The organism is Pseudomonas sp. NPDC089530 (assembly GCF_050280705.1).
Classification (GTDB): domain Bacteria; phylum Pseudomonadota; class Gammaproteobacteria; order Pseudomonadales; family Pseudomonadaceae; genus Aquipseudomonas.
Window position 1 is genome coordinate 111,879 of sequence record NZ_JBNNVU010000001.1, and the last position, 56,366, is coordinate 168,244.

Sequence of the window (56,366 nt, forward strand, 5' to 3'; positions counted from 1 at the left end):
GCCGCCCATGGGCCTGGGTGTCGATCAGGCCGTCGCGCAGCCATTGGTCCAGGGCGTTGCGCACCTGGCGATTGCGGCGATCCGGACTCATAGGTCAGCCTCCCCGGCGCGCAGCGCGGTGCGTTCGAACAACCAGCCCAGGAGCATGCCGATCACCCCGGCCACAGCAAAGAACAGCGCGGCGCTCAGGTGTTCCCAGGCGTATTCGTAAAAGCGCGTGTACAGGTCGATACCCAGGAACACCACGCCGAAGCCGGTGAAGCTGGGGTGTTTGAAGCGCGCGCCGAGCACCAGCTGGGCGATCGCGCCGAGGGTGAACAGCAGGGTCCAGGTCAGGGTCTGCCGGTAAGGGTCTTCCAGGCTGAGGAACCACAGCGAGCAGTTGAAATACAGCAGCCCGAAGATCACATACAGCCGCCCGAAGCCGCTGAAGCGGCGCAAGGCATGGTCCTCGGCGTGCTGATGCCACAGCCCCAGGAGCGCAGTCAGCCCGGCGATCACCGCCATCGAGCGCGGGTCCTGGATGTCGAAGTAGTAACTGCCATGACCGCCGTAGCGCTCCCACGAACCCAGGCCATGGAAGGCGCAGAGCAGGCCCAGCAACAGCGGCCAGCGCAGACGGTAGCCATAGGCGGTGGCGATGCTCATGGCAGCGGTGGCCAGCAAGGCCAGCGGCAGATTGCCGAACTCACCGGCCTCGCTGTCGGCGCTGCCCAGCAACAGGCTGGCGCCCATCAGGATCAGGCCGACGGTGAGGATCGCCACCCCGGTGACGGGCATACGCCGCGCCGGGTCGCGGGCCAGTCGCGCGCCGAGCAGCCACAACCCGATGCCGGCGGCGAAAAACAGCAGCGCCCCCACCAGCACCGACTCGGCCAGCAGGCCCAGGCCGCCCAGCACCGCCATGCCGATCAGCAGCACCGCGCCGATGCCCAACCATTGCAGCACGGTGGACAGGCGGTGTTCGGGGTGTTCGTACAAGGCGCCGAGGCGCTGCTGCGCCTCGGCGTCGATCAGGCCACGGTGGCGCCAGTCGGCGATTTCGTGGAGCAACAGCTGCTGGGTGGTTTTTCTCATGGCGCTCTGGGGGCTGGTGGATAGGGGCCGGCCGCATGCCGGCTATCGACTCGACAGCATAGCCAGGCGCTGCACGGCCGTTGTCTATCAAGACGCCCAGCGTACCGCCCCACGACACGCTGCGCCCACAAAAAAGCTAATCCCGACCCGTTACTGTAGGAGCGAAGCTTGCTCGCGATGGACGTTAACGATACCGCGCACTGACTGGGTAAACGCGGCGCTCTCAAGTCCATCGCGAGCAAGCTCGCTCCTACAGTCTCCTTAAGATTTTCGAGTTCAGGCAGCCCCTACTCCGCCGTCGTCGGATCGATGATCGAGGTGACCCGGGAGACCCGGTCCGCCGGAAAGCCGCCTAGCCTGGCGTGCTCCCGGACGAGCGCCTCGTCCGCAGCGATATAGACGCAGTAGATTTTGTCGCCCGTGACGTAGCTATGCAGCCACTGCACTTGCGGCCCCAGCTCACTGAGAACCTTGCAGGATTTTTGCGAGATCCCTTGCAGGTCCTGGGGCGAAAGCGCTCCGGCCCCCGGAATCTCGCGCTCGATGACGAACTTCGGCATGACAACCTCCACTTCGTGAATGGCCGGGGCACGCCGGCGAACCCGCGTTGCCCCGTGTTTGCCGAGGCGCACAGCCCTCGGCGGATCACCAACGGTTTGCTTGCCCCCTGACTTACCTGCCAAGCGCGGCCGCCAACAGCGGCGCGGCCTGTTCATCGGTCAACGCCGCGTGCACTTCCATACGTAGCAGGTCGCTCCACTCGAGCACCCATTTCTGGATCAGCGTGAGATCGTTGGTCTCCGCGATGCCAAAGCCCGTCATGCCGCCGACGGTATGCCAGCGCCCCAGCATGCTCACGCCTGCGGGCGGCGCCCCGCCGGTCTTGAGAAAGCGCTCGATCGCGCTGTTGCGATGTTCGGGGCTGATTGACCAACTGACAATGAATAACATCTGCCACCTCCTGCGAGACTGGCACCCGTTGTTCTCTGCGCGCGCCTGGCGGGCACCGCGACCACGGCCACGCGTCGGTATCGACCCGCATTCCGGCTGGTCAGAATCGCTTGCTCCCATGGGAAGGAATAGCAGCCTCCCGCTGCCGACGCATGACCGCCGATCCTGTTTCCCGCCCGCTCCCGGCCCGGGCGCGCAGCCGCCGGTCGGCGCTCGGGCCGCGCCCTCGTTCCAGCCTCGGGAGCCAGTAGATAAAGCCTCATCCGGGGTCTATACCTACGCCTAACGGTCGCCCTATACCTAAGGAAGGGGAAAAGACCATGGACAACAGCAACGGCTCGGGTAACAACCTCGTCCTCTGGCTGCCTGGCAGCGCCCTGATCCTCAGCCTGGTCGTCTCGACCTTCGCCCTCACCCGCGAGCCGTTCCTCGAGCCACGGCCCACCGGCGCCCAGTTCCAGGCGCAGGCACCGATAGAAGCCCGGCTGTGGCAGGACCCGTTCGATGCGCTCGAGCGCTATCGCAAACGGCTCAAGGACGGCGGCAAGGCCTCGGCTACCGACCCTGAGTGCAGCCCCGATCTGGTTATCGACAAGCCCTCGGTACTGGACGCCGAAAAGCCGCAACAACCGCCAGAGTTGCCCCGATTCATGGTGGCGCTGGTCGAAGACGGTCCCTATGCCGATGAAGTGGAACTGCGCCGGCGCATTCGCTATGCCATCCTGGCGGGGTTCAAGAATTCGCGCATGGTCCCCGAGGACGAGCAGCACATCCGCTGCCTGACCCTGGCCGACGACTTGTCGGACAAACTGCAAACCGATGCGCAAGGCAAGCCAAAGCTCGCGGAAATCCCCTATGAAACCTTCGTCGCCAATCCGTTCGACCCGCCTGCGGACATCAACGGCCTCCAGCACCCAGCCGCCCAGACCCTGCTGTTCTGGGTAAAACAGGAGCATCTGGGTCCGGAACCGCTGCAACGACTTGAAACCTTGCGTCTCTCCCTGCAAAGCAAGGCTCATGCGGAATCGCCCGACCCGGCACCGCTGAAGGTCATCGGCCCTTCCACCTCGAAAGTCCTGCTCGACATGTACCGGGACGAAGCCAACGGCCACGCCAGCGCCAATATCGAGATTTACTCACCCCTGGCCACCGCGGATTACGAAACCTTGATCCATGCCCTGGGCAAACCCTCGCCCAACCAGGCCGCGACGCCGAAAACGCCCATGAAACTGCTGCGCACCGTCAGCGACGACGGCATCATGACGAGCCTGTTGCTGGAGGAGCTGAAGCTGCGCCATGTGGATCCGGTGGCGGGTGTGCAATGCAGCGAAGGAGCACCGCTACGGGTCGGCACCCGTTGCGACCCGGGAGGCTGGCAGCGCTCCAATCGCATTGCGCTGGTCTCCGAGTGGGACAGTTTCTACAGCCGCGCCCTGATCGAGAGTTTCAAATCCCAGGTGGCCAAGGACGCACGCCTCGAGGGCAAAGACCAGGTGGCGGTCAATGACTGGGTTCTGCGCTTCAGTTATCTGCGCGGCGTGGACGGGCGCCTGCCGGAGGAAGCCGCCAGCGGCAACAAGGCGCCCGGCGCCGATGACACTAAAAACAGCAAGGACAAGAACGCCCTGGATCTCAGCCCGCTGGAGAAGTCCGACGGCAATTCCCAGCTCGATTACCTGCGCCGCCTCGCCGATCACATCCAGCGCGCGGACGAAACCTATCGCCGCAATGGCACCAGCGGTATCGGCGCCATCGGTGTGCTGGGGGCCGACACCTACGACAAGCTGCTGGTCCTGCAGGCCCTCAAAAGCCAGATGCCGAACAAGGTGTTTTTCTCCACCAACCTCGATGCGCGCATGCTCCAGCGCGGCCAGGCACAGACCACCCGCAACCTGGTCCTGGCGGCGCCCTACGGCCTCACGCTGACCCGCGCCCTGCAACAGGATGTCCCGCCGTTCCGCGACAGTCTGCAAAGCGCCGTTTTCGTCGCGGTCCTGGCGGCGCAGGCCCCCCAGGCCTACGACGTCAAGCGGGCGCGGTTCGATTACAAGTCGGAACTGCTGTCGCCGGGCATCTATGAGGTGGGGATCAGCGGCTTCATCCCCCTGTCGAGCCAGCTCACCGAAACACGCCCCAGGGATTGCACCGCACCGGACCGATCCCAGCCACGACCGAACGACATCATGGCACTGCGCTGCCTGCAGGATCCGTCGCCATCGCCCTACCCCGAACTCTCCCAGTCGGCACGCGACACGCTCGATGAACGACAGTCGTTTTTCTGGGCCGGACCGCTGTCGTTCATCCTCCTGGTCCTGGTGGTCCTCCTGGGCTGGTGGTGGACCTATGTGCAATCCAGCGACGACAAACTGCCGCCCTGGGTGCGCAGTATCCCGCTGACGCTGTATGTGGTGTCCGGGCTGTCGGCCTGGCTCGCCGTGCAGTTCTGGCGCGTGGAGTTCATGTGGGCCAGCTTCGTGCTGATCCTGTTAGGCATCATTTGCTCAGGACTGATCCAACTGCAGCGCCAACCATCGCCCTCCGGACAGGTCCCCGTCCAGGCAGCCAGCCGGCTGTTCGACGCTTCGGCGTGGTACGTCGTGGTGCCGATCGTCGCCTTCGTCCTGGCCTTGCTGTGGATGTACCAGATCCGCCGCGCCTTGACGGCGGACGGGCTGGGCGAGCCGATGTTCCTGTTCGAGGGCATCAGCGCCTGGCCCACCGTGGCCCTGCGCCTGCTCGCCGTGATCATCTCGATCTCGGCGCTGGCCTGGGGTTGGCGCACCCTGCGCATCAACAGTAGCGAGATCGAAAAGGCCTACCACCTGGATCAGTACATGGGCAGGCTGCGCATGAGCCTGTGGGGGCTGCTACTGCGCCTCGTTCATCGAGAAAAGGGTACGACGCTGCAAAAGTGGCGAGCCGCCCTGGGACGTTGCCTGTTCCTGGTCCTGTTCCCGCTCTCCTCCAACACTCGCGACTGGCACATGCCCCAGAGACTGACGACCGCGATCCAGTCCTATGTCGCCGACAAGCGCCTGATCATTTTCGTCACCCGCTTCTGGAAAGAACACTGCGTGGGTGGCACCTTCGGTGCCCGGATGCTGCGCAGCATCCTCGCCACCTGGATCTTCGTCGTGGCCACCAGCGTGCTCTTCGTGCTCTGGCCCATGGAAGGAACGCCCATCCGGGGCGACTCGCCGATCTGGATGCTGAGCTGGCTGCTGCCGACCCTGACCTTCCAGTTGCTGGTGTTCTGGGTGGTCGATGCCAACCGCCTGCTGACACGGTTCATCCGCCACCTGAGCAAGCACTACGCGATCTGGCCAAGGGCGTTACGCCAGGAGCACCAGAGGGTGTTCGGCATGCCGCTGCACCCCTGCATCGACGACTGGATGGACATGCAACTGATCGCCAAGCGCACAGCCACCGTCAATCGCCTGATCTATGCCCCGACGGTGGTCATGTTGATCCTGATTGCGTCGCGCAACAGCGTGTTCGACAACTGGCCGACACCGCCCAGCATCGTCATTTCGTTCCTGCTGACCACCCTGATCCTGCTCCTTTCCGCGCTGTCGCTGCGAGGTGCCGCGGAACAGGCCCGCGGCGCGGCGCTGCAGCGTCTTGACAACTACCGGCTGGAAACCCCCGAAGACTCACCTATCTACAAGAAACTCGAACTGATTCGCGGACGCATCGTTGCCCTCAATACCGGGGCCTTCTCAAGTTATTCGCAAGAACCCCTGGTGCGGGCCCTGCTGCTGTCGCTGACCGGTGTCGGCGGTTCGCTGATCGTCGACGTGTTGAACTACGCGAAGTTCTAGGCACTGCCGGTCAGGAGCGAACCAGGCGCCGGCCTATGAGTGGCTATGCTTGATCTGTTGCCAGAGCATCCCGCCGCCCCGCTCACGGGCTGCGGCGGGAGCCCCCTCTGGCAACGCCCCCCAACGCCGCGCGACCTCGGCAAGGAGCGGTTCGAGATGCAACTGATCAGCGTGAACATCGACAAGCCGGAAGCCACCAACTTCATTTTCGGGCAGACGCATTTCATCAAGTCCGTCGAGGACATCCACGAAGCCCTGGTCGGCGCCGTGCCGAACATCGCCTTTGGCCTGGCCTTTTGCGAAGCCTCGGGGCAATGCCTGGTGCGCTGGTCCGGCAGCGATCCGGCGATGATCGAACTGGCGCAGAAAAATGCCCAGGCCATCGCCGCCGGCCACAGCTTTATCCTGTTTCTCGGGGACGGTTTTTATCCGTTGAACGTGCTGAACACCCTCAAGATGGTGCCCGAGGTGTGCCGCATCTTCTGCGCGACCGCCAACCCCACCGAGGTGATTCTCGTGGAAACGGCACAGGGCCGGGCGGTGCTGGGGGTGGTGGATGGCTTCTGCGCCAAGGGCCTGGAAGGCGACGCCGATATCCTGTGGCGCAAGAACCTGCTGCGGCAGATCGGCTACAAGCAGTGAGTGCCGGCCCCGGACCCAGCGACTACTCCGGCGACGGGGTGGTCCGGCAACTCTTGCGGTGGCGAATCTCCTGGTCCGAAGGCCGTTCCTTGACGAACTCGAACCGCGGCTCGCCCTCGTTGTAGGTGACCAGCCAGCCCCACTCCAGCTCGGCCTCATCCTGGCCCGGCTTCGGCGGCGCCGCCCACCACGGTTCTCTGCTGACGATCTGGCGCATGGCCCCCTCCCGTTGCTTCGCCCCTCAACTATAACGCCCAGGCCCTGGAGCACACGGGTTTCGGCCGATCGGCGAAGCGCTCATACGGATTCAGCGCACCAGCGTCCACTCGGCCAGTGGCCGATAACGGCCCTTATGCGACTCGAACAGGGCGAAATGCCGGGTATTCAGGTGAAAGTCGGGAGCGGTCTCGGACTCGGGAACCGGCGCCCGATAGTCGCGCATCAAGGTCAGGTGCGGACGAAATTCCCGGGGTGAGTCCTCCAGCCCCAGGGGCAGCAGCGCCTGTTGCAAGGCATACACCAGTTGCCGCAACTCCAGCGGCGCCTGGGCCGGGGCCAGCAACAAGACCCCGGCCCGGCGCCAGACCTCCAGGCGGTCGAGGGGGACGTGCAACGGCTCGCCGGACGTGCGCACGCTCGCCGCGGCGGCGCAGATGTCCGGCACCTGCGCCGCCGCGACCGAGCCCAGGAACATCAGGGTCAGATGAAAATTTTCCGCCGGCACCGGACGGCCGTTGCGCAGCCCAAGGGCGCCGCGCCACTGGGCGATGGCCCGGCGTTGCGCGGCGGCGCAGGGCAAGGCGAAGAACAGCCGCTTGAACGGCTCGCCCGGCTCACGGGATTCATCGTTCATTGCCCTGTCCTCCCATTGGGGTTGCCCGGCATCGACCGGTCTGGATCGGCCCGGACCACCGGCCATCGGCCAGCAAGCCGTGCTGAGGGCGGTGCCCTGGAACCCAGAGTATAAATCCGCCGCCCGCTCCTTCTGTCGGCCTCCTCGGGAACCGTCAGCCGAGGGGATGCAGCGCCTCGTCGAACTGCGACAGGCGCGGGAACTCGATGGGCAGGTCGTCGGCGACCTGTTCCAGCCGCCGCCGGTACGCCATCAGGAACGCCTCGCGGGCCTGATCGCTGATATAGGGCACATGCCAGGCGACGAACGGCTCCAGCACCTCGAACCCGACATAGGCCAGGGTGCCCCGCAGGATCGGCCGCAGCATGTCGTTCAGCGGCCCGTGAATCGCCCCCTCGCCAAACATGTGCTCGCGACCGCCCAAGCTGACGCTGACCAGCGCCTTCTTGCCGCGCAGACCGCCCTGGTCGTAGAAGCGCTTGCCGCCATAGCAGATGCCGGACACCAGTACCCGGTCGATCCAGCCCTTGAGGATCGCCGGCGCCGAAAACCAGAAGATCGGGAAGTTCAGGATCAGCAGGTCGGCCCACAGCAGCTTGTCCAGTTCCTGCTGGATGTCCGCGGCGATCGACTGGTTTTTCACCCCCAGCCGCTGTTCCAGCGCGTACACCAGGTAGTCGGGATTCTCCCGGGAGGAAAAGTCCGCGGCGCTGGCCACCGGGTTCCATTGCATCGCGTACAGGTCGCTGACCTGCACCTGGTGCCCCTGGGCCTCGAGGGTGGCCAGCGCCTGGTCGCGCATGGCGGCGGTGAAGGAGCGTGGCTCGGGATGGGCGTGGACGATCAGTACGTTCATGAAGGTTTCCTTAAGACATGTTCCAAAAGAGGCAGAGCGTGAGGACTCAGCACTGGATCGCCTTGATTTCGACAAATTCGCCCAGGCCTTCTTCACCCCATTCGCGACCGTTGCCGGACTGTTTGTAGCCACCGAACGGCGCCTGGTAATTGAACGCCGCGCCGTTGATGAAACACTGCCCGGCACGCAGTTGCCGGGCCAGGCCCAGGGCCCGCTCGGCACTGCCCGCCCAGACCCCGCTGGACAGGCCGAAGGGCGAATCGTTGGCCAGCGCGACGGCCTGGGCCTCGTCGGCATAGGGAATCAGGCACAGCACTGGGCCGAAGATTTCTTCCTGGGCGATGCGCATGCGGTTGTCGACGTCGGCGAACAGGGTCGGGCTCACATAGTGGCCGCGCTCGAACCCCGGCTGCGGCTCACCGCCCCACAGCAGCCGCGCGCCTTCCTCCTGGCCGAGCCGGACGTACTCCTGCACGGTGCGCCGCTGGGCGGCCGAGCACATCGGCCCGAGAAAGCTCTGCCGGTCCAGGGGATCGCCCATGACCAGGCTCCGGGTTTCTTCCACGGCCAGCTCCAGGGCCTCGGCATAACGACTGGCCGGCAGCAGCATGCGGGTCAGCGCGGTGCAGGTCTGCCCGGAATTGATCATCACGTCCTGCACGCCATAGCGCACCGCCGCGGCCAGGTCGGCATCCTCGCCGATCAACAGCGGCGACTTGCCGCCCAGCTCCAGGCACACCCGCTTCACCGAAGGCGCCGCGGCCTGGGCCACGCGCACCCCGGCGCCGGTGGAGCCGGTGAACGACAGCATGTCCACATCCGGGTGCCGGGCCAGGGCCTCGCCGACCTTCGCGCCCGGCCCGCTGACCAGGTTGAACACCCCCGCCGGCAGGCCTATGGCCTCGATCATCTGCGCCAGCAGAAAGGCATGCAGCGGCGTTTCCTGACTCGGCTTGACCACTACCGTGCACCCCGCCGCCAAGGCCGGCGCGAGCTTGCCGATCAGTTGATGCAACGGATAGTTCCACGGATTGATAAAGGCGCAGACGCCCACGGGCTCGCGGATCACCAGCGAGTTGCCGACCTCGCGCACCTGATCCATGAGCGCGGCGAGCTCGACGTACTGCTCCAGCCCGACGATCGGTCCGTCGACCTGCACCGCGCGGCACCACTGCACCGGCATACCCAGCTCGGCGGTGATCAGCGCGGCCATCTCGTCGGCCCGCTGGCGCAACTGCTCGGCCAGCGCACGGATATAACCGGCGCGCACACGGGACGGCGTGCGCGACCAGGGGCCGAAGGCGCGCCGGGCCGCGGCCACGGCGCTGTCGACATCGCGCTCGTCCCCCAGGGGCACCGCGCCTATGGCTTGCTCGGTGGCGGGGTTGCCGACCTCGGCCATGCCCTGCCCCGACGGCTCGCGCCAGGCCCCATCGATAAACAGCCGGCTGTACTTATGCATCGACCGCTACCTCCAACAACTCACGGGCACAGCGGGCGATCCGCTGGCAGGCCTCGCGCAGGGGTGCCGCGCCGAGGACCAGCCCCAGGCGAATATGCCCGGCGGCGCTCGGGCCGAAGGCTTCGCCGGCCAGTACCGACACCCCATGGCGCTCCAGCAGTCGATCGGCGAAGACCTGGGCACTGACCCCGGTCTCGCGGATATCGACCATCACGAACATCCCGCCGTCGGGCTTCAGCGCCCGCACGCCGGGGCAATCGGCCAGGCACTCGCAGACCAGGTCGCGGCGCTGGCGATAGGCCTCGCGCATCGCCTCCAGTTCCGGCAAGCCGCTGTCCAGCGCCGCGACGGCGGCGTCCTGGATAAACTCCGGCGAGCCGTAGAGCATGCACAGGGCCAGGTTTTCCAGGTGTGCCACCAACGCCGGCGGCGCCACCACCCAGCCCACCCGCCACCCGGTCATGGCATGGGATTTGGACAGGCTGTTGAGGGTCGCCGTGCGCTCGGCCATGCCCGGCAGGCTGGCCGGGCTGATGTGCTCGCCGTCGAACAGCAGTTCGCTGTAGACCTCGTCGGAAATCAGCCACAGGTCATGGGCGATGCACAACTCGGCCAGGGCCTGCCAGGTGGCGCGCGGCAAGCTGGCGCCCGACGGGTTGTGCGGACTGTTCAGCGCCATGGCCCGGGTCCGCGGGGTGATGCGCGCAGCGACATCGGCGGGCGCCACGCGAAAGCCGTTCTCGGAACGTACCGGCACCGGCACCACCACCGCGCCGCAGGCGCCGAATACCGCTTCGTAGGTGACGTACATCGGCTCGGCGACCAGCACTTCGTCGCCCGGATCGAGCAGGCACTGGGCGACACTGAACAGCGCGCACTGGGCCCCGGCCAGCACCGTCACCTGGTCGGCGTCGACCGGCTGGCCGCTGCGTTGCCGGTGCCTGCGGGCGATGCTTTCGCGCAGGCTGCGCTTGCCGCGCACGTCGGTGTAATGAGTGTTGCCCGACAACAGGCTGTCGATGGCCGCCTGCACGATCGGCACCGGGGTGTCGAAGTCCGGATCGCCGACCGACAGCAGCAGGATGTCTTCGCCCTGCTCCTGCTTGGCCAGGGCCCGGTAGTGGATACCCCAGGCGGCGGCACCGTCACCGGCGATACGTTGGGTCAGATGGGAAAAACGCATGGTCATAGCCCCGAAAAAAGGTTGAGGGTCAGCGCGCGCAGGCGTGCTTGAGTTCGATCAGGGTCACGCCGTTGCGGCCGAAACCGCTGCGCAACTCGTCCTGCAATTGATCCAGGCTGCGCGGCTGGGCCACGGTGCAACCGAAGGCGCGGCCCAGGGCGAGGAAATCCGGATTGCGCGGCAGCACGCCGATCGGCTCGATATCCAGGCCCAGCATGTCGTCGCGGATCTGCCCCAAGGCATCGTTGTTCCACAGCAGCACCACCAGCGGGCTGTCCAGCTCCTCGACGGCCGTCGCCAGCTCCTGGGCGGTGTAGAGAAAGCCGCCGTCGCCGACCAGCACCAGGCCGGGGCGCTGCGGGGCGCCGAACTTGGCGCCGATCCCCGCTGGCAGCCCATAGCCCAGGGTGCCGTAGCCCGTGGGGTGCAACCAGCTGCGTGGCGCCCGGCTGGGGAACAGGTAATTGCCGGTGTAGGCCAGCTGGGTCATGTCGCTGCTGATGAAAGCCTGCTCCGGCAGCTCCGCGGCCACCCGCTCGAGAATTGCCTGATGAATCGCCTGCAAGGGGCCATGGCCGGCGCGCACCGCCGCGCGCAGCCGCGCCACGGCATCGATGGCCGCCGTCGCGTCCCGTGGCGTTGGCGCCAGACGTTGCAGCAGCGCCGCGACGGTCTGCCGGGCATCGCCCCGCAAGGCCAGGGTGCAGGGGTAACAGTCATTGAACTTGCGCGGGTCGATATCCACCCGCAGCAGCTGGGCGTTCAGCGGCAGGCGCTCGCGCCAGTAGTCGGTGTCGGCCATCTCGGTGCCCACCGCCAGCACCACATCGGCTTCGCCGATCAGTTGCCAGCCCGGCTCGACGCACAAGGTCGAACCGGCGTTCAGCGGCGCCTCCGGCGCCAGCAACCCCTTGCCGGCGACACTGCTGAAAAACGGCGCGGCCAACCGCGTGCTGAGCTGTTGCAGCTCCTGCGCCGCGTCGAGCGCCCCGCCCCCGGCGATGATCATCGGCCGCCTGGCGGCCTGCAGCCTGGCCGCCGCCTGGTCCAGGATGCCGGCCGCCGGCAGGCCACGCCCCGGGCGGCGCCGCACCTCGGCGCTCCAGTCCCGGGCCACCGGCGCGGCCAGCACGTCCAGCGGCACCGAAATATGCACCGGGCGCGGGCGCTCGCTGTCGAACACCGCGTAAGCGCGGGCGATCAGTTCCGGCAGGTCTTCGGCGCTCAGGGCCACTGCCGAGAACGCCGTGATCGGTGCGGTCATCGCCCGCTGGTCCTGGGTTTCGTGCAGGCAGCCCCAGCCCTTGCCGAGGCTGGCCGTGTGGTTGACGCTGGAAATCACCAGCATCGGGATCGAGTCGGCGTAGGCCTGGCCGATGGCGGTCGCGGCATTGGTCACGCCGGGGCCGGTGATGACGAAACACACCCCCGGCTTGCCGCTGACCCGGGCATAACCGTCGGCCATGAAGCCGGCGCCCTGCTCGTGACGGGTCAGGACATGGCGGATACCGCTGCCGGGCAGGCCGCGGTACAGCTCCAGGGTGTGCACCCCGGGAATGCCGAACACGGTGTCGACGCCGTAGTTGGCGAGCAGGCGCACCAGGGCCTGGCCACCGGTCAAGGTAGTACTGTGCATGTTTCTCTCCTCAGGCCTGGCCGAGGCGTATCAACGCATCGACCGCAACGGTGCCCCGGGCACCGACCAACAATGGGTTCACATCGAGTTCGAGCAACTGCCCGGCGTTTTCGCAGGCGTAGTCCGCCACGGCGCGGATCGCCGCCACCAGGGCATCGAGATCCGCCGCTTCGCGGCCGCGAAACCCCTGGAGCAGGCTCGCGCTGCGCAGGCTGAGCACGGCGGCGCGAATGGCGCCGTCGGTGGTCGGCAGCAACAGGCTGCGGCTGTCCTTGAGCAACTCCACCAGGATCCCCCCCGCGCCGATGACCAGCGCCAGGGCGAAATCGCTTTCGCGCTTGATGCCGACAATCAGCTCGGCCAGCGGCGCGCGGGCCATGGGTTCCAGCAGCACCCGGTCGAAGGCCACGGACGGCGCGCAGTTGGCGATCCGCGCGGCCATCTGCTCCAGCGCCGCCGCCAAGGCCTGGGGCCCCTGCAGGTTCAGCGCCACGGCCCCGACCTCGGTTTTGTGCGGCAACTGGCTGCTGACCGCCTTGAGCACCAGCGGATAGCCCACTGCCTCGGCCGCGTGCAAGGCCTCGGCCGGGGTACTCAAGAGCCCACGGGGAATCGGCAGGCCGAAGGCGTGCAAGGCCTGTTTCGATTGCCACTCGTCGAGCAGCCGCCCGCCCTCCGGCAGCGCCTGCGGGCACAGCGGCACCAGCGCCGCTTCGCCGAGGTCCAGCAGCGCCTGGCGCCGGCCTTGATAGCGCACGATCCGCCCCCAGGCCGCCAGCCCCTCCTCCACGCCCTGCAAGGCCGCCACGCCCTGCCTGTGCAAACGCTCCCGGGCGCTGGCCGGCAGCAGCTCGGGAAAGGCCGAGGTGACGAAACCGGTCTTGCCGTGACGCACCAGCGCCGCGCAGAACAGTTCCAGCAGCAGGTCGCACTCCTTGCGCTCGCCGGTGAACTCGGCCGGGTAATCGAGCACCAGCATGGCCGCGTCGGCCGTGCTGCGCAGTGCCGTGTCGAGCATCCGGGTCAGGGCCTCGGCATCGCCCCAGATCGCCGTGGTGAAATCCAGCGGGTTGACCAGGTTGGCGTAGCCCGGCAGCACCTGGGCCAGTTCGCTGCGCTGGCCCTGGTCGAGTTCGACCAGCTGCAGTTCGTTGCGCTCGGCGTAGTCGGCGATCAACCCGGCATCGCCACCGGAACAGGCCAGCGCCACCAGGCTGTCGCCCGTCGGCAGCGTGCCGCAGGCGGCGGCCTTGAGCGTCTCGACGAAACTCACCGGGCCGCTGACGCGGATCACCCCGAGGCGCTCGAACAAGCTGTCGTACAGCGCGTCGGAACCGGACAACGAGCTGGTATGGCTCAAGGCCAGTTCGGCGCCGATCTGCGACACCCCGGTTTTCAGCGCGACGATCGGAATGCCCTTCTCCAGGGCCTTGCAGGCCGCCCTGGCAAAGCCGGGTACGTTCTTCAGGCCTTCCAGGTGCAGGCCGATGGCGGTCACGCGGGGCTCGTCGAGCAGCACCTCCATCAGTTCGGCGATGCCCAGTTGCGCCTGGTTACCGACCGAAGCCATGTACGCCACCGGCAGCGAGCGATCGCTCATCGACAGGTTGTAGGCAAAGTTGCCGCTCTGGGTCAGTACGGCCACCCCCTTCTCTACCGGCCGGCCGCCATGGGCCACCGGCCACAGCGCCGCGCCGTGCAGATAGTCGAGCAGGCCATAGCAGTTGGGACCCAGCAGCGCCATGGAACCGGCTGCCTCCAGCAACTGCTGTTGCAGCGCCTGGCCCGCGGCGCCGGTCTCGGCAAAACCCGAGGCATAGCAGATCGCCCCGCCCGCACCCTTGGCCGCCAGTTCGGCGACGCAGGCCAGGGTCAGTTCCCGATTGGTGGCGATGAACACCGCGTCCGGAGCGCAAGGCAACTCGGCCACGCTGCGCACGCACGGCACGCCATCGAGGCTGGCGTGCTGCGGATTGACCAGCCACATCTGGCCCTGATAGCCGCCTTCGGCACAGCGGCGCAGCGCCCGGGCCATGCTGCGGCCACCGACGAAGGCCAGGTGGCGCGGCGCGAGCAGGCGCTTGAGGTTGTCGCGAAGATTCTGGGACATGAACATTCTCCAGGCCGATCAGCGCAACAGCGGGCGCAGTAGTTCGCGGGAAATGATGTGGCGCTGGATCTCCGAGGTGCCCTCCCAGATCCGCTCGATCCGGGCATTGCGCCAGATCCGTTCCACCGGCCCTTCGTCCATCAGGCCCATGCCGCCGAAGATCTGCACCGCTTCGTCGGCGACCCGGCCCAGCACTTCACTGGCGAACAGCTTGGCCATGCCGGCCTCGCCATCGGTCATGCTGCCCTGGTCCATTTTCCAGGCGGTGTGCAGGGTCAAGAGCTCCGCCGCGCGAATCTGCGTGGCCATGTCGGCCAGCTTGAACGACACCCCCTGGTAACTGCCGATGGGCTGGCCGAACTGCTTGCGGTCCGCCGCCCATTGCAGCGAGACATCCAGCGCGCGCTGGGCCTGGCCGACGCAATTGGCCGCCACCATCACGCGCCCGGCGGTGAGCCAGGCGTTGGCCACCTCCCAACCCTTGCCGACCTCGCCCAGGACCTTGGACGCCGGTACCCGGCAGTCGTCGAAGAACAGCTCGTAGGTGTGATAACCACGGTTGCTCACGCACTTGGGGCCGCGGCGGATGGTCATGCCCGGAGTACCCCGGTCCACCAGGAAGGCGGTCACGGCGTTGCGCTGGCGGCCGTTGTGCTCGTAGGTGTCGGTCACGGCGAAGACGATCGCGAAATCGGCGTGGCCGGCGTGGCTGATGAAGTGCTTGCTGCCATTGAGCACAAAGTCCTGGCCATCGCGGACCGCGCGGGTCTTGATCGCGTTGGCATCGGAGCCGGCGCCCGGTTCGGTGAGGGCAAAACAATCGATCTTCTCGCCCTGGATGCACGGCAGCAGGTAGTCGTCGATCTGCTGGCCGGTACAGGCCATGAGAATCTTCGACGGCCGCGCGACGAACACATGCAGGGCCCAGGAACACTTGGACAGCTCGCGCTCGATCAGCGCCTGGGACAGATAGTCGAGGCCACCGCCGCCGACTTCCTCGGGCATGTTGAAGGCATAGAAACCGGCGGCGATGGCCTTGCCGCGAATCTGCGCGGCCAGCTCCGGGGATACCTCGTCGGCACGGTCCACCGCCTCTTCATGGGGCAGCAGCTCCCTGGCGACAAAACTGCGAACCGAATCCACCAACATTTCTTGTTCTTGGGTCAGTTGGAAATTCATGGGGCTACCTGATGATGGGTTGTATTGAATCGGCATCGCGCCGCGGGTTTGCTCGCGGGGCGCGGCCGTGTGTGACTAGCGCCCGATAAAGTTCGGCGCTCGTTTTTCCGTGGCGGCGCGCAAGGCCTCGGCGCCATCCGCGCTGCGCCCGCACAACAGGCCGGCGGCCAACTCGGCGCGCAGTTGCTCGGGCAAGCTGCGCGCGACGCCTTCGCGCATCAGCTGCTTGGTCTGGGCGAAGGCGAACGTCGGACCGCTGGCCAGGCGCGCGGCCAACTCCCCGACCACTTGCGGCAGCTGTTCATCGGCACACACTTCGCCGACCAGCCCGGCCGCCAGGGCCCGCTCGGCACTCCAGAGTTCATCGAGGAACAGCAGGCGCTTGGCCTGTTCGCTGCCGATCAGCCGCGGCAGGTGCCAGCTGGCGCCGGCGTCCGGCGAATAGGCCATGCTGGTGTAGCCGGCCTTGAACCGGGCCGACCGGGCGGCGATCCGCAGGTCGCAGCACAGGGTCAGGTCCATCCCGGCGCCGACCGCGGTGCCATTGATCGCGGCGATGGTCGGTTTGCCGAGGCTGTACAGCCGGCTCATCAAGCCGTGGGCGGTTTCGGTCCAGCCGTAGCTTTCCAGGGCGCCCCGGGCCTCGGCCTCGGCCCATTCGGCCAGATCCGCACCGGCGCAGAAACTGCGACCGCTGCCAGTCAATACCAGCACCCGCACCGCCGGGTCGGCGTCGTACTCGTCCAGCAGGGCGTGGAGTCGTTTCAGGGTGGGAATGTCCAGCGCATTGCGCTGCTCGGGGCGGTTGAGGGTGATCCAGGCAACGCCCGCTTCGACCTGGCTGAGCAGCGACGATGGAGTAGTCATGTGAGGCCTCGAATGATGGTGTTGGGTCTTGAGGGGGACGGCTTGGGGTCGATACTAAACAAGTGTTCAACAAGACCACAATCCACGGCCCTGGGCCTTGTAACAGCGGTAAACAGGCGCTATCCGATTGTTTTTATTGAGTTATTTTTCTATTTCGCGGCGCGGGGCCGGCGCGGCGTTACAACTTTGAACAACTGGCTACAGAGGGAGCGGCGGTTGCGAGCAGGCCCTGGGCGACACTCCGACGCAACGGGCGCCGCCGTGGATCAGCAACACCGCGTCGCCCGCTTTACGGGGCTGCGCCCCGATCGCAGCCTCGCCTTGGCTCGGCAGCGGCTACAGGTGTGGTGGGCATCAACGAAAAACGCGACAGATAACTGTCGCGTTTTTCGTGGCGGCGGCCGGAACTAGACCGGCACGGTCGGGGCCAGTACCGCCTGGCGCTTGCGCTGCACCAGGTAGTAGGCGCCGTAGCAGATCGCGATAAAGCCGAAGCCCCAGTACAACGACGGCCGCTGGGTCGGGTCCATGGCCAGGAACACGAACAGCGAGCAGCACAGGCCGATGCACAGCAGCGGCAGCAGCGGGAACCAGGGCGCGCGGTACTTCAGGTCGCTGAGCTTGCCGCCATCGCGGATATAGGCGCGGCGGAACTTGTACTGCGCCAGGGCGATGACGATCCAGGTCACGGTGCCGGACATGCCGCTCACCGCCATCAGCACCATGAACAGCGTGTCGGCGGCGACGAAGCTGGTCATCAACGAGACCAGGGCGAAGCACAGGGTGATGCTCAGCGCCCGCAGCGGCACGCCGCGCTTGCTCAGCGGCGCCAGGCTCCTGGGCGCCATGCCGGTCTTGGACATGGCCCACAGGATCCGGGTCGAGGCATAGAGGCCCGAGTTACCGACCGAGAGGATCGCCGTCAGGATCACGAAGTTCATCAGGTCGGCGGCATAAGGAATGCCGACCATGTCGAACACCTGGACGAACGGGCTTTCCATCAACCCTGCCTGCTGCCAGGGCACGATGGCCGACAGCACGACAATCGCCAGCACGTAGAAGATCAGCACACGGAACACCACGTTGCGCACGGCCCGCGGAATGCTCTTCTCCGGCCGGTCGGTTTCCCCCGCCGCCACCCCCATGATCTCGCAGCCCTGGAAGGCATAGACCACGGTCATCATCACCGCGAACACCGCCGAGAGGCCGTTGGGAAACAGGGTGTCGCCGATCAGGTTGCTCATCATCGGGGCCGGGGCGCCGCTGGTCAGCGGCACCGCGCCGAAGATCACCAGCACGCCGACGATGATGAAGCCGAGGATCGCCGCCACCTTGACCCCGGAGAACCAGTATTCCGCTTCACCGAAGGCCCGGGTCGCCAGGGCGTTGAGGCCGAACAGCACCGCCACGAACAGCGCCGACCAGTACCAGATCGGCACGGCCGGGAACCAGCGCACCATCAGCATCCCGGCCGCGGTGAATTCCAGACCCACGGTGGTGGCCCAGCTCATCCAGTACACCCAGCCGATCATGAAGCCGGTGGCCGGACCGATAAACTGGGTGGCGTGGGTCTGGAAGGAGCCGGACACCGGCATCTGCACCGACAACTCGCCAAGGCAGACCATCACCAGGTACATCAGGAAACCGGCCACCAGGTACGCCAGGATCGCCCCGACCGGGCCACCCTGGTTGATGATCACGCCGGAGCCCATGAACAGGCCGGTGCCGATCACCCCGCCCAGGGACAACATGAAAATGTGCCGGCTCTTCAGGGCACGGGTCAGGTGGATGCCTTTGCGTTCGATAGATTCGCTCATGTCGGTCCCCTCAGCGGTCAGTGAAGGGGGCGACGGCCGACAGGACGTCAGGGCGCGGGGAAGGATCAGCTTTACGGCAGTTCATTATTATTATCTCCAATAAGCTTCGAAGACCGCGCGCGGCGCGGTTCGAGCGATTATTGGAAAGCCATGTAAGTTCGCGTTGAACGTAAAGATCGAAGATGTAAAAAGTCGTAAGGATTTTGTCTATCGGGCGTCGAGCAGCGCGGCCAGGGTCTGGGTGGAGCGTTGCCATTGCGCGTGCAGCCGCGGCGCCAGTTGCTGCACCGCCTGCCGGTCGTTGCCCAGCGCCGCCGTCTCCAGCGCCCGCAAGACACTGGCCAGGGCCCGCAGCCCCATCGAATCGCTGCTCCCGGCCAGACGATGGGCCAGATGGGCGATCTCCGTGCAGTCGTCGGCCTCGATGGCATCCATCAGCGCCACCCGGTGCTGGGCCAGGGCGTCGCGCAGCACCGTCAGCAGGCCCTTGAGCTTCTCCGTCCCGAGCAAGGCGCGATGGGTCTCCAGCAACCCCCGGTCGAGGATTTCGTCGTCCCGGGTTTCATCGAGCAGAGCGTTGTCATTCAGCGCTTCGGCGCCCGCTGCCGCCTCCGTCATCGGCGCCTGCCCGGCCAGGGCCTGGCGCAGGCTCTGCAGTTTCAGCGGCTTGGCCAGGATGCCCTGCATGCCGGCGTCCCGGTAGCTGCGCACCAGCGCCGGCTGAACGCTGGCGGTCAGGGCGAAGATCCGGCAGTCCCTGTTGAGCCCCGGCGTGCCCCGAATGCGTTTGCACAGTTCGACGCCGCTGATGCCGGGCAGATGCACATCCAGCAGGATCAGGTCGAAACGCCGCTGTTGGCAGAGCGCCAGGGCCTGGGTGCCCTCTTCGGCGAGCCACACCCGGTGCCCGTCGCTCTCCAGCAGGCCGCTGACCACCTCGCGGTTCAGCGCCACGTCCTCGACCACCAGGATCTCCAGCGCCTGTACCGCGGCGCTGGCGACCGCGACTTCGGCCTCGCCGGTGGCCGCCGCCAACTCCAGCTCGAACCAGAAGCGACTGCCCCGCCCCACTTCGCTCTCGACGCCGATGCGCCCGCCCAGCAACTCCACCAGATGCTTGCTGATCGCCAGGCCCAGGCCGGTACCGCCATAACGCTGCGCCACCTCTTCGCTGGCCTGGGTGAAGCGCTCGAAAATCTTCTCCTGCAGCGCCGGGGCGATGCCGATGCCGTTGTCACTGACGCTCAGGCGCAGGTGCTGGCCGCCCTGGGCCGCGGGCGACAGCACTTCGACCGCGACCTGGATCTGCCCGCCGGCGGTAAACTTGATCGCATTGGCCAGCAGGTTGCTCAGTACCTGCCGCAGGAACTGCTCGGCGCCGTGCAGGCGCTCGGCCAGCCGCGGATCGATGCGGCTGTGCAGTTCGGTGGCATTGGCCGCGGCCCGGGGCTCCAGCAGCGTCAGCACCTCGTCGAGCAGTTGCCGGACCGAGAAGTCCACCGGTTCCGGATGGCTTTCGCCCTCCTCCAGCCGGGCGAAATACAGCACCTCGTTGAGGATCGCCAGCAGGCCTTCACCGGCCTTGTACAGCGCTTCCAGGCGCTTGCCGTCGCGCTCGTCGAGGCCCGCGCCCCGCAGCAGTTCGGCCATGCCGAGGATGCCGTTGAGCGGCGTGCGCAACTCGTGGCTCATGGTGGCGAGAAAACGCGACTTGGCCAGGTTGGCCGCTTCGGCCTCGTCCTTGGCGCGCATCAGGCTGGCAGTACGCCGCTCGACCATTTTCTGCAGCTCGTCGCGCTTGTCCTGCAAGGCCAGGCGGTCGGCTTCGCGGCGGTGGATATCGCTGAGGACCGCCCGGCGCAGGTCATCCAGGGCGTGGGCCACGGTATCGATTTCGTCTTCGCCGCCGCGCGGGCTCTTGTCCAGGTGCAGCGGCTCGTGCCAGTCGCCGGCGGCGATGCGTCGGGCGAACCCGGCCATGACTTGCAGGTGGCGGGTCACCAGCCGGTAGAACAACCCCGACAGCGCCACCGCCAGGCCGCAGAGAAACACACTCATCCACAACAGGCTGGTCAGCCCGGTGGCGTACAGGCGCCGGTGCACGGCCCCCAGGTCGGTGCTGACTTCCAGTTGCCCCAGGTGCCGCGAGCCGCCGCTCGGCGGCTGGTAGTCCAGCTCGAAACGCTCGATGCGCAGCGGCCCGCTCGGCTCGGGGTTGCCCTGCACCAGGTCGAAGTCCGGGCTGCTCAGGCACACCCGGGCCACGTCGGAGAAGTCCACCAGGCCGCGCAACTGCACGTTCAATTGCTCCTGGTTCAAGTCCCACAGGCTGCGCTCCAGGCTGGCCAGGTAACCGGCGCGGATCAGCGCCATGCGCGCATCGATCTCGCGCATTTCCCGGCGGTACTCGAAGTACAGCTGCACGGTGCTGGCGAGCACGGTGAAACACAGGCTGAACAGCAGAATGAACAGCAGCAGGCGCCGCAGCAGTCCACCGGGCCGGGCGCCGATCATCGGGCGTCCGCCGGCAGCTTGATCATGTCGCGGTAGGTGGCCTCGCTTTCGTTCAGCCAGCGTTCGATCTCCCCGGCCTCGACCATGCGTTGCAGCTGCGCGTCGATATCCGCCATGCGCGCGGCCAGCGGTGAACGTCGCGAGACGGCGATACGCAGGTAGTCGACACTCAAGGCGGCGGGCAAGGCCACGATGTCCTCGGCCCCCGGCAGGTGCTCGACGAACAGCTGCCCGGTGCGTCGCTCCTGGGTGATGAAGTCGATGCGGCCGCGAATCAGCTTGCCAAAATTCTGCTGGCTGTCGGAGACCCACTCGATATTGCCGTGCCGGGCGACAAAGCGATCGAAATCCACACCGTAGCTTTCCCCGAACAGCAGCCCGCCGCGGTAACCGGCCAGGTCTTCGAGGTGCTCGAAACGCACCGGATGCCGGCGATTGACGAATACCGCGACCTCTTCGCGCAGCACCGGCACGCTGGAGAAGCGCATGCTCTGTTCGCGCTGGGCCGTGCTGTAGGCCAGGACCACGTCGACCCGCCCTTCGGCGGCGTCCAGCAGGCAGCGCTGCCAGTTACCGAGCACGACGATCTCGACCTCATAGCCCAATTGCCCGAACAGCTGCCGGACCACGTTCGGTGCCAGGCCGCGCACCTGCCGGCCATCGCTCCAGGAAATCGGCGGATACACCGGGTAGTCGCAGTAGCGGATGCGCTCGGCGGCCGTCGCGCCGGCCGCCGCCAGCAGCGCCAGCAGCGCCAGCCAGCGCCCCGTGGCCTTCACGCCGCCACGCTGGCGGTGAACAGATAACCGGCACCGTGGATGGTGATGATCAGCTGCGGCTCGGCCGGGTCGTCGTGCAACTTGCGCCGCAGGCGGCCGACCAGCACATCGATGGAACGGTCGCTGGGCACCCACTCGCGGTTGCGGATCTGGTCCATCAACTGGTCGCGACTCAGGGTGTGCCCGCTGTTGCGCAGGAACACGCTGAGCAGTTGATATTCGCCGTGGGTCAACAGGGTTTCATCCCCGGCCCGGTCGATCAGCCGCCGGCGGTCGGTGTCCAGGGTCCAGGCGGCGAACTGCTTGACCGGGCGCGAAATCGCCGGCTCGGGCTTGCCGGCCTGGGCGTGACGCACCCGGCGCACCAGGTTTTTCGCCCGGGACACCAGTTCCCGCGGATTCAGGGGTTTGATCACGTAGTCGTCGGCGCCGCATTCCAGGCCGACGATACGGTCGATCTCGTCGTTGCGCCCGGTGATCAGGATGATCCCCACTTCCGAACGCACCCGCAGCTCGCGGGTCAGGGTCAGGCCGTCCTTGCCGGGCAGACGGATGTCCAGCATCACCAGGTCGACCACGTGGGAGGCCAGGAAGGTCTCGGCCAGTTCCGCCGTCTCGGCGCAGTGCACCTCGTAACCTTCCTGGGAGAGATAGGCATGCAGCAGTTCGCGAATCAGCGGATCGTCATCGACGATCAATACCCGAGGAGTCATCGCTTGTTGTCCTGGACCTGCCCGAAGGCGCGTTTCTTATTAGAGTTTTTACCGCATCAGCGCCCAGAGGTTAGCCACTGCTGAACGATCGATCAACAGCCCTCTGTCTGCCGCCGGAAACGCTGGCGCGCCCCGGCCTGCAATCCGTCGACCCAGGCTTCGCAGATCTGTATGCCCTGGTTCGGGGTGAAGGTTTGGGGGTTGAGCCCCGACTCCAGCCAGAGGCCGTCGAGCAAGGCGCTGAGGCTGATGGCGGCGAGGTCGGTGTCGAAGTCTTGCCAGCCCTCTTGCGCAGCCAGGTCGCCGAGCAGCCGGCTCAGCTCGTTGCGGTATTCGCCATAGGAGAGTTCGTGGGCCTGGTTGATCGCCGCGGCGGTCTTCATCGCGCCCCAGAACGCCAGCCAGGCCTCGAGCAATTGCGGATCGAGCAACTCGACCGAGAACGAGGCGCGAAAGAACGCCGACAAGCGCTCCCGGGCATTCGGCGCGGCCTGGGCCATGGCCTCGCGCAACAGGTTCATGACCCGCCCGGTCACCGCCAGGTAGGCCTCGGCCACCAGTTCGTCCTTGCCCGAATAATGGTGGCTGATCAAGCCGACCGAGACTCCGGCCTCGGCGCAGATCCGGCGGATCGAGGCGCCCTGGAAACCGTGGCGCTTGAGGCAGCTCAGGGTGGCCTCGATCAGATTGGCCTTGCGCAGTTCCGGCTCCATGCGGGAAAAACGGGCTTCCTGGCTCATCGGGACAGTCTCCTCGGGGCAATCAATGGGGGGCGACAATGGAGGGCGGCGCTGAACGACTGTACAGCAAGAACGCCCGGCGCCTCCAGGGATCGCCACGATCGACCAGGGGTGGGCGCAGGCCGACGCTACGGCAGCGCCAAGTAAAAAAACAAGTTGATTTTTTACTATGGGTAAATTTTTATAGGGCAAAACAATAACGCCACGCCTTTTGGCCGCGGCCCGCCGGAGTACCCGCATGACGACCTCAAGCCCTGCCTTCGCCCATCTTTTCGAACCCTTGCAGATTCGTGGCAAGCGCCTGAAGAACCGCATCATGTCCAGCGGCCACGACACCTCGATCCCCACCGACAATCGGGTCAACGACCGGCTGATCGCCTATCACCGGGCCCGGGCCGAAGGCGGCGCCGGCCTGATCGTGCTGCAGGTGGCCGGGGTCCACGACAGTGCGCGCTACACCTCCCATGTGCTGATGGCCACCGACGACGCCTGCATCGACGGCTATCGCCGACTCACCCAGGCCTGTCATGCCCACGGCACCCTGGTGCTGTCGCAGATCTTTCACCCGGGGCGGGAAATCATGGAGTCCGGCGACGGCCTGCTGGCGGTCGCCTATGCCCCTTCGGCGGTGCCCAACGAACGCTTCCGGGTCATGCCCCGGGCCCTGGACCAGGGCATGATCGACGAGATAGTCGGCGGTTACGCGGCCGCGGCGCGGCGCCTGCACCAGGCCGGGCTGGATGGCGTGGAGGTGGTCGCCAGCCATGGTTACCTGCCGGCGCAATTCATCAACCCGCGGGTCAACCGGCGCAGCGACGGCTACAACGGCGATCTGCAGCAGCGCCTGCGTTTTCTGCGGGAGGTCATCGCCGCGGTCCGGGCCAGCACCGACGACCAGTTCATCATCGGGCTGCGCATCAGCGCCGATGAGCGCGATCCCGAAGGCCTGACCGAAGACGAATCCCTGGCGGCCGTGCAGTCCCTGCAAGGGCAGCTCGACTACGTGCACATCGTCGCGGGTACCTCGGCCTCCCTCGGCGGTGCCGTGCACATCGTGCCGCCGATGGCCATCGAGGCGGCCTACCTGGCCAGGGAGGCCGGGACGTTCAAGGCCAGCCTCAAGATTCCGCTGTTCGTCACCGGGCGCATCAACCAGCCCCAGGAAGCCGAACTGATCCTCGCCCGCGGCCAGGCCGATGTGTGCGGCATGACCCGGGCGCTGATCTGCGACCCGCAGATGCCGAACAAGACCCACGCCGGGCGCGCCGAAGACGTGCGCGCCTGCATCGCCTGCAACCAGGCGTGCATCGGGCATTTCCACAAGGGCCTGCCGATCTCCTGCATCCAGCATCCGGAAACCGGGCGCGAGCTGCAGTTCGGCCGCCTGCAACCGACCCTCAAGCCGCGCCGCGTGATGGTCGCCGGCGGCGGCCCGGCCGGGATGAAAGCCGCGGCGGTGGCCGCCCAGCGTGGGCACGAGGTGACCCTGTACGAGGCCAGTGCGCAGTTGGGTGGCCAGGTGCTGCTGGCGCAACTGCTGCCGCGCCGCAGCGAATTCGGCGGCGCCAGCACCAACCTGCAGCGGGAGATGCAACTGGCCGGCGTGCGCGTGGTGCGCAACACCCGCGTCGACCGCGCCCTGGTGGAGCGCGAGCGGCCCGACGTGGTGATAGTCGCCACCGGAGCCGAACCCTATTGGCCGGCCTTCGAACGCGGGGGTGAATTGCAGGTGGTGGACGCCTGGCAGGTGCTGCGCGACGAGGTGCGACTCGGGCGTTCGGTGGTGGTGGTCGACTGGCGCTGCGACTGGATCGGCCCCGGCATCGCCGAGCGCCTGACCCGCGCCGGGCATCAGGTGCAACTGGCGGTCAACGGCACGCACTGCGGGGAAAACCTGCCGCTGTATGTGCGCGATCAACTGGCGGGCGAGCTGCACAAGCTGGGCATCGCCATCACGCCCTATGCCCGGCTCTACGGCTGCGACGACAACACCGTCTACCTGCAACACACCGCCAGCGGCGAGCCGATGCTGATGGAAAACGTCGACACCCTAGTGCTCTGCCAGGGTCATCAGCCAGTGGACAGCCTGGCCAGCGAGCTGCAAGGCCTGGTGGAAATCCGGCGCATCGGCGACTGCCTGGCGCCGCGCACCGTCGAAGAAGCGATTTATGAAGGCTTGCAGGTCGCCTGGCAGCTTTGAGCCTGTTTATACTCCGGGGCCTTCGGACAGGCGCAGCGAGGCGCCCGTCCCTTCCCGGTTCGGAGCCCGCCATGAGCGACAGCAGCACCCCGCCGCCTGCCGGCAGCGCGCCCACACCTGCCAGCGGCGCGGCAGCGCCACACTTTCTCGGTACGCGGATCCGTGGCCTGCGCAAGCGCCGGGGCATGACCCTGGCCGCCCTGGCCCAGTCCAGCGAACTGACCGCCGGTTACATCAGCCAGCTGGAACGCAACCTGGCCTACCCGTCCATACCGGCGCTGTTCAATATCGCCCGCAGCCTGGGGGTGACCATCCAGTGGTTCTTCGCCAGCGAGGCCAGCCCCGCGCCCGAGGACAGTGGTTATGTGGTGCGCCGCAACAGCCGCCTGAGCGTGCATTATGAAGACGGTATCGTCGATCAGTTGCTGACCCCGCAACCCAACCGCCAGCTGGAAATCCTCCACTCGCGCTTTCCGCCCGGCACCTATAGCCAGCAAAGCTACAGCCACGAGGGCGAGGAAGCCGGCTACCTGCTGTCCGGCAGTTTCGAGCTGTGGGTCGGCGAGCGCCATTTCCAGCTCAACGAGGGCGACAGCTTCAGCTTCTCCAGCCAGGAGCCCCATCGTTATGGCAACCCCGGCGAGGTCGATGCGGTGGTGATCTGGGTGATCACGCCGCCGACGTTCTGAGGATGTCGCCCCGACGCCCAGGCGCCCTGCAACGGCTGGAATTACGCCCCATTGAGCCAGAATCGCGACACCTGCATTGAGCGAAAAACCAGGTTGATATAGAACACTCGGGCGGTGTTTTTCTTCCGCAGGTCAATCCTCGTTATAAGGACTCAGCAGTGAAAACAACAATAAACAAAGCCCTTGCCACCCCGCTCCTCCTTTCGTGCCTGATGCTTCAGGGAACCCCCGCCCAGGCTGGGCAGGACGCCAGTCCTGCGTCCAATCTCCTGACCTCCGCCGTCGCCTGGAAACAGACCGCCGCCGAGTTCGAAGCGCTTTACTACCAGGGTTTCAACGTTGCGCGAATGCAGCTGGACCGGGCCCTGCAAGCGCGCAAGGACGGCGACCGGCCATTGGCGATCATCAGCGATGTCGATGACACCGTGCTCGGCAGCAACAGCTACTGGGGCTACATGGTCAACGCCGACAAAGAGTTTTTCGACGACAGCGCCTGGGACAAATGGGTGGCCGACAACGGCCCGGTGGCCACGCCGGGCGCCGTGGAGTTCCTGAACTACGCCCAGTCCAAGGGGGTCGAGGTGTTTTACGTCACCAGCCGCGACCAGGGCGAAAAGACCTTCGAGTACGCCCTGGCGAACCTGCGCAAGAACCAGCTGCCGTTCGCCGACGAGAAGCACCTGACGGTGTATCGCGACAGCTCCAACAAGGAGCCGCGCCAGACCGAGATCGCCAAGGACTATGAGGTGGTGGTGATGCTCGGCGACAACCTCAACGACTTCAAACGCAAGTACTACGTGGCGGACGTCAAGCAGCGCAGCGCCCTGATGACCGAAGACAAGCAGCAGTTCGGCCGTAAATTCATCCTGTTCCCCAACCCTACCGACGGGCACTGGCTCAAGGCGATCTTCGGCGACTCCGAGCCGCCGGCCACCGCGCAAAACCGGGCCAAGTTCAAGGCGGCGGCGGGCTCCACCGCCTGGCAGCCGAAGCCGTAACGGGGGCGCCAGCCCCCTCCGACCCCGCCGCTCAGCCCTGGGCGGCGAACCCCGGGTGGAAACTGACCTCGCCCTGCGGCCAGTCGCCGGTGAACGACTGCGCCTGGAAGTACTCCGCCGGCACGTCCGGCAGCGTCAGCCCGGCGCGCACCAGGAAGCCGAAACGGCCGTAGTAGTCCGGCTCGCCCAGCACCACGCAACCCGCCGCGCCCTGGGCCTTGAGCTGGACCAGCAGTTGGCGGATCAGCAACGAGCCGATGCCCTGCCCCTGATACGCCGGCAGCACCGAAACCGGCGCCAGGCCGAACCAGCCGCGGTCGCCCTGGCTCAAGGTCACGGGCGATACGGACCCATGGCCGATCACCACGCCATCGCGCTCGGCGACCAGCGACAGGCTGAGCGCGCCCGCCTCGCGCAGGGCGTTGACGATGTAGTGCTCGGTGTGGCTCGAATGGGCCGCGGTGAGGAAGGCTTCGCGGGTTACGGCTTCGATGGCGCCGATGTCGGATGGTTGTTCACTTCTGATCTGGATGCTCATTTTGCCTCGTTGAGTCATGCGAGTATCCGGCAGCCGCTGCGCTCAGGCATCTGCCGATGCCTGCTGCCGCAGGCGCTGCCGGGTGTCCTCGTCCACCAGCTCGCGCAGGCTTTGGAACAAAGGGCTGGCGCTGGTGTGGCGGCGACCGTAGCCGAGGTTGAAACCATAGTCAAAATCTTCCGGGTTCCGGCCCTGGTTGTGTTGCAGCAGGGTTTCCAGCTTGTCCAGCGCCTTGACCGCGCGGGCCTCCGGCGTGGCGCCGGCCTCGTACTCCTCCCACAGACCGAGCAGGCTGTCGCGCAGCGCCGGCTCCAGGGAGCGGGTCAACTGCAGCAGGTCCGCGCGCTCCTGCTCGCTCTTGTGCGGATGGGCCGCCTGGCTCACCGCCGGGATATCGCCGTGGATCGCTTCGCCCAGGTCGTGGATCACGCAGAGCTTGAGCAGCTTCAGCAAGTCCAGGCCGGCCAGCTCCTGCTCGAAAGTCAGCACCATGAGGCACAAGCGCCAGCTGTGTTCGGCGGTGCTTTCCTGGCGGCCACTGGAGGTGTGGGCGCTGCGCAGCACGTCCTTGAGTTGTTCCGCTTCGCGCAGGAACGCCAGCTTGCCTTTGAGGGTTTCGTCAGTCATCAGGTCATTTCCCGTTGCTCGCCCGCCGATGCGACAGCGCTGGCGGCGGCCTTCAGGGCGACAAGGTTAGGCAGCGCATGGCCCTGGGTCCACGGATAAAATATCCGCGCCCTGCCCCGGGCGCCTTCAGAGGGTTTCCACCAGGCGCGCCGCCGTGCCGTCGGACAGGGTCAGGCGGGTCCAGCGGCAGAGGCTCTGGTGGATCGGCACCAGGGCGCAATCGTTGGCCCCGGTGGCGAACTCCAGGGACGGCGGCGCCAGCACGCTGCGCCAGCCCAGATCGTCCAGCGCCGCCTCCTGGCGGGCGATCTCTGGCGTGACAAAGCCCCACAACGACGTTCCCATCAACTCGTCGAGCGGCACCGAGAACTGCGCCGCCCGTGCCGGCGAGCACGCCAGCAGGCGATGGCTCAGGTCGCACACCAGGTGCACCGGCCGCGGGCTGTCGCCGACCAGCCGCGCCAGGGCTTGATCGGCCCCCGGTTGCAGACGCGCCGCCAGCAACTGCTCGAGTCGCGCCCGTTCGCTGGGTTCCATGGCCTGCACCCCGCTTTCCCAACGGGAAATGGTCGACTGGGCCACGTTGAACAACTGCGCCGCATGCTGCTGCTTGACCCGGTGCAGCAGGCGCCAGCGCCGGAGCGCGACGCCCAGATGCGGTGACTGAAAGAAGGGAGCGGCCATGCAGACCCTCGGCGGCAAGCGATAGGAGCGACCAGTCTGGCAGCTGTCCGGGGCCATCGGCAAACCCTGGCGACAGGCGCAAGGCGCCACAGCTGTCGGCATCCGGTCATTTTTATCGGCTTTAATGGAGTCCCGATGACCGCCCTCACTCAAAGGAAGAGAACCATGCGACTCGCGTCCTACAACGTGGAAAACCTGTTCAACCGGGCCAAGGCCATGAACCTGGAAGGCTGGGCCGACGGCAAGCCGGCGCTGGAGACGTTCGCCAAGCTCAATCAGTTGCTGGGCGAGCCGGTCTACAGCCCCGCGGACAAGGCACAGATGGTCAGCCTGCTGACCGAGCTGGGCCTGGCCAAGTCGGACACCGGCCCCTTCGTGATCCTGCGCCAGAACAAGGGCAGCCTGGTCAAGCGGCCCAAGGCCGGCGGCCTGGAGATCGTCGCCGACGGGCGCACCGGCTGGGTCGGCTCGCTGGACCTGATCCAGGCCCCGGTGGACCTGGAAGCCATGCGCAACACCGCGCGGGTGATGATCGACCTGAAGGCCGACGTGTTGGCGGTGGTCGAGGCGGAGAGCCGCCCGGCCCTGCGGGATTTCAACCGGGAAATCATCGGCGGCCTGGGCGGACCGCAGTTCCAGCATGTGATGCTGATCGATGGCAACGATACCCGGGGCATCGATGTCGGCCTGATGACCGCCGCGGGCTACCCCATCGGCCCGATGCGCAGCCATGTCGACGACCCCGCGGCCAATGGCGAACCGATCTTTTCCCGGGATTGCCCGCAGTTCCAGATCCCCTTGCCCAGCGGCAAGCGACTGATCGTGCTGGTCAACCACCTCAAGAGCAAAGGCTACGGCGACCTCAAGGCCTCGGCGCAAAGACGCCTGGACCAGGCCAAGCGGGTCAAGGCGATCTATCAGGAACTGGTGGCCCTGGGCGAGACCTATATCGCGGTGGTCGGCGACCTCAACGACACCCCGGACAGCGCCCCGCTGGCGCCGCTGCTGCAGGAGACCGACCTCAAGGACGCCTTTGTCCACCCGGCCTTCGACGACGGCGGTTTCCCCGGCACCTTCGGGTCCTGCAAGGCGGACAACAAGATCGACTACCTGCTGTTGTCGCCCGCACTGTTCGCCACCGTCAGCGCCGGCGGCGTGTGGCGCAAGGGCATGTGGCCGGGCAGCAAGCCGAAACGCTGGGACGTCTACCCGCAACTGGACAAGCCGGAAAACGCCGGCTCGGACCACGCGGCGGTGTGGGTCGACCTGGACCTGTGACGGCACGGGCCCCGCCTGCCAGCGGGGCCCGGGGTTATCAGCCCTTGACCGCGGCGGTGGCGGCCTCGTCGATCAAGGCCGCGACCTCCACCGCCCGGGACGCCAGCGAGGCATGGGAGCTGGCCAGGGTCAGGATCTTGCGCGGATTGAGCCGTTCGGCCATCAGTTGCTGGTTGCGCGGATGGATCATGTGGTCGTCGCTGGAGATCTGGTACCAGGACGGTTTGTTCTTCCAGGCCGGCGCGCTGATGGTATCGCCGAAGGTGCTGGCCAGCGGCGCCTTCTGGGTCACCGCCATGACCAGCGCTTCGTCGGCGCTCAGATCCTGGCAGAAGCTCTCGTGGAAGGCCTGCGGTTTGAGCCACAGGTAGCCATCGCTGTCCGGCTCGAGGTTGGCCGCGGCCGCGGGCAGGTGCTGCTGGGTGATGGCGCCCGGGCTTTCCCCGGCATCCGGGGCGAAGGCGGCGATGTACACCAGCCCCACCACATTGGGCTGGTCGCCCGCTTCGGTAATCACCGCACCGCCGTAGGAGTGCCCCACCAGCAACACCGGGCCCTCGACCTGGGCAATCATCTTGCGGGTGCGCTCGGCGTCGTCGGCCAGGGACGTCAGCGGCATTTCCACGGCGCGGATGGCGCTGTAGCCCTTGCGCGCCAGCTCGACTATCACCTTGCTCCAATGGGCCGCATCGCCCCAGAAACCATGCACCAACACAATCGTAGGTTGAACACTCATACCTTGAATCCTCTGCGTGGATAAAGACCGCTCGCCGCGGGCCCGGGCTGGGGCGAGTCGCGACCGGGCAGGAGACGCCCGGCCCCGTGCTGGCTTATGCTCGGGCGCGCTCATTATCGAAGGGACGGCAGTGACCGACCATGACCGAGAATCCGAAGACTGTGCCGAAACGCCGGGGCGCTCCGCTCCCCACATCGGCCTCCCCCGCCGACCTCAGGCACCCGGCCGCCGATGTGTTTTTCGAAGTGTTCAGCATTGCCCGGATGCGCGGCGAACTGCTGGGCGAGACGTACCTGCAACCGGGCCAGGTGTTGCAGCGGTCGGCGGGCGCTGCCTGCTTCCATGTGATCCAGGACGCCGGCTGCCGGCTCAGGCTTGACGGTGACGGCGCAACGACGCCTCTGGCCCCCGGCGACATCCTGTTCGTGCCCCACGGCCAGGGCCATCGGCTGGAAAGCGCCGCTGCGGACACCCTGCCACGGATCACCAGCGGGCTGTTTCACTTCGAGGGCGGCTGTGGCCAGGCGTTGCTCCAAGGGTTGCCCGGGCTGCTGCATGTCAGCTGCCAGGGTGCCGACCAGAGCGACCCGATCGGCTCCCGGGAATGGCTGGCGCTGACCGTGGCGGCGATGCAGAAAGAGGTGCGCAACCCGTCGATCGGCAGCGCCATCATGCTCTCGCGGATCATCGACCTGATGTTTATCTGGGCCGTGCGCCACTGGCTGGCCCACGCCCCGCAAGGCATCGGCGGCTGGATCGCCGCCCTGCGCGATCCGCTGATCGGCCAGGCCCTGGCGCTGCTGCATGCCGAGCCGGGGGCGCCCTGGAGCGTCGAGCGCCTGGCCGGCCTGGTCAACCAGTCGCGCTCCAGCCTGACCCAACGCTTCGCCCGCCTGGTGGGCCAATCGCCGATGCGCTACCTGACCCACTGGCGCATGCAACTGGCCGGGCAGCGCCTGCAAACCTCCCGCCTGCGGGTATCACAGATCGCCGAGCAGCTGGGTTATGAGTCAGAGGCGGCCTTCAGCCGCGCCTTTCGTCGCGCGTTCGGGGTCGCCCCCAGCGAATACCGCACTTTGGCTTGAGCGGCCGGCAAGCCGCTCCTGGCCTCAGCCTTTGAGCGCCGCGAACAGTTCCGCCGAGGCGTTGTACAGCGGCACCATCCCCTTGAGCAGGATCTGCGCGCTGCGCCGGTAGGCCGCCGCCGCGATCTGGATCGAGCCACCCGCCTCCCGTGCGGTGATCAGGGTGTCCAGCAGCCCCGCCGGGTTTTCGATCGACACCGGGTATTCCGCCATCGTGGCGCTCAGGACCTTGGGCGTCTTGAGCAGTTCATGGGCCACGGTGCCCTGTGCCAGGCAGGCGGCGGCCAGGCAGCAGCCGCCAGAGACAGCCAGCGAGGGATGGGCGTTTTGCGGGGTGAAGTAACGAGTATTGATATCGCCCGCGCCCTGGGCCGGGCTGACGATGCAGATCTTCGGCACGGTTTCGCTGCGCTGCAGTTCCTCGGCGCTCAGCAAGGCGCCGCTGCGGTTGCGCAATTGCATGCGCAGGCCGCCCGCCACCATCAGGCTCAGCAAGCGCGCCTTGAACCCGGCATCGGCATCCAGTTGCGCCGGGGTTTCCAGGCCGGTCTTGCCCAGGTCCGCGGCCTGGACGATGACCATCGGCACCGCCACATCGAGGCAGGTGGCGCGCACGCCGTCGAGCAGGTCGACCCGTTGCCCGGTGGGAAACAGCTGGCCGGTCTTGGTCCCCACCGGATCGCTGAGGAACAGGTCGACCCCGGGGAACACGCCATTGACCCCGGGAATGCGCGTATCGCTCGACAGGCGACCGTCCTTGAACGCCACCCGCGCGAGCATGCTGGTCTGGGTATTGCTGTTGAAGATTTCGATCTGCGCGCTGTCCTGGTCCGGGCTCAGCCAGCCGCGCTCCAGGGCGTACAGAGGCAAGGCCGCGGACATGTTGCCGCAGTTGACGCTCCAGTCGATCGCGCTCTTGCCCGCCGCCAGCTGCGCCAGGGTGCTGACCATGCGCGACTCGCCGGGCCGCCGCTCGGCGATGAACACCTTGTTGCTGGTGGGCCCGCCACGGCCCAGCCCGGTAATCTGGTTATTGCCCGGTAGCTCGCCGCTCAGGGGAACGCCCATCAGATGGCGCAACAACTCCTCCACCAGCGCCGGGTCCTCGGGCAGGGTTTCGCGGGCCAGGATCAGACCGGTGGAAGTACCGCCGCGGGCATGCCAGACGGGGAACTCGACGATGCCGGCACGGATGTGGGGTGGGTCCAGGGCAAAAGGCATGATCGGCTCGCAGTGATGAGGACAGGTCGCGATCATAAACCGCCACCGGTCCGAGCGCAGCTTCGCGCGGTCGGCCACAGCCTGCGGCGACCCGGCAGAGGATCGAACTTGAACTAGTATGGATTGCGTAAGGCCCCTGCCATTGCACTGCCAGATGGCACCGTCCGGCCGAAACGCTATATGAGCTGTTGCAGACGAGCTGAAGGCTTCCGGGAGGCGAATCATGCTCGATTACATTGCACTGGGCATTCTGGTCTTCGCAGGGATCGTCCTGTTCTACGGGATCATCGTCCTGCACGACATTCCCTACGAAATTGCCGTCCATCGCAAGCATCCCCACCAGGACGCCATTCACGCGGCAGGCTGGGTCAGCCTGTTCACGCTCCATGCGCTGTGGCCGTTCCTGTGGATCTGGGCCATGTTGTACCGCGAGGATCGCGGTTGGGGCTTCGCCACCGGCAAGGCGCAGATTCATGACAACAAAGAGCTGACGCAAGAGCTGGCCGAGCTGCGCCAGCGCGTCGAGCTTCTGGAAGGACAAGTGCGGCCCGGGTTCCGTCCGGAAGGGAGGGCGTGAGAGATGGACCTGTTATTGATCCTGACCTACACCGCCATCTGCGTCGCCATCTTCAAGATCTTCCGCATCCCGCTGAACAAGTGGACGGTGCCCACCGCCGTGCTGGGCGGCGTGGTGTTGATCGGCGCGCTGATTTTCCTGATGAACTACAACCACCCCTATTCGGAAGTGGCGCGTTCCTACTTCGTCTCGGTGCCGGTGATCCCGGTGGTCACCGGCAAGGTGGTCGAGGTGCCGGTGCAAGGCAACAAGATGCTGGAGCCCGGCGATGTGCTGTTTCGCATCGACCCCGAGCCCTTCGAGAACCGCCTCAAGTCCCTCAAGGCCCAGCAGGTCGCCGCGCAGGGCGACCTGTACCGGATCAATGAGTTGATCAAGCGCAACTTCGGCACCCGCCGTGAGCAGGAAGCCGCGATTGCCCTGGTGGACAACCTCCAGGCGCAGATCGACAACGCCCAGTTCGAGCTGGACAACACCGTGGTCCGCGCCCCGAGCAAAGGTTTCGTCACCCATGTGTCGCTGCGCCCGGGGATGATGGCGAGCAAGCTGCCGCTGCGCCCGTCGATGGTGTTCATTCCAGAGGAAGGCCAGTATTTCGCCGCCTGGATGCGCCAGAACAGCCTGTTGCGCCTGGTCCCGGGGGACGAGGCGGAAGTGGCGTTCGACGGCATCCCCGGCAAGGTGTTCAAGGGCCGGGTGAAGAATGTCATCTCGGTGATCGGCGAAGGCCAGGTGCAGCCTTCCGGTACCCTGATCAGCTATAGCGGGTCGCCGCCGCCAGGGCGGGTGCCGGTGGTCATCGAGATCACCGACCCGGACTACCTGCCCTATGCCGCCCTGATGCCCGGCGGCGCCTATGGCCAGGCGGCGCTCTACAGCCAGCACTTCCACCACGTGGCGATCATGCGCAAGATCCTGCTGCGCATGGCGGCCTGGATGAACTACATCTTCCCGTTCCATTGATCGGCCGGGATCAGGCCGGATGCTCGGTATGTTGCAAGCCCGGCTTGATTGCACTATCGGTCGAGTCCACGCTCCAAGGCTGCCTGTTGGCCTCAAAGCCGGGGCAAATGACCATTGCCGTTGAGGGAACGAATGACCTGGTTATGTGGCATCGACCAATGACTTCACATGAGTGGCAAAATCATCGTGTATCGGCTGGAACCCGCAGCGAAGGTAAAATGCGGCGCCCTCAGGGGTATCCGTGGCTAGGCGTACAACACAAAATCGCTGAGCGGCATATTCCAGAAGCCGCCGCACCAGGGCTTGCCCCACCCCTGCCCCCTTGCCGCACGCGCGACGTATACCCTCCAAGACAGCAATAGGGTCAATAACTGCCGACTGTATCAGGCAGCAGTCGACCCATTGCTGGCGCTCGGACTTTCCTTGGGAAGCGCGGAACAAACATCAGATTCGTTGTAGGTGGATCAGTCTCGTGGCGTCGCATCAGCGACGATAGTAGCGGTGATTGTCTTCGTAGCGGTGCCGCATGGCTCGATCGTGGTGGCGCTCCCAATCACGATGGCGTTCAGCTTCTCGGCGGGCTTGCTCTCTACGCCACTGTTCTCTACGCCAATCTTCTCGGCGCCAGTCGTCTCGACGATCGTGCCAGCGGCCGTCATGCCAGTAGCGGTCATCATGGGCAAGCAACGGCCCCGGCTGTTTGCCGGCCATACTGGCCAAGGTCGGCCAAGGGTTGCCGGTGGCCTGGGCAGGGGCCTGAACGGCTGTGACTTCAGTTGCGAAAACAGGGGTTGAGGTCTTCATTTGTGTTGCTGATGCCGAGCCCAATGCCGCGAACGCGAACAGGCCGAAGAGCACCATCCGTGGATCATGGAATTTCATGAGCGAAGACAACCTCTGATTGACAATCGGACGTGTGGCCATCTGGCTGCGGGAAGCCTGCGAGGTCGCGCTTACCGAGCAGATGAGCCTATCCACATAGACCGATAAATAGAGAAAAGTTCTAGGGAGCCGCGGCTTAAATAGCCGAGGACCTCAGTGCTCCGCCTCTTGAGATTGGTTAGCCAGGTGTCCGCTCCTGGCCGCAAACAGCCCTTGCCTGCCAAGCGTCCGTAGTCCAGCCGATGGTGCACTTCGTGGAAAGGATCGTCGAGAAACTGAGTATCAGCCTGTGCCCGGGCCTCTACGCCGGTGCTTTCTGGTACGCCTGCGGCGACGAGATCAGCCGCTACACCCTGTTCGGCGTGACCTACCTTGTGTTCATCTTCAACAGTCTGGCGGCCAACCTGCGGCACAGCCATGTCTGGCTGTCGTTCGGCCCGCTGCTCGAACATGTGCTGAACAGCCCGGCCCGGCACCAGATCCATCACAGTGACGCGCCCCGCCACTTCAACCGCAACTTCGGCACCAACCTGTCCCTCTGGGACTGGATGTTCGGCACGCTCTACGTCACCCGCTCGACGCCCGAACCACTGCGTTACGGCACCGGGGAGCAGGACCAGCAGCGTTACCTGACGGTCTACAGCCTGATCGTCACGCCTTTCGTCGAGACCGCCCGCAAGCTCCTGGCGAAACGCCCGCGCGCAGTGGCGCCGCAAACGCCCTATTCATAGCCGGGGCGTCAGCTATTTCTCGAAGCGACTCGTGGCATCACGATCGCGCTCGTAGCGCCTGGCGAGTGGAAACGTCGGCAACCAGGACTCGCGACGAACGATCCAGCTTTCGTAGGTGGGCTTGAGTTGGTCGGGGGCATCCAGGGAGCCCAGGTTCACTTCGATTTCGTCGGCGGTGTGGGCAAACACCGACGAGCCGCAGCGCGGGCAGAAAAACCGCCCGGCGTAGTCGCGGGTTTCGCCTTCGATGGTCACCGCCTCCTGGGGGAATATCGCCGAGGCGTGGAACAGCGCGCCATGGTGCTTGCGGCAATCGAGGCAGTGACACAAGCCGACCCGGTACGGGCGCCCCGAAGCCACGATCCGCACCTTGCCGCACAGGCAGCCGCCGGTGAATCGGTCCATGCCGCACCTCCTCTTCAAGCGTTCGTGATGGGCCTGGCGGGTGACCTCGCCAGCGCCGGCCGCGTTCAGCCCTGGGAAGCGGCGGACGGCTGCGCGCCGCCCCGGCGTTGTTCTTTCTCGGCATCGCGCTGCAACTGATTGCGCCAGACCCGGTAAGAGCGGATGCCGGAGCGCACCGAGGAAAACAGCAGGTCGTGCTCCATCTCCCGCGCCAGGCCCGAGCGCACCAGCATCCGCAGAAACGTGCCGTGCGCCCGGGCGATGCCCAGCACGATTCCGCGGGCCTGGAGGGTGTCGCGCAGTTCCCTCAAGGCCACGATGCCGCTGACGTCGATGGTGGTCACCGCCTCGGCGACGAACAGCACGGCCCGGGGCTCGGGCTCGCGCTCGACTGCCTCCAGCAGGCGCGCCTTGAAGTAGTCGGCGTTGAAAAACAGGATCGCATCGTCGAAGCGATACACCACCAGCCCCGCCAGCGTGCGCGCCTCCGGGTACTGGCGGGTATCGACCTGGCCTTCGATCCCGCGCACCCAGCCCAGCACCGCGTCGGTGGGCTGGTAGATGCTCTTGAGCAGCCGCAGGATCGCCAGCAGCACCGCGATGATGATGCCCGGCAGCACCCCCACGCCCAGCACGCCCAGGGTGGTCAGCACGCACAGCCAGAACTCGAACCGGCTGAGCTTGCGGATGGTCCGCATGGAGTGGATGTCGATCAGGCCCCAGCCGGCCATCAACAGCACCGCCCCCAGCGCCGCCTGGGGAATCCAGGCCATGGGTGCGGTGAAGAACATCAGGATCAGGGCAATCACCAGGGCGGCGATGATCCCCACCAGCTGGCTCTTACCGCCCACCATGTTGTTGACCGCGGTGCGCGAGTCGGCGCCGCTGATGGCGAAACCGCTGGAGGCCCCGGCGGCGATATTGGACACGCCCAGGGCCAGGAACTCATGGTTGGCGTTGACCGTGTAACCGTTCCTGGCGGCGAAGCTGCGGGCGGTCAGCATCGCACTGCAGAAACTCACCGTGGCGATTCCCAGCGCATCGCGCAGCAGGCTCTTCAGCTCGCCCAGGTTGGTCTCGGGCCAGCTCAACCGCGGCATGCCCGAAGGGATCGCCCCCAGCACGGAGACCCCGTAGCGATCCAGCCCCAGCAAACCGACGCCCAGGGTGGCGATGGCCACCGTCACCAGCGCGGCAGGCAGCTTGGCGAAGCGCCGCGGCAGCCAGATCAGCAGCCCCAGGGCACAGACCCCGATGGCCAGGGTCGGCAGGTGCGTTTCGCCCAGCCGCTGCAGCATGTTCAGCAGGCTGAGAATGAAACCGTCGCCCTCGATCTTGTAGCCCAGCACCTTGCCCAGCTGCCCGGCCAGCAGGCTCAGGCCGATGCCGTTCAGATAGCCGATCAGGATCGGTCGCGAGAAAAAACTGGCGACAAACCCCGCCCGGGCAATGCCGGCGCCGATCAGCAGCAGGCCGACCAGCACCGTGACGATCACGGCCAACTGCGCCAGGCGCTCGGGATCGCCCAGGGCCAGGGGCGCGATCGCGCCGGCGACCATGGCGCAGGTGGCCGCGTCCGGCCCGACCATCAACTGCCGCGAGCTGCCCACCAGGGCATAGACCATCATCGGCAACACGCAGGCATACAAGCCGTACTGCGGCGGCAGCCCGACGATCTGCGCGTAGGCAATGGCGATCGGGATCTGCACCGCCGCCACCGACAACCCGGCCTGCAGGTCGTACCTGAACCATTCGCGACGGTAGTGCAGGAGAGTGGCCAGGCCTGGCAGCCAGCGATCGAGCAGCATGGAAGTACCTTCGAGGGGCGTTGAGGGAGGTAGATGCCAAGCCCGAAAGCTCGTACCCAGAATTTGAGATAAGCAGAGCCGGTTTTCTTTGCAACAAAATATCAGAAGATCGGGCGCCCCCTGGTCCGGTAGAGCCCGTGACAGAGCGCCGCAGGCCCTTCCCCGAGTGAAGGAGCAACCATCGGTCCCGCCCTACCCGGTTCCCTGGCAAAAGATCCAAATCGCCATGTGTTTCCTTCGTTCTTTCCTACGTCGCAGTTCTCATTGCCCGTTTCCCCCTGCCTGGAGTTCCCCCCGATGTCGTCGTCCCGTCCCCTGCCCTCCGCCTTGCTGGGCCTGGCCCTTGTCTGTCCGGCCATCGCCGGGGCCCAGGGCCTGGAGCTGGGGCAAGTGCTGATCGGCGCCGAGGACCAGAGCGGCGAAGACGCCTCGCTCGAGGACGCCCAGGCGCGGCTGGCCCAGGTGCCGGGCGGCAGCAATGTGGTCGACCTGCGCCGCCCGCTGCAGGGCCGCGTGGCCAGCAACCAGGATGTGCTGGCGTATCAGCCGGGGGTCTATGCCCAGTCCGCGGGCAACGAAGGGGTGAAGATTTCGATCCGCGGTTCGGGCATCAACCGCGCCCCGGGCGCCCATGCCTCGGGGCTGTACACGATGCTCGACGGCCTGCCGCTGACCGGCCCGGGCGGCACGCCCTATGAGTTGCTGGAGCCGCTGTGGCTCGAGCGGGTGGAAGTGCTGCGCGGCGCCAACGGTTTCGACCGCGGCGCCCTGGCCCTGGGCGGGGCCATCGACTACATCAGCCACACCGGCTACGACGCGCCGCGCCTGCAGGTGCGCTACGCCACGGGCAGCCACGGCTACCAGCAGCGCCAGGTCAGCTCCGGCCAGGTGCTGGGGGACTTCGACTACTACCTGGCCCTGACCGACGCCCGCGCCGATGGCTACCAGGACCACACGGCCAGCACCAGCCAGGGTGTCATCGCCAACTTCGGCTATCGCTTCAACCCGAACCTGGAAACCCGCTTCTACCTGCGCCATCGCCAGACCGACAACGATTTGGCCGGGCGAGTGACTAAGCACTCCATTGAGCACGACCCGCGGGCGGCCAACCCCGCCTACGTGAAGCGCGACGACCAACGCGACCAGCCGGGCAGCACCTTTATCGGCAACAAGACCACCTGGTACCTCGACGACGATTCGAGCATCCAGACCGGCCTGGTCTACCACGACTACCCCATGGACCTGCGCGAAGGTCCCAACCGCCTGAAGGTGGCCTACACCGACGTCAGCGGCACCTTCGACTACAAGCGCCGCGACACCCTCTGGGGCCTGGAAAGCCGCAGCACCCTGGGCCTGCGCGTGACCAAGCACCTGCCCAACGCCGGCGCCAGCGAATTGGTGCGCATCCCCAGCGGCAACACCACCGGCTACGCACCGGGTACCCACATGCGCAACTTCACCTACCAGGGCTCGGACAGCGTGCTGCATGTGGGCAACGACCTGGAGATCGCCGACGACCTGTGGCTGACCACGGGCCTGGCCGCCCTCTACACCCGTCGCGAAAGCGCCGTGACCTACCCCGAAGGCGGCGGCAAGACCAGCCTCGGTGACTGGGACTACGCCCCGCGCCTGGGCCTGCGCTACCAGGTGAACCCCGACCTGCAACTGTTCGGCAACCTCAGCCGCTCGGTCGAGGCACCGCATCCCTGGTCACTGATCTACAGCTCCAACCTTCGCTTCCCGGCCGGCAGCGGCGCCGCCACCGGCACCCAGCGCGACCCGGTCGAACTGCAAAACCAGACCGCCACCACCCTGGAACTCGGCGGCCGCGGCGACAGCCGCCTGGGCCATTGGAGCCTGGCCTGGTACTACGCCCAGGTCCGCCACGAACTGCTCTCGGTCCTGCCGGACGCCAGCGCCACCACGCCCTACGAACTCAACGCCAGCCCCACCGTGCACCAGGGCGTGGAAGCCAGCCTGCACAGCGACCTCTGGTCCCGACCCGACGGCGGCCGGCTGAGCCTGCGCCAGAGCTACACCTTCAGCGACTTCCACTACCGCGACGACGACCGCTTCGGCGACAACCGCCTGCCCGGTCTGCCGATGCACTACTACCAGGGCGAACTGCGCTACGACTGGCCCCAGGGCTTCTTCGCCGCCCTCAACACGCAACTGGTGTCCAAGGTCGCGGTGGACTACGCCAACAGCTACTACGCCGATCCCTACGCCCTGTTCGGCGCCACCCTGGGCTACAACGCGCCCAAGGGCGACTGGCAGACCTGGCTCGACCTGCGCAACCTGACCGACCAGCGCTACGCCGCGACGGTGACGCCGGGGTATGACGACAAGGGGCTGGATGCGGCGCGGTCTACGCCGGGGGAAGGGATGGCGATGTATGTGGGGGTGTCGTGGAGTTTGCAGTGAGGACCTGGACGATGCCGACTACGTCAGTTGAACTGCAGGTAGACCTCTTACATACAGCTTGGCCCCACACATAAAGCCCCCAAGATCACCACCTTAGTTCTTTATCAATTTTCAGATTGTTCCCACATACAGTAGATGTGGGAGTTGCTAGCTTCCTGACGGTCTAAATCCATCAGGGCTCTCAAGGGCCCTGTGTGACAGGATTGCCCCGCTTAAGGAATAGCTACATGTTTGCGCCAGCCAATACTGCGCACTTCGCGCTATCGATCCCCTCCGTTCGCAACGACTTCAAGGTGTTGGCGTTCGACGGTACCGAAGCCCTCAGTACCCTCTATGCCCTCCGGGTCGAGCTGGTCAGTGAGAATCCCGATTTCGACCTGGAGAGCCTGCTCAGTCAGCCGGCGTTCCTCCAATTCGGCCTCAATGGCGAAGGTATTCATGGACATATCGAAGACGTGTTCGTGGGCGAGGCCGGCAAGCGCCTCACGCGCTATCACCTGACCCTGGTGCCGGTGCTGCACTACCTGCAGTTCAGCTTCAACCAGCGGATCTTCCAGCACCTGACGGTACCGCAGATTATCGCCCATGTGCTCACCGGCCACGGTATCCAGGCTGACGTCTACACCTTCAACGTCAGCAGCAGCCCGGAGCGCGAATACTGCACCCAATACGGGGAAAGCGATTTCGATTTCATCCAGCGGCTGTGCGCCGAAGACGGCATTGCCTGGCACCACCAGCACTCGGCCAAAGGTCACCGCCTGGTGTTCACCGATGACCAGACCTGTTTCCCCATGCTGGGCGATACCCCGTATCAACAGGACACCGGCACGGTGGCTGACCATCCGGTGGTCAGTCGTTTTTCGCAGCGTTTCAGCACCCGTACCAGCACCGTGATGCGTCGCAACTACGATCTGAAACGCCCGAGTCTATTGCTGGAAAGTCAGTTCACCGCAGAATTCACCCCACAGCTTGAGGACTACCGCTACCCCGCACCGATCACCACGCTGGAGCGTGGCAGAGTGTTGGCCAGGCAGGCCCTGGAGCGTCACCGCGTCGATTATCAGTTGGCCGAGGGCACAAGCGATCAACCCACGCTGCGCAGCGGACACTTCTTCAACCTGACCGAACACCCGCGCAAGGCCTGCAATGACCTGTGGTTACTGTTGAGCATCACGCATTCTGGTAGGCAACCTCAGGCACTCGAAGAGTCCGTCACCAGCAGCGCCGAACCAGGGGATGGCTTCACCCAGGGCTATCGCAACAGCTTCACCGCGATCCCGTGGGACGTGTTTTTCCGTCCGCCACTGTTGACGCCCCGGCCGCTGCTGACCAACCAGACCGCCAGGGTCACCGGCCCGGCCGGAGAAGAGATCTTCTGCGATGAGTTTGGCCGGGTGAAGGTCGAGTTTCATTGGGACCGACTGGAGCTGGGCAGCGACAAGAGCAGTTGCTGGCTACGAGTCGCCTCCAGTTGGGCGGGAGAGAATTTTGGCGCAGTGACCATCCCGCGGGTCGGCATGGAAGTGGTGGTGAGCTTCTTCGAAGGCAACCCGGACCACCCATTGATTACCGGTGTCGTGCCAAACAAGACCACACCTGTGCCCTACGCGCTGCCGGCGAACAAAAGCAAAACCGTACTGCGCAGCCGCAGCACGCCAGACAGCGGTGGCTACAACGAACTCTCGATCGAAGACCGGGCCGGGCAGGAAAAAATCTTCCTGCGTGCGCAGCGCGATATCGAGCAACTGATCCTCAACGACAGCCACACCAACATCGGCAACGACCGGCGCGAGCAGATCAGCCGCGACAGTCACAGCCTGGTTGAAAATGACCGATTTGAACAAGTGAACATGAACAGTTCCAGCCTGATCAAGGGCGACGAACTGCACACCACCCAAGGCACGCGCAACACGCAGATCGGCGGCAATGAACTGCTCTCCATCACGGGCGCCGGCAGCATCACCGTAGACGGAACGTGGGTCGTGCAGGCCGGGTCACAGGCTCGCGTCACGGCCACTAATGTGGTGGTTGATGCGAGCGCAAGCCTCACGTTCAAGGCCGGTGGACAGCATATCGTCATCAACTCCGCGGGAATTTTCAGCAGCGTGCCGATCGTTCAGGGCGGAGCCCCCGTGTCAGGCATTGCACCGCAACAGGCCCTACAGGCACTGGCTGAGGAACCGCAGACCATCGTCGCCAATCCGCTGGCTCTCGTGGCTGCCGCCAAGCAACGTGCTGCGGACTTCTGCCCACTCTGCGAAGCCTGCCGCGACGGTCAATGCAGTGTGAGGGAGGTGGCATGAGCACGCCCGAACAATGGTTGCAGATACAAGGTGAGCTGGGCCGATACCTGTACCTGGTACTGGACTCTGATGGCCAGCTCGACGAACGCAATGCGTTGCTCAACGAACGCGAGAGCAACCAGTACAGCAATCTGTATATAGGTACGCCCGCCAGCTCGCTGGCAGCGGCAGGTCCGTACCTGTTTCGGCTCGATACGCTTGATCATCCGGCCATTCAGGCACTGCTCAAAACGCCGGAGCGTCATTGGGGCTGGCTGGCCAGTAGCGCAAGCAGCGATCTCGAACAACTGGCTCGGCATTGGCGCGCCCGCCTGGTGACGGGGGAGCGCCCGAACCAGGCGCTCTATCGTTTTCACGACAATCGTGTGCTGGGCCGTGCCCTGGCACACCTTCGTCCTGAGCAACGCGCCGAATACCTCGGCCCCATGGCCAGCGTCTGCTATTGGCAGGCCGGGCAATGGGCCAATGCTGACAACCCCACCCCTGGCGAGTGCCCCGTGCCATCTGAACCGGCGTGGCTCGCTGTCCCCTCGGCCCCGGATACGGTGGCAGGCATACAGATCGACAACGCCCGGCGCTACCTGATGGTTGAGCAGATGGAGCGGCTGGCCGAGCTTGCCCGGCAACAGGATGCGGACACTTGGCTACAGGCTCAGCTAGAGTTGGCCCGCACATGGGGCTGGCAGGCGCCTGAACAAGTCCGGCTCCTGCTCGTTCAACGTTTACAAGCACCAGGCGATGCCCTACCCAGGTCCTGGTTACCCCAGGCCAACGAAACACCCATGACGCATTTTCAGCGTGTGTTTCAGGAAGTGCAGTTTTGGCAAGGAGACGCCACCGTATGAACCGCCCCCTTCAAAGCCTGATCCTTGTCAGTTGCATTGCGTTGACACAGGGCTGCACCGCCCTGGGCAAGTCCAACAGCTTTACCCTCACGGCCGACTTGCCACCGGACTTCGCCTATGTCGCTTCGGTGTACTACGTGCCCGCCAAAGGGCAAACCTGCACCGTGCCGAGGGCGGACAATCGGGTGCCGCAGTTCAACCGGGAGTGGCGCACCGAATACAAGCCGGAGGCGCAAATCGAAATTCGCCGAACCCGCAAGGGCTGCGAGTTGGTGGTCGATCACGTCGAGTTACAGACCAACGCGACCTATGGCAAGGATCGAGGCGATTTTGGGCGTGAGTGGGCCCAGGTCGCAGTGCGCGAAGAACTCTCGGATGTGCATAAAGGCACGTTCGACGCAGCCGGGGAAAGTGAGTTTTCCGGTCAGTGCCAGTGGTTGTTCCGCACGATTGGCCCCAATCGTTACATCGCCAAGATTCTCGACTGCAAGAAGTTGGATGCATCCGGCGAGCTGCTGAAGACCCGACCTTTCGCGGCCTATACCCTCGACGAGCTGCCGGGTAAAACCGTGAAGATGAAGCTCAAGCTGGCCGACGAAGAGCGCCCCTATATGAAGGACACTTGGGTCAAGGTTCCTGGTGGGTGGAAGCGCTGCATGGGTGACAACTTCGCAGACCAATATGCATTTTGTTACGGCAACTACAAGGACTTCAGCACCTTCAGAATGCCTGATGGGCGTAACTGCACCATCTACCCCGGCTGCACTGAAGATAAGGAGGTGACTCAGTGAGCCTTAAACCGATGGAGGAATGGGAAAAGCCTTTCTTCGATACGCGCATGCATGCTTGTCCACTGCGGACTCACTCGACCAGTTTTCAACTGGTGGACGAACGGGGAGACGGCAAGCCTAAAGGTGCATTCTTTTGGCAAGGAGATGCCACCGTATGAACCGAACCATCCGAAGCCTGATCCTTGTCAGTTGCCTGGCGCTGACACAGGGCTGCACCGCCCTGGGCAGGTCCAACAGCTTCACCCTTACGGCCGACTTGCCACCTGAATTCACCTACGAAGCCACGGCTGTCTATGTCCCAGCCAAAGGTGAAGCCTGCACAGTGCCTGGTGGAAGGAATACCCAAATTGGCTACAACTCGGACCGAGAAGACTACAAGCAGGACTCAGAAATTCTATTGCGCCGCACGGTCAGCGGATGCCCGCTGGTCCTGCATCGCGTCGATTTTTATGTCTATGGCTGGTACGGCAAGGACAGGGGAGATTTTGGACGTGACTCGGCCATGATCGCGGTACGCGAAGAGCTACCAGAGGCGAGAAAAGGCACGTTCAACGCAGCCGGGCTAAGTGAGTTTGCCGGCCAATGTCAGTTTCTGTTCCGGACGTCAGGTGGCTTACGCCGCATCGTAAAAATCCTCGACTGCAAAAGGATGGATGAGTCGGGTGTGCAGCCCAAAGCTAAACCTTTTGTGGCTTACACCCTGGATCAACTGCCTGGCAAGACTGTGACGTTGAAGATCAAGCAGGCCGACGAGGAAAGACCCTACATGAAGGATACCTGGATCAAGGTACCCGGCGGCTGGAAGCGCTGTATGGGCAAAGGGTTCGAAGACCAATATGCCTTTTGTTACGGCAACTACAAGGACTTCAGCACCTTCAGAATGCCGGATGGTCGTGACTACTGCACCATCTACCCCGGCTGCACTGAAAACAAGGAAGTGACTCCATGAGCCTTAAGCCGATGGAGGAATGGGAAAAGCCTTTTTTCGATACGCGCATGCATGCTTGTCCGATGCGGACACATTCGACCAGCTTTCAACTGGTGGACGAACAGGGAGACGGCAAGCCTAAAGGTGCATTCTTTTGGCAAGGAGATGCCACCGTATGAACCGAACCTTTCAAAGCCTGATTCTTGTCAGTTGCCTGGCGTTGACACAGGGCTGCACTGCCTTGGAAAAGTCCAACAGCTTTACCCTTACCGCAGACCTACCACCTGAATTTACCTACGAAGCCACGGCTGCCTATGTCCCGGCCAAAGGTGAGACCTGCACAGTGCCTGGTGGAAGGAATACCAAAATTGGCTACAACTCGGACCGAGAAAAGTACAAGCCCGATTCGGAGATATTGCTGCGTCGTACGGTAAGCGGTTGCCCCTTGGTACTGCATAGCGTCGATTTTTATGTCTATGGCTGGTACGGCAAGGACAGGGGAGATTTTGGACGAGACTCAGCCATGATCGCGATACGCGAAGAGCTACCAGAGGCGAGAAAGGGTACGTTCAACGCAGCCGGGCAAAGTGAGTTTGCCGGGCAATGCCAGTTTCTGTTCCGGACGGTAGGTGGTTTGCGCCGCATCGTAAAAATCCTCGACTGCAAAAGGATGGATGAGTCGGGTGTGCAGCCTAAAGCTAAACCTTTTGTGGCCTATAGCCTGGACCAACTGCCCGGAAAAACCGTAAGGCTGAAGATCAAGCTGGCCGATGACGAACAACCCTACTATGGGCGCTCCTGGCTCAAGTTATCCAGTGGTTGGAAACCTTGTATAGAAACGAAAGAAACCATTCGCTGCCAATCACCACCTACATTTACTGACTTCAGAATGCCTGATGGGCGCATCTGCACCATCTATCCAGGCTGCACTGAAAACAAGGAAGTGACCCCATGAGCCTTAAACCGATGGAGGAATGGGAAAAGCCTTTCTTCGATACACGCATGCATGCTTGTCCGATGCAGACACATTCGACCAGTTTTCAACTGGTGGACGAACGGGGAGACGGCAAGCCCTATGCTGGTCTGGCGTATGAGGCCACCGATTACGAGGGCGCCATCTACCTGGGTGTTCTGGACGAAACAGGGGCTGGAAAGGTCAATCGGCACTACTGCGGCCCGGTGGTGTTAATTTTTGATGAACCATATACGGGAGGGGATTCTTGGTACGAAAGACTAGTGGATAGAAAGTACTACCCGCTACCTATTACCGAGTTGCAAGTGCGCGCCGAGAAGACCCGTTTTCTGGACCCAAGCGGCGCCCGTACCCAGTCCAACCCCGCGCAAGACCAGGCCGACTTTTTCTGCCAGGTCGAGGTGAGCGAATTGGTCGGGCATCGTGCCCACCTACCGCCCCTGGCACCCCGCAATTTCCCGCCCCAGCACTATGTGCACTCGCTGATGCGCCGGCCCTCAGAAGCGGCGGCTATGGCGGAATTGGGCTTTGTCCCCACGCCTCCCAAGGTGCAGGGGATTGCGCTAATGCCGAACAAACACCATGTGCTGGAGGTACGCCCTCTGCGGGCCCTAAGTCCGCTCCTGTCTACGGGTGAAGAATTCTGCTCACTCAACCTGTACCAATTAGCACTGATGGCGACCCTGAGCTACAGCCCGTTTGGCCAGGCCCCCAATTCGCAACCCGTGAAAAGCAGCAGCGTGAGCTTTCCGACTCAACCCAGCGTTGGCAATTGGTTTGGCGATGCCTTGGTCAAGTCTGATGAGCTTTGGCAGGTGGACGCGGCTCAGGCAGGCGGGAAGGCCTATTACCCTTTGTATGCGGACGTCGCGTATTCCAAACGCCTGGAGGTCGTACCATTCGACCCTGAACTGTACCCGGAGGTGAACAGTCCCGATTTGGGCGAAGACCAGGAGCATCCCGCCAGGCTGCACTACCTTGACGATGCGGAAAAAAGCGATGGCACCGACTCTCAGGCGTTCATCACCCACAACGATGAGCTGGTTTTACTGGCGGTACGGGGCACGGCCGGGGGACCCGATGTGCTGCGCGATTTGGATGCCGCGCAGATGCAGTTCGAGCAAACGAGCGGCAAGGTACACAACGGCTTTTATGATTCGGCCAAGGTAGCCTTCAAGTTTTTTACAACCTACCTGGATAAGTTCTACAGTGGACAGAAGCTGGTGATCACCGGCCACAGTCTAGGTGGCGCAGTTGCGTTGCTGGTCGCTGAGATGCTGCGTGGCAGAGACGGCTTTACCTACGACATCGTGCTCTATACCTACGGCAGCCCCCGCGTAGGCGACAAGACCTTTGTGGAAAACGCCAAGGCTTTGGTGCACCACCGCATGGTCAACCAGAACGATCCAGTGCCCAGTGTCCCGGCGGCCTGGATGAACACGTCCTGGCGTATGTCGGGGGCGGGCGCCCTGCTTATGCTCGCCAACCCTGCGATCGGCGGAGCGGTCTTGCTCCTCAGCCCCGTCAACATCGTCGGCGAACCTTACACGCACCACGGCAAACTGCGCCATTTCATGCCTGTGTCATTTGCCGATGATCACAAGTCCGCGATCCTCTGGACGCCTGGATGTGAGTCGATTACCGAGCGTGGTGGTGCTGCGGTCTGCGCCAAGGCACTGGATGCAAAGAATGGCTTGCCTGACCGAGGTGGACTGCTGCGACAAATGGTGAATCACGCCCATCACAAGATGGTCGTCAGCTACATCCCTCATTGCTGGGCTTCCTTGCGCCGTGCGCAAGAGGCATTGAAGGAGGGACGCACCCTGGTGACTGCGACTGAGTATGACCGGGTCCAGGAAGCGCTACTGGATTTCAAGGCGCAGCTGAAGGAAAAGGAGGCAGCGGCATACGGTTCTGTCGGAGAGCAACAGCTAGCAGGACCATTGCGCGCTGAAATCGCCCGGTTGCAACAGACCGCTGAACGCCTGAAAGAACTGAGCGGCGAACGGGTCAGCGAGGCGAAGGTATACGGACTGGTTGCAGATCGGCCCGACGTATTGGCGATGAGCCTGGACCGCTGGTTAGCGCACGCCTTCAACCGCACGCATGAACAACTCGCGATGGCACCGCCGGATGCCGACAGTAATGATCGAGGGATTGCCGCATTAGTCGGAGGTCACGTCCCGGGTGCCGCCTTCAATCTGGACATTGATGCGATTGGATAGAGCACAGCTACAAAGACCTCAACCGAACAGCTAAGGAAACTCCAAACAAGTCAGGCGGCCCGTGCTGACTTGTTCGGAGTTTCCCTGGCCGATCGTAATAGGCTGACGGTCTCATGCAATCTGCACCGAGCACAGCAATCAACCGCCCCTCCCCCTCTCCTCCCTCACTGCCATCGTCAGCCGCGATGGCAGGCTCGTGAATGGCTGATATACGAACTGCTTTTGCCTCTCCTAACATCGGTCGCACATGACCACTCGGGTGCCGATCATCTTTCGGCACACGGATTCCAAGAATAAAAACGCAAGCCCGCGAGGTTGAACCATGAAAACCCTAGCCGCCAGTTCCACGGCGCATGCTCCTGTCGTCGACGGAGTCGGCCAACTGACCGCCAACCAGCGCTACGTGACATTGGGAGGCTCCTGGGCCGCCTGGCTGTTTGATGCTCTGGATGCCACCGTCTTCGGCTTTGTCCTCCTGGCGGTTGCCAAGACCTTCGCCGTCGGCCTGGGTGACGTAGTCTCCACGGTAGCCTGGTTTCTGCTCGCCACCGGGATCGGTGGTTTCTTCCTCGGCAATATTGCCGACAATATCGGCCGCAAGAAAACCATGTTGCTCTCGGTGTTTGTCTACGGCACCGGCACCCTGCTCTGTGCCTTCGCCGACAGCCTGTGGCAACTCAATCTGCTCCGCTTTTGCGTCGGCATCGCGGTTGGAGGGTTGTGGTCCGCCGCTGCCGCGCTGGTATCGGAGATCTGGCCGCCGGCCGGACGTGCCAAGGCCTTTGCGGTGATGCAGACCGGTTGGTCGGGAGGTAGTCTGCTGGCGGCGATTTTCGCCTGGAGCTTCCTCGACAGCACCAACCCTGAGTCCTGGCGGACGCTGTTCATTTATGCCTCGATTCCGACCTATTTCACCCTGGTGTTCATCTGGCTGTTTGTGAAGGAGTCGCCGGTATGGCTGGCCAACCGCGAGTTCATGCGCCGTAACACCGACAAGGGCCGGCTGATAGATATCTTCCGTCCGCAGTACCTGAAAATCACCCTGCTGGGGCTGAGCATTTCAGTTCTGGGCATGTACGGCTACTGGATTATCAGCACGTTCATGCCGGCTTATCTGCAGAACATTCTAAACGTGCGCATCGATCAGGCCCCGGTGTTCGTCATCTGGATCGGCATCGGCGCCACCCTCGGTTACCTGGCCTACGGCTACTTGGCCGAAAACATCGGTCGTCGCCTTTCGTTCGCGGTGTTTTTTGGCGGCATGGCGATCATGGTGCCGGTGTTTGCCTACTCGGCAACCCTGATGCCATTGACGGATGGCAAGCTGCTATTCACCACCCAGAACGTCATCACCCTGGGGTCGCTGGCAGCGTTGTTGGGGTTCTTCACCGGCTATTTCAGCGGCTTCGGCGCCTGGTATTCGGAGTTGTTCCCGACCAGCATCCGTTCCACTGCCTCGGGTTTTTGCTTCAACTTCGGGCGGGTCGGTGCCATCGCGGGCATCAAACTGGTCCCGGTCCTGATCCCGCTCGTAGGCTTCACTGCCACCATTTCCCTTGCCTCGGTCTCTTATGCAATCGCCGCCGTTATGGTGTTCACATTGCAGGAAACCAAAGGTGTTCAACTTACCAGCGGCAACTGATCTGCACTCTTCAGAGGAACATCCATGGAACATTTTCGCATCGGTCAAATCGTCCCCAGTTCCAACACGACTATGGAAACCGAAATCCCGGCCATGCTGACCTCACGCTACGAGCTGTTTCCCGAGGAGCGGTTCACTTTTCACTCGGCGCGCATGCGCATGATGCATGTCAGCCCAGAAGAGCTGAAAAGAATGGACATCGACAGTGACCGTTGCGCGTTGGAACTGAGTGATGCGCGGGTGGATATCATGGCCTATGCGTGCCTGGTGGCGATCATGTGCCAAGGCGCCGGCTATCACCAAGTTTCGCAAGAGCGTCTGGGCAAAACCGTTGCTTCCAACCAGTCGACGGCGCCGGTTCTCAGCTCCGCCGGTGCGCTGATCGATAGCTTGAACATGCTCGACTACAAGAAAATCTCGATCATTACGCCGTACATGAAACCGCTGACCCAACAGGTCATCGATTACATCGAGGCCGCCGGAATCGAGGTGGTCGACTCCATCAGCCTGGAAGTGTCCGATAACCTTGAGGTCGGTCGCCTGGACCCGATGAACCTGGTAGCCCACGCCGACAGGCTGAACATCGGCCAGGCCGATGGCGTGGTGTTGTCGTGCTGCGTGCAGATGCCATCGCTGCCAGCGATTCAGTTAGTGCAGGAGCGCCTCGACAAACCCGTGCTATCAGCGTCGGTTGCCACCGTTTACCAGATGCTGAAATCCCTCGGTCTCAAGGCCCAGGTGCCAAACGCCGGGCATCTGCTGTCCGGAGCGTTCTGAGTCGATGTTGAAGGAGGTACGATGGCGGCCATCCAGGCTTTTCATTCGGTACTACCCATGAAACTCGACCCGGTCTCGTTACGACTCTTCGTCAGTGTCGTCGAAGAAGGAACCATTGCTGCTGCCGCCAAACGCGAACACATCGCTGCGGCGGCAGTCAGCAAGCGCCTCAGCGAACTGGAAGAACTGCTCGACTCGAAATTGCTCAACCGCACTAACAAGGGCATCACTGCGACAGACGCTGGTTTGTCGTTACTGTTCATGGCCCGCAGCGCGCTGAACAACCTCAATGAAATTGTTGTACAAATGCGCGACTTCTCTCACGGCCGTCGCGGCTCCGTCCATGTGCTGGCCAACATTTCCGCCATCACTCAATTCCTGCCTGGCCTGATCAAGTCGTTCATGGAGCTGTACCCGTTGATCAACGTCAGCCTCGAAGAAAAACAAAGCTTGGCCATCACCAAAGCCGTGGCCGAAAACCGCGCCGACATTGGTATCTTCACCCGTCTGCCACACGGCGCCGACATCGAAGTCTTCCCGTTCCACTCGGACCGGCTGGTATTGCTCGTCCCCAGCGGCGATCCGCTAGCTGAACGCCTATCCGTGACGTTCAGCGAAACCCTGGACCATGGATACATTGCCCTGCGCAGCGGCACCCACCTCAATTTTCAGTTGATCAAGGCAGCCAACGACCTGGGGCGCTCACTGAAAATCCGCATGGAAGTTTCCAGCTACGACGCACTGTCCCTGATGGTTCAGGCCGGTCTCGGCATTGGCATCATGCCCGAGGGGAGCGCGGCGATTTACAAAATGGACGGTGCAAAGGCGATCAGGTTGGATGAGCCATGGGCCTCCCGTGAACTCAGCGTGTGCGTGAGGTCGAGAGAGGCGTTGTCGGTCGCAGCTGGACTGTTCCTGGAGCACTTACTCGACAGCGAGTAAGCGAAATCGCCCTATACCTCACCACCGGAAGGTTGCCAGATGGGCCGAAGTCGAACAACAGCCGGTACCCTCCCCAGAGCGTTTCATCGATCACATTGATGATTAATATCGAGAGGCCCGCCTGTTGGGTCGTCAAAACCGACTCCTATAATCGCCTCGAATTTCTCCCCGCTCCCCCGTCTGCCTCAGACGACATCCCTCTTGGAACCCAGCACCATGCCAAGCGCAAGCCAGGCCCCTCGCGGCCTCCTCGAACATAGTCAACAGAGCGTCAAACAACAATGGCTGGCGATTCTCTCGGTCGCCGTGGGTGCCTTCGCCCTGGTGACCAGTGAGTTTCTCCCAGTGGGCGTACTCAACGATGTCGCCAGCGATCTCGGCATCACCGCAGGCCACGCCGGCCTGATGGTCACCCTGCCCGGCATCATGGCCGCCCTCGCCGCCCCCTTGCTGTCCGTGGGCATTGGCGCTCTGGACCGTCGCTACCTGCTGATCGGCCTGACGCTGATCATGATCATCGCCAACTCGGTCGTGGCCTACGCCAGCGACTTCAACCTGCTGCTGTTCGGCCGCGTATTGCTGGGCATCAGCATCGGCGGTTTCTGGGCTACCGCCATTGCCCTCAGCGGCCGCCTGGCCCCCAAGGGAGTGGGCGTGGCCCAGGCCACCTCGATCATCATGGTCGGCGTGACCCTGGCCACCGTGCTGGGCGTGCCCGTCGGCACCTGGCTGAGCGGCCTGATGGGCTGGCGCATGACCTTCCTGGCCACCGCGCTGTTGGGCATACCGGTGCTGCTGGCGCAAGTCTTCCTGCTGCCGCGGCTCAACCCGGACAAGGCCATTCGCATCAATGACCTGCCGGCCCTGTTCATCAACCCGCTGGCTCGGGTCGGACTGATCGCCGTGTTGTTGATCGGCCTGGCCCACTTTGCCGCATACACCTATGTCGCCCCCTTCTTCAAACAGAGTGCCGGCTTCGATGGCCCGACTATCGGCTCGTTCCTGCTGCTGTATGGCGTGGCCGGGGTCGTGGGGAATATCTTCGCCGGCTTCGCCGCCAACCGAAGCGTGCGTCACACCCTGTTGCTGGTCGCCCTGATGATCGGCACCAGCACCGCCCTGTTCCCCTACTTCGCCACCGGCATGACCGGTGCGGCGATGCTGATCGCGCTCTGGGGCTTCGCCTTCGGCGCCTTCCCGGCCTGCGCCAGCATCTGGATGTTTGTCGTGGCGCCCAAGGATGTCGAACGCGGCATGCCCCTGTTCGTCGCCTTGTTCCAGGTGATCATTGCGTTGGGCTCGTTCTTCGGCGGGCGGATCGTCGACCAGTTGGGCAGCTCGGTGCTGCTGAGCCTGGCCACGGCCCTGGTGGGTTGCGGTTTTGTCACGGTGCTGGTGCTGGGGCGTAACGTCAGTAACAGCCTGGCGGCCCAACCCGGCTGACGGGCTGCGGCGGCTCGAATAGCGACGGTCCGGCTTCGACCGTCGCTATTCACGGGCACCGCACCGACACATCGTGATGAGATCAATGTGACAGGTCTGAGAGGAACGGTTCTATTGCCGCCGCCTCCATTGCGATAAGCACCTGCCTGGCAGCCTCTCGCAAGGGTTGCCACTGTTCGAACGCAAAAATCGTCCGGTCATGGCAAGGCAACTCAAGATCGTTTAACGACTGGCACAGCCCCCAGACACGCCCCAGAAGCGAACCAGCGTCATCGGGCGAAACAGCGCCGCAGGCCTCGACAGCGGCATGGATGGGGAGCATTTTTGCGGACCACACCTCGCACGCTGGGCAATCGGGAATGGTAAGTTGCTGTAGCTCAGCATCCATTGCGAGAAACTCAAGTGCAGGGATGGCCTTACAGATTGCAGCAATCCGCTCATGCTCTTCCGCGCCGTACCACTGCCAGATCAAGTCTGAAAACCCCGCCATTTCCCGCCTGCTCGGTGTGTCAAAGCGTCAATCCTATCGGAGCTGGGCATTACTTCAGTGTCCGGATAAAACGGACGGTCGAGACTGGCTGCAATCGGCCAGAAGAAGTCGTTCACGGTGGGCAGCTATCACCCCATAGCTGTCAGGCTGATCCTCTCACAAGCATTCGCGACTAGTATTTCATTGCTGAAAGCCTGGTTGGATGTCAACCAGGCCGCATCACGTCTTGAGCGTTACTTATTTCGGTCTATGGGAGACCGGTATGACATATCCGCAAGATAAAGCCGAATCCAACGAGGATTTAGGTCAGATGGTAATAGGGCGAGGGCCCTGTACCTATCTGTTGCTGCTCTTGCTGGGATTGATTCTCCTGTTCCCATTTCTTGAGCAAGGGATATTTGCACGCACGTTGCTCGGCATACTGTTTTCAATCGTGCTGCTCGTGGGCACTTTCGCTACCAGGCAGACTCGGCGGGGGTTCATCCTCAAACTGGGCCTGGCGTTGCTTGGAGTTGGCCTTCAATGGATGGCGTTGTGGACTGAGCGTAGCGCGATTCTTGAACTTGCCGGGATGGCTTATGCGGTGTCCCTGGCTGTTTCATTCATCGGCGTCCTTCGCTATATCCTCAAGCGCGGGCCAATCACCGCCGACAAGCTACATGCCGCACTTGCGGGTTACATCATGCTGGCCTTCGTCTGGTCCTTCGTCTATGCCCTGGTCGAAATATCCAGCGCTGGCTCATTCGGCCCGGGCCCGCTCGACTTCGGACAAACCGGCACTTTCTTCAAACTGATCTACTTCAGCCACACGACGCTCACGACCACCGGTTACGGTGATGTTATCCCGTTGACCAACCACGCCCGCTCACTGGTGATGGTCGAAGAGTTTTCAGGCGTCTTTTATGTTGGCGTTGTGATCGCGCGGCTTGCCGGTCTGTATCCGTCGAATCAGACCAAGTGATTCTCAGGCTTATTTTCTGAAAAATAGATCTGTCCTTTTTGATCCGGGCGACTAAACCCGATCACCGAGGGGCGGTGACGCGAATCAAGTTACCCAGCAGCCCAAAGGCGCACAAGCCGGCAGATTCTGGCATCGAGCACACGATCAGCATGCGAATCATCAGTTCAGGATCAATCGACGGACGCCCGATCGGGCAATAAAAATCAGCGAGGTAATGGCGCAGGTCGTTCAGATCGAGGCATTGATCAATGCTGCGCACTAGGCCTGTCGATAATCTCTCACGACACCAATGACTGCATAATCGACTGTTCACGGCTGCGCTAAAAGTACTCCGCGTTTCAGGGCATGCCGTCAGAAAGTCGTATACAAGCTTGAATCTCCGACGGCACTTACAATGTGCACCTGAGGGGAACCCATATCGTTCTGGCTACTGTCATCTATAGGCGTCAGCGCACACGATCAAGCATAGGCAATTTGCACCCTGAACATTGAGTCGTTAGCGAATTGCGCTACGGCACTTTCAACTTTCTTCCACATGCCAACCAATGCGCCGACTCTGAACCTTATCACTATGTATGCTTGATCACTAAAGTCAGAGTCAGTACCAGAGGCAGTGTACCTTTCATAAATCTCTTTGAATGACTTTGCCTGCGTATCCCAGAACAACGATAGCGTCCTGAGGTCGCCTTCAACCTGCTGCATGTTGCTTATCAAATCCACCAGGCTAGGCTGTAAATTATTCAAGTCCGCCACAAGTTTCATTTTTTGTTTTAGCGCTTCGCTTTCCGCGTCAATCTTCTTGTTTATCTTGTCAATCTTGTCGCTTATCTTTTTAGCCAAACCGAAGCCCATTCCCAGTCCAAAAGCCAGTCCGGTCAATATCCCTGCGCCAGGTGGAGGGGTAATCAGCGCGATCCCAATAGATCCGCCGATGGAGCCGCCTACGGCTCTTGAGTACGCCGCCTCAAGGTCGTTGAGCTCCGCGACATCGGACTTTAGT

The 56,366-nt window shown here is 64.1% G+C and carries 52 protein-coding genes and 2 pseudogenes (2 of these 54 cut by a window edge); 24 read left to right on the forward strand and 30 right to left on the reverse strand.

Going from position 1 to position 56,366, the window contains the following annotated elements:
* The 4 genes from ACQKQA_RS00550 to ACQKQA_RS00565 all read right to left on the reverse strand — a co-directional run.
* Positions 1-91, reverse strand: the beginning of a protein-coding gene (locus ACQKQA_RS00550; RefSeq protein ID WP_427552384.1) for a hypothetical protein. Its footprint begins 947 nt before the window's first position; only the first 91 of its 1,038 coding nucleotides appear in the window; its start codon is at positions 89-91; its stop codon lies beyond the left edge, outside the window.
* Complete coding sequence (locus ACQKQA_RS00555) at positions 88-1,077, reverse strand: hypothetical protein (protein WP_427552385.1); 990 nt, start codon at positions 1,075-1,077, stop codon at positions 88-90. The genes ACQKQA_RS00550 and ACQKQA_RS00555 overlap by 4 nt, the downstream gene beginning before the upstream one ends.
* A 287-nt stretch (positions 1,078-1,364) precedes the next feature.
* Complete coding sequence (locus ACQKQA_RS00560) at positions 1,365-1,637, reverse strand: DUF4242 domain-containing protein (protein WP_427552386.1); 273 nt, start codon at positions 1,635-1,637, stop codon at positions 1,365-1,367.
* Positions 1,638-1,749: 112 nt separating this feature from the next.
* Positions 1,750-2,028 carry a DUF3303 domain-containing protein gene (locus tag ACQKQA_RS00565; RefSeq protein ID WP_427552387.1) on the reverse strand — a complete coding sequence of 93 codons (279 nt, stop codon included), beginning with the start codon at positions 2,026-2,028 and terminating at the stop codon, positions 1,750-1,752.
* Positions 2,029-2,348: 320 nt separating this feature from the next.
* Between ACQKQA_RS00565 and ACQKQA_RS00570 the strand changes: the two genes are divergently transcribed.
* Positions 2,349-5,849, forward strand: a complete 3,501-nt coding sequence (locus tag ACQKQA_RS00570; RefSeq protein WP_427552388.1) for a hypothetical protein — start codon at positions 2,349-2,351, stop codon at positions 5,847-5,849.
* A 156-nt stretch (positions 5,850-6,005) separates the two neighbouring features.
* Positions 6,006-6,491 (forward strand): adenosine-specific kinase, encoded by a 486-nt coding sequence (locus tag ACQKQA_RS00575; protein WP_427552389.1) that lies wholly within the window; start codon positions 6,006-6,008, stop codon positions 6,489-6,491.
* 22 nt (positions 6,492-6,513) lie between these two features.
* On the opposite strand, the gene ACQKQA_RS00580 is transcribed toward ACQKQA_RS00575, so the two are convergent.
* The 14 genes from ACQKQA_RS00580 to ACQKQA_RS00645 all read right to left on the reverse strand — a co-directional run bounded on the left by ACQKQA_RS00580 (position 6,514) and on the right by ACQKQA_RS00645 (position 23,200).
* Positions 6,514-6,708 carry a hypothetical protein gene (locus ACQKQA_RS00580; protein ID WP_427552390.1) on the reverse strand — a complete coding sequence of 65 codons (195 nt, stop codon included), beginning with the start codon at positions 6,706-6,708 and terminating at the stop codon, positions 6,514-6,516.
* 90 nt (positions 6,709-6,798) lie between these two features.
* Positions 6,799-7,344, reverse strand: a complete 546-nt coding sequence (gene thpR, locus ACQKQA_RS00585) for an RNA 2',3'-cyclic phosphodiesterase (protein ID WP_427552391.1) — start codon at positions 7,342-7,344, stop codon at positions 6,799-6,801.
* A gap of 154 nt (positions 7,345-7,498) precedes the next feature.
* Entirely contained in the window at positions 7,499-8,200 is a 702-nt protein-coding gene (locus ACQKQA_RS00590) for an NAD(P)H-dependent oxidoreductase (RefSeq protein ID WP_427552392.1), read from the reverse strand.
* Positions 8,201-8,246: 46 nt separating this feature from the next.
* Positions 8,247-9,662 (reverse strand): aldehyde dehydrogenase family protein, encoded by a 1,416-nt coding sequence (locus ACQKQA_RS00595; protein WP_427552393.1) that lies wholly within the window; start codon positions 9,660-9,662, stop codon positions 8,247-8,249.
* Positions 9,655-10,845, reverse strand: coding sequence for a pyridoxal phosphate-dependent aminotransferase (locus ACQKQA_RS00600; RefSeq protein WP_427552394.1), 1,191 nt, complete (start codon positions 10,843-10,845; stop codon positions 9,655-9,657). The genes ACQKQA_RS00595 and ACQKQA_RS00600 overlap by 8 nt, the downstream gene beginning before the upstream one ends.
* A gap of 28 nt (positions 10,846-10,873) precedes the next feature.
* Positions 10,874-12,481, reverse strand: a complete 1,608-nt coding sequence (locus ACQKQA_RS00605; RefSeq protein ID WP_427552395.1) for a 5-guanidino-2-oxopentanoate decarboxylase — start codon at positions 12,479-12,481, stop codon at positions 10,874-10,876.
* Between the two features lie 10 nt (positions 12,482-12,491).
* Complete coding sequence (locus ACQKQA_RS00610) at positions 12,492-14,591, reverse strand: acetate--CoA ligase family protein (RefSeq protein WP_427552396.1); 2,100 nt, start codon at positions 14,589-14,591, stop codon at positions 12,492-12,494.
* 18 nt (positions 14,592-14,609) lie between these two features.
* Positions 14,610-15,770: an acyl-CoA dehydrogenase family protein gene (locus ACQKQA_RS00615; protein ID WP_427552397.1), complete on the reverse strand. Its 1,161-nt coding sequence runs from the start codon at positions 15,768-15,770 to the stop codon at positions 14,610-14,612.
* A 75-nt stretch (positions 15,771-15,845) separates the two neighbouring features.
* Positions 15,846-16,637, reverse strand: a complete 792-nt coding sequence (locus ACQKQA_RS00620; protein ID WP_427552398.1) for an enoyl-CoA hydratase/isomerase family protein — start codon at positions 16,635-16,637, stop codon at positions 15,846-15,848.
* Between the two features lie 407 nt (positions 16,638-17,044).
* Positions 17,045-18,454 (reverse strand): amino acid permease, encoded by a 1,410-nt coding sequence (locus ACQKQA_RS00625; protein WP_427552399.1) that lies wholly within the window; start codon positions 18,452-18,454, stop codon positions 17,045-17,047.
* Between the two features lie 207 nt (positions 18,455-18,661).
* On the reverse strand, positions 18,662-20,968 hold the full coding sequence (locus tag ACQKQA_RS00630) for an ATP-binding protein (RefSeq protein ID WP_427552400.1): 2,307 nt from the start codon (positions 20,966-20,968) through the stop codon (positions 18,662-18,664).
* Complete coding sequence (locus ACQKQA_RS00635; RefSeq protein WP_427552401.1) at positions 20,965-21,747, reverse strand: substrate-binding periplasmic protein; 783 nt, start codon at positions 21,745-21,747, stop codon at positions 20,965-20,967. The genes ACQKQA_RS00630 and ACQKQA_RS00635 overlap by 4 nt, the downstream gene beginning before the upstream one ends.
* Entirely contained in the window at positions 21,744-22,460 is a 717-nt protein-coding gene (locus tag ACQKQA_RS00640; RefSeq protein ID WP_427552402.1) for a response regulator, read from the reverse strand. Before ACQKQA_RS00640 ends, ACQKQA_RS00635 begins: the two co-directional genes overlap by 4 nt.
* Positions 22,461-22,552: 92 nt before the next feature.
* Positions 22,553-23,200 (reverse strand): TetR family transcriptional regulator C-terminal domain-containing protein, encoded by a 648-nt coding sequence (locus ACQKQA_RS00645; RefSeq protein ID WP_427552403.1) that lies wholly within the window; start codon positions 23,198-23,200, stop codon positions 22,553-22,555.
* Positions 23,201-23,438: 238 nt separating this feature from the next.
* Between ACQKQA_RS00645 and ACQKQA_RS00650 the strand changes: the two genes are divergently transcribed.
* From ACQKQA_RS00650 to ACQKQA_RS00660, 3 genes are all read left to right on the forward strand, one after another.
* Positions 23,439-25,400: an FAD-dependent oxidoreductase gene (locus tag ACQKQA_RS00650; protein WP_427552404.1), complete on the forward strand. Its 1,962-nt coding sequence runs from the start codon at positions 23,439-23,441 to the stop codon at positions 25,398-25,400.
* 71 nt (positions 25,401-25,471) lie between these two features.
* Positions 25,472-26,089: a cupin domain-containing protein gene (locus tag ACQKQA_RS00655; RefSeq protein ID WP_427552405.1), complete on the forward strand. Its 618-nt coding sequence runs from the start codon at positions 25,472-25,474 to the stop codon at positions 26,087-26,089.
* 158 nt (positions 26,090-26,247) lie between these two features.
* A complete protein-coding gene (locus tag ACQKQA_RS00660) occupies positions 26,248-27,087 on the forward strand; it encodes a 5'-nucleotidase, lipoprotein e(P4) family (protein WP_427552406.1) in 840 nt (279 codons plus the stop codon).
* Between the two features lie 31 nt (positions 27,088-27,118).
* Here ACQKQA_RS00660 and ACQKQA_RS00665 read toward each other — a convergent pair whose 3' ends face one another.
* The 3 genes from ACQKQA_RS00665 to ACQKQA_RS00675 form a co-directional block, all read right to left on the reverse strand.
* A complete protein-coding gene (locus tag ACQKQA_RS00665; protein ID WP_427552407.1) occupies positions 27,119-27,625 on the reverse strand; it encodes a GNAT family N-acetyltransferase in 507 nt (168 codons plus the stop codon).
* 42 nt (positions 27,626-27,667) lie between these two features.
* Positions 27,668-28,252, reverse strand: a complete 585-nt coding sequence (locus ACQKQA_RS00670) for an HD domain-containing protein (RefSeq protein WP_427552408.1) — start codon at positions 28,250-28,252, stop codon at positions 27,668-27,670.
* Positions 28,253-28,378: 126 nt separating this feature from the next.
* The gene (locus ACQKQA_RS00675; RefSeq protein WP_427552410.1) at positions 28,379-28,936 is read right to left on the reverse strand and encodes a transcriptional regulator; all 558 of its coding nucleotides are present in this window, start codon (positions 28,934-28,936) and stop codon (positions 28,379-28,381) included.
* A gap of 165 nt (positions 28,937-29,101) precedes the next feature.
* Between ACQKQA_RS00675 and ACQKQA_RS00680 the strand changes: the two genes are divergently transcribed.
* Positions 29,102-30,214 carry an endonuclease/exonuclease/phosphatase family protein gene (locus tag ACQKQA_RS00680; protein WP_427552411.1) on the forward strand — a complete coding sequence of 371 codons (1,113 nt, stop codon included), beginning with the start codon at positions 29,102-29,104 and terminating at the stop codon, positions 30,212-30,214.
* A 37-nt stretch (positions 30,215-30,251) separates the two neighbouring features.
* Here the strand turns inward: ACQKQA_RS00680 and ACQKQA_RS00685 are convergent, their stop codons facing one another.
* Complete coding sequence (locus ACQKQA_RS00685) at positions 30,252-30,950, reverse strand: alpha/beta hydrolase (protein ID WP_427552412.1); 699 nt, start codon at positions 30,948-30,950, stop codon at positions 30,252-30,254.
* 140 nt (positions 30,951-31,090) lie between these two features.
* Between ACQKQA_RS00685 and ACQKQA_RS00690 the strand changes: the two genes are divergently transcribed.
* Positions 31,091-32,035: an AraC family transcriptional regulator gene (locus ACQKQA_RS00690; protein WP_427552414.1), complete on the forward strand. Its 945-nt coding sequence runs from the start codon at positions 31,091-31,093 to the stop codon at positions 32,033-32,035.
* Between the two features lie 24 nt (positions 32,036-32,059).
* Here ACQKQA_RS00690 and ACQKQA_RS00695 read toward each other — a convergent pair whose 3' ends face one another.
* Positions 32,060-33,256 carry a PrpF domain-containing protein gene (locus ACQKQA_RS00695; protein ID WP_427552548.1) on the reverse strand — a complete coding sequence of 399 codons (1,197 nt, stop codon included), beginning with the start codon at positions 33,254-33,256 and terminating at the stop codon, positions 32,060-32,062.
* Between the two features lie 223 nt (positions 33,257-33,479).
* On the opposite strand from ACQKQA_RS00695, the gene ACQKQA_RS00700 reads away from it, so the two are divergent.
* Together ACQKQA_RS00700 and ACQKQA_RS00705 are read left to right on the forward strand one after the other, a co-directional pair.
* Positions 33,480-33,833, forward strand: coding sequence for a DUF3302 domain-containing protein (locus ACQKQA_RS00700; protein ID WP_427552415.1), 354 nt, complete (start codon positions 33,480-33,482; stop codon positions 33,831-33,833).
* A 3-nt stretch (positions 33,834-33,836) separates the two neighbouring features.
* Entirely contained in the window at positions 33,837-34,796 is a 960-nt protein-coding gene (locus tag ACQKQA_RS00705; RefSeq protein ID WP_427552416.1) for an HlyD family secretion protein, read from the forward strand.
* Between the two features lie 141 nt (positions 34,797-34,937).
* On the opposite strand, the pseudogene ACQKQA_RS00710 reads toward ACQKQA_RS00705, so the two are convergent.
* A pseudogene (locus ACQKQA_RS00710) lies at positions 34,938-35,143 on the reverse strand (GNAT family N-acetyltransferase); the annotation flags it as partial.
* Positions 35,144-35,279: 136 nt separating this feature from the next.
* Positions 35,280-35,678 carry a hypothetical protein gene (locus ACQKQA_RS00715; RefSeq protein ID WP_427552417.1) on the reverse strand — a complete coding sequence of 133 codons (399 nt, stop codon included), beginning with the start codon at positions 35,676-35,678 and terminating at the stop codon, positions 35,280-35,282.
* A gap of 245 nt (positions 35,679-35,923) precedes the next feature.
* Here ACQKQA_RS00715 and ACQKQA_RS00720 point away from each other — a divergent pair.
* Positions 35,924-36,409 (forward strand): annotated as a pseudogene (locus ACQKQA_RS00720) (sterol desaturase family protein); the annotation flags it as partial.
* Between the two features lie 12 nt (positions 36,410-36,421).
* On the opposite strand, the gene ACQKQA_RS00725 reads toward ACQKQA_RS00720, so the two are convergent.
* Entirely contained in the window at positions 36,422-36,814 is a 393-nt protein-coding gene (locus tag ACQKQA_RS00725; protein ID WP_427552418.1) for a GFA family protein, read from the reverse strand.
* Positions 36,815-36,879: 65 nt separating this feature from the next.
* Positions 36,880-38,622 (reverse strand): SulP family inorganic anion transporter, encoded by a 1,743-nt coding sequence (locus ACQKQA_RS00730; protein WP_427552419.1) that lies wholly within the window; start codon positions 38,620-38,622, stop codon positions 36,880-36,882.
* 297 nt (positions 38,623-38,919) lie between these two features.
* On the opposite strand from ACQKQA_RS00730, the gene ACQKQA_RS00735 reads away from it, so the two are divergent.
* From ACQKQA_RS00735 to ACQKQA_RS00795, 13 genes are all read left to right on the forward strand, one after another.
* A complete protein-coding gene (locus ACQKQA_RS00735; RefSeq protein WP_427552420.1) occupies positions 38,920-41,046 on the forward strand; it encodes a TonB-dependent receptor family protein in 2,127 nt (708 codons plus the stop codon).
* Between the two features lie 227 nt (positions 41,047-41,273).
* A complete protein-coding gene (locus ACQKQA_RS00740; protein ID WP_427552551.1) occupies positions 41,274-43,349 on the forward strand; it encodes a type VI secretion system tip protein VgrG in 2,076 nt (691 codons plus the stop codon).
* Positions 43,346-44,194 (forward strand): DUF4123 domain-containing protein, encoded by an 849-nt coding sequence (locus tag ACQKQA_RS00745; RefSeq protein ID WP_427552421.1) that lies wholly within the window; start codon positions 43,346-43,348, stop codon positions 44,192-44,194. The genes ACQKQA_RS00740 and ACQKQA_RS00745 overlap by 4 nt, the downstream gene beginning before the upstream one ends.
* Positions 44,191-44,985, forward strand: a complete 795-nt coding sequence (locus ACQKQA_RS00750) for a hypothetical protein (RefSeq protein WP_427552422.1) — start codon at positions 44,191-44,193, stop codon at positions 44,983-44,985. Before ACQKQA_RS00745 ends, ACQKQA_RS00750 begins: the two co-directional genes overlap by 4 nt.
* Entirely contained in the window at positions 44,982-45,143 is a 162-nt protein-coding gene (locus ACQKQA_RS00755) for a hypothetical protein (RefSeq protein WP_427552423.1), read from the forward strand. Before ACQKQA_RS00750 ends, ACQKQA_RS00755 begins: the two co-directional genes overlap by 4 nt.
* On the forward strand, positions 45,140-45,934 hold the full coding sequence (locus ACQKQA_RS00760; RefSeq protein WP_427552424.1) for a hypothetical protein: 795 nt from the start codon (positions 45,140-45,142) through the stop codon (positions 45,932-45,934). The genes ACQKQA_RS00755 and ACQKQA_RS00760 overlap by 4 nt, the downstream gene beginning before the upstream one ends.
* The gene (locus ACQKQA_RS00765; protein WP_427552425.1) at positions 45,931-46,092 is read left to right on the forward strand and encodes a hypothetical protein; all 162 of its coding nucleotides are present in this window, start codon (positions 45,931-45,933) and stop codon (positions 46,090-46,092) included. Before ACQKQA_RS00760 ends, ACQKQA_RS00765 begins: the two co-directional genes overlap by 4 nt.
* Positions 46,089-46,868, forward strand: a complete 780-nt coding sequence (locus ACQKQA_RS00770; protein WP_427552426.1) for a hypothetical protein — start codon at positions 46,089-46,091, stop codon at positions 46,866-46,868. The genes ACQKQA_RS00765 and ACQKQA_RS00770 overlap by 4 nt, the downstream gene beginning before the upstream one ends.
* Positions 46,865-49,111, forward strand: coding sequence for a lipase family protein (locus ACQKQA_RS00775; RefSeq protein WP_427552427.1), 2,247 nt, complete (start codon positions 46,865-46,867; stop codon positions 49,109-49,111). The genes ACQKQA_RS00770 and ACQKQA_RS00775 overlap by 4 nt, the downstream gene beginning before the upstream one ends.
* Positions 49,112-49,433: 322 nt before the next feature.
* The gene (locus ACQKQA_RS00780) at positions 49,434-50,753 is read left to right on the forward strand and encodes an MFS transporter (RefSeq protein ID WP_427552428.1); all 1,320 of its coding nucleotides are present in this window, start codon (positions 49,434-49,436) and stop codon (positions 50,751-50,753) included.
* A gap of 24 nt (positions 50,754-50,777) precedes the next feature.
* Positions 50,778-51,530 carry a maleate cis-trans isomerase family protein gene (locus ACQKQA_RS00785; RefSeq protein ID WP_427552429.1) on the forward strand — a complete coding sequence of 251 codons (753 nt, stop codon included), beginning with the start codon at positions 50,778-50,780 and terminating at the stop codon, positions 51,528-51,530.
* Positions 51,531-51,551: 21 nt separating this feature from the next.
* Positions 51,552-52,472, forward strand: a complete 921-nt coding sequence (locus ACQKQA_RS00790; protein ID WP_427552430.1) for a LysR family transcriptional regulator — start codon at positions 51,552-51,554, stop codon at positions 52,470-52,472.
* A gap of 216 nt (positions 52,473-52,688) precedes the next feature.
* Positions 52,689-53,915, forward strand: coding sequence for an MFS transporter (locus ACQKQA_RS00795; protein ID WP_427552431.1), 1,227 nt, complete (start codon positions 52,689-52,691; stop codon positions 53,913-53,915).
* A gap of 82 nt (positions 53,916-53,997) precedes the next feature.
* On the opposite strand, the gene ACQKQA_RS00800 is transcribed toward ACQKQA_RS00795, so the two are convergent.
* Positions 53,998-54,387 carry a hypothetical protein gene (locus ACQKQA_RS00800; protein WP_427552432.1) on the reverse strand — a complete coding sequence of 130 codons (390 nt, stop codon included), beginning with the start codon at positions 54,385-54,387 and terminating at the stop codon, positions 53,998-54,000.
* A gap of 280 nt (positions 54,388-54,667) precedes the next feature.
* On the opposite strand from ACQKQA_RS00800, the gene ACQKQA_RS00805 reads away from it, so the two are divergent.
* Complete coding sequence (locus ACQKQA_RS00805; RefSeq protein ID WP_427552433.1) at positions 54,668-55,366, forward strand: potassium channel family protein; 699 nt, start codon at positions 54,668-54,670, stop codon at positions 55,364-55,366.
* 61 nt (positions 55,367-55,427) lie between these two features.
* Here the strand turns inward: ACQKQA_RS00805 and ACQKQA_RS00810 are convergent, their stop codons facing one another.
* Together ACQKQA_RS00810 and ACQKQA_RS00815 are read right to left on the reverse strand one after the other, a co-directional pair.
* The gene (locus ACQKQA_RS00810) at positions 55,428-55,625 is read right to left on the reverse strand and encodes a hypothetical protein (RefSeq protein WP_427552554.1); all 198 of its coding nucleotides are present in this window, start codon (positions 55,623-55,625) and stop codon (positions 55,428-55,430) included.
* Positions 55,626-55,825: 200 nt separating this feature from the next.
* A protein-coding gene (locus tag ACQKQA_RS00815; RefSeq protein ID WP_427552434.1) for a hypothetical protein crosses the window boundary here: on the reverse strand, positions 55,826-56,366 show its 3' portion. It continues 656 nt past the right edge of the window; only the last 541 of its 1,197 coding nucleotides appear in the window; the start codon falls outside the window, past its right edge; the stop codon is at positions 55,826-55,828.

Bases quoted from the DNA above. Each gene is read 5' to 3' on its own strand.
- ACQKQA_RS00795 (WP_427552431.1), top strand. From the start codon at position 52,689: ATGCCAAGCGCAAGCCAGGCCCCTCGCGGCCTCCTCGAACATAGTCAA.
- ACQKQA_RS00620 (WP_427552398.1), bottom strand. From the start codon at position 16,637: ATGACTACTCCATCGTCGCTGCTCAGCCAGGTCGAAGCGGGCGTTGCC.
- ACQKQA_RS00665 (WP_427552407.1), bottom strand. From the start codon at position 27,625: ATGAGCATCCAGATCAGAAGTGAACAACCATCCGACATCGGCGCCATC.
- ACQKQA_RS00680 (WP_427552411.1), top strand. From the start codon at position 29,102: ATGCGACTCGCGTCCTACAACGTGGAAAACCTGTTCAACCGGGCCAAG.
- ACQKQA_RS00610 (WP_427552396.1), bottom strand. From the start codon at position 14,591: ATGTCCCAGAATCTTCGCGACAACCTCAAGCGCCTGCTCGCGCCGCGC.
- ACQKQA_RS00730 (WP_427552419.1), bottom strand. From the start codon at position 38,622: ATGCTGCTCGATCGCTGGCTGCCAGGCCTGGCCACTCTCCTGCACTAC.
- ACQKQA_RS00745 (WP_427552421.1), top strand. From the start codon at position 43,346: ATGAGCACGCCCGAACAATGGTTGCAGATACAAGGTGAGCTGGGCCGA.
- ACQKQA_RS00785 (WP_427552429.1), top strand. From the start codon at position 50,778: ATGGAACATTTTCGCATCGGTCAAATCGTCCCCAGTTCCAACACGACT.
- ACQKQA_RS00565 (WP_427552387.1), bottom strand. From the start codon at position 2,028: ATGTTATTCATTGTCAGTTGGTCAATCAGCCCCGAACATCGCAACAGC.
- ACQKQA_RS00695 (WP_427552548.1), bottom strand. From the start codon at position 33,256: ATGCCTTTTGCCCTGGACCCACCCCACATCCGTGCCGGCATCGTCGAG.
- ACQKQA_RS00760 (WP_427552424.1), top strand. From the start codon at position 45,140: ATGAACCGAACCATCCGAAGCCTGATCCTTGTCAGTTGCCTGGCGCTG.
- ACQKQA_RS00790 (WP_427552430.1), top strand. From the start codon at position 51,552: ATGGCGGCCATCCAGGCTTTTCATTCGGTACTACCCATGAAACTCGAC.
- ACQKQA_RS00645 (WP_427552403.1), bottom strand. From the start codon at position 23,200: ATGAGCCAGGAAGCCCGTTTTTCCCGCATGGAGCCGGAACTGCGCAAG.
- ACQKQA_RS00580 (WP_427552390.1), bottom strand. From the start codon at position 6,708: ATGCGCCAGATCGTCAGCAGAGAACCGTGGTGGGCGGCGCCGCCGAAG.
- ACQKQA_RS00560 (WP_427552386.1), bottom strand. From the start codon at position 1,637: ATGCCGAAGTTCGTCATCGAGCGCGAGATTCCGGGGGCCGGAGCGCTT.
- ACQKQA_RS00685 (WP_427552412.1), bottom strand. From the start codon at position 30,950: ATGAGTGTTCAACCTACGATTGTGTTGGTGCATGGTTTCTGGGGCGAT.
- ACQKQA_RS00705 (WP_427552416.1), top strand. From the start codon at position 33,837: ATGGACCTGTTATTGATCCTGACCTACACCGCCATCTGCGTCGCCATC.
- ACQKQA_RS00770 (WP_427552426.1), top strand. From the start codon at position 46,089: ATGAACCGAACCTTTCAAAGCCTGATTCTTGTCAGTTGCCTGGCGTTG.
- ACQKQA_RS00690 (WP_427552414.1), top strand. From the start codon at position 31,091: ATGACCGAGAATCCGAAGACTGTGCCGAAACGCCGGGGCGCTCCGCTC.
- ACQKQA_RS00595 (WP_427552393.1), bottom strand. From the start codon at position 9,662: ATGCATAAGTACAGCCGGCTGTTTATCGATGGGGCCTGGCGCGAGCCG.
- ACQKQA_RS00590 (WP_427552392.1), bottom strand. From the start codon at position 8,200: ATGAACGTACTGATCGTCCACGCCCATCCCGAGCCACGCTCCTTCACC.
- ACQKQA_RS00555 (WP_427552385.1), bottom strand. From the start codon at position 1,077: ATGAGAAAAACCACCCAGCAGCTGTTGCTCCACGAAATCGCCGACTGG.
- ACQKQA_RS00650 (WP_427552404.1), top strand. From the start codon at position 23,439: ATGACGACCTCAAGCCCTGCCTTCGCCCATCTTTTCGAACCCTTGCAG.
- ACQKQA_RS00805 (WP_427552433.1), top strand. From the start codon at position 54,668: ATGACATATCCGCAAGATAAAGCCGAATCCAACGAGGATTTAGGTCAG.
- thpR (WP_427552391.1), bottom strand. From the start codon at position 7,344: ATGAACGATGAATCCCGTGAGCCGGGCGAGCCGTTCAAGCGGCTGTTC.
- ACQKQA_RS00715 (WP_427552417.1), bottom strand. From the start codon at position 35,678: ATGAAATTCCATGATCCACGGATGGTGCTCTTCGGCCTGTTCGCGTTC.
- ACQKQA_RS00765 (WP_427552425.1), top strand. From the start codon at position 45,931: ATGAGCCTTAAGCCGATGGAGGAATGGGAAAAGCCTTTTTTCGATACG.
- ACQKQA_RS00780 (WP_427552428.1), top strand. From the start codon at position 49,434: ATGAAAACCCTAGCCGCCAGTTCCACGGCGCATGCTCCTGTCGTCGAC.
- ACQKQA_RS00735 (WP_427552420.1), top strand. From the start codon at position 38,920: ATGTCGTCGTCCCGTCCCCTGCCCTCCGCCTTGCTGGGCCTGGCCCTT.
- ACQKQA_RS00675 (WP_427552410.1), bottom strand. From the start codon at position 28,936: ATGGCCGCTCCCTTCTTTCAGTCACCGCATCTGGGCGTCGCGCTCCGG.
- ACQKQA_RS00630 (WP_427552400.1), bottom strand. From the start codon at position 20,968: ATGATCGGCGCCCGGCCCGGTGGACTGCTGCGGCGCCTGCTGCTGTTC.
- ACQKQA_RS00750 (WP_427552422.1), top strand. From the start codon at position 44,191: ATGAACCGCCCCCTTCAAAGCCTGATCCTTGTCAGTTGCATTGCGTTG.
- ACQKQA_RS00570 (WP_427552388.1), top strand. From the start codon at position 2,349: ATGGACAACAGCAACGGCTCGGGTAACAACCTCGTCCTCTGGCTGCCT.
- ACQKQA_RS00615 (WP_427552397.1), bottom strand. From the start codon at position 15,770: ATGAATTTCCAACTGACCCAAGAACAAGAAATGTTGGTGGATTCGGTT.
- ACQKQA_RS00655 (WP_427552405.1), top strand. From the start codon at position 25,472: ATGAGCGACAGCAGCACCCCGCCGCCTGCCGGCAGCGCGCCCACACCT.
- ACQKQA_RS00740 (WP_427552551.1), top strand. From the start codon at position 41,274: ATGTTTGCGCCAGCCAATACTGCGCACTTCGCGCTATCGATCCCCTCC.
- ACQKQA_RS00605 (WP_427552395.1), bottom strand. From the start codon at position 12,481: ATGCACAGTACTACCTTGACCGGTGGCCAGGCCCTGGTGCGCCTGCTC.
- ACQKQA_RS00725 (WP_427552418.1), bottom strand. From the start codon at position 36,814: ATGGACCGATTCACCGGCGGCTGCCTGTGCGGCAAGGTGCGGATCGTG.
- ACQKQA_RS00640 (WP_427552402.1), bottom strand. From the start codon at position 22,460: ATGACTCCTCGGGTATTGATCGTCGATGACGATCCGCTGATTCGCGAA.
- ACQKQA_RS00625 (WP_427552399.1), bottom strand. From the start codon at position 18,454: ATGAGCGAATCTATCGAACGCAAAGGCATCCACCTGACCCGTGCCCTG.
- ACQKQA_RS00670 (WP_427552408.1), bottom strand. From the start codon at position 28,252: ATGACTGACGAAACCCTCAAAGGCAAGCTGGCGTTCCTGCGCGAAGCG.
- ACQKQA_RS00600 (WP_427552394.1), bottom strand. From the start codon at position 10,845: ATGCGTTTTTCCCATCTGACCCAACGTATCGCCGGTGACGGTGCCGCC.
- ACQKQA_RS00775 (WP_427552427.1), top strand. From the start codon at position 46,865: ATGAGCCTTAAACCGATGGAGGAATGGGAAAAGCCTTTCTTCGATACA.
- ACQKQA_RS00700 (WP_427552415.1), top strand. From the start codon at position 33,480: ATGCTCGATTACATTGCACTGGGCATTCTGGTCTTCGCAGGGATCGTC.
- ACQKQA_RS00575 (WP_427552389.1), top strand. From the start codon at position 6,006: ATGCAACTGATCAGCGTGAACATCGACAAGCCGGAAGCCACCAACTTC.